47 protein-coding genes, 2 pseudogenes and 1 riboswitch are annotated in these 51,530 nt (G+C 64.3%); of the genes and pseudogenes, 26 read left to right on the plus strand and 23 right to left on the minus strand.

Translation table 11 applies throughout. The features are described from left to right. Positions 1-176: 176 nt before the first annotated feature. Positions 177-866, plus strand: coding sequence for a CBS domain-containing protein (locus U5A57_RS38490; protein ID WP_321917308.1), 690 nt, complete (start codon positions 177-179; stop codon positions 864-866). Positions 867-988: 122 nt separating this feature from the next. Here U5A57_RS38490 and U5A57_RS38495 read toward each other — a convergent pair whose 3' ends face one another. After that, positions 989-1,852, minus strand: coding sequence for a universal stress protein (locus U5A57_RS38495; RefSeq protein WP_321917310.1), 864 nt, complete (start codon positions 1,850-1,852; stop codon positions 989-991). A 254-nt stretch (positions 1,853-2,106) separates the two neighbouring features. Here U5A57_RS38495 and U5A57_RS38500 point away from each other — a divergent pair, with 254 nt between their 5' ends. The 3 genes from U5A57_RS38500 to U5A57_RS38510 all read left to right on the plus strand — a co-directional run bounded on the left by U5A57_RS38500 (position 2,107) and on the right by U5A57_RS38510 (position 3,265). Then, positions 2,107-2,541: an Hsp20/alpha crystallin family protein gene (locus U5A57_RS38500; RefSeq protein WP_321917312.1), complete on the plus strand. Its 435-nt coding sequence runs from the start codon at positions 2,107-2,109 to the stop codon at positions 2,539-2,541. A gap of 64 nt (positions 2,542-2,605) precedes the next feature. After that, positions 2,606-2,845 (plus strand): UDP-glucose 4-epimerase, encoded by a 240-nt coding sequence (locus U5A57_RS38505; protein WP_321917314.1) that lies wholly within the window; start codon positions 2,606-2,608, stop codon positions 2,843-2,845. 69 nt (positions 2,846-2,914) lie between these two features. Beyond that, entirely contained in the window at positions 2,915-3,265 is a 351-nt protein-coding gene (locus tag U5A57_RS38510; protein WP_321917316.1) for a hypothetical protein, read from the plus strand. A 9-nt stretch (positions 3,266-3,274) separates the two neighbouring features. Here the strand turns inward: U5A57_RS38510 and U5A57_RS38515 are convergent, their stop codons facing one another. From U5A57_RS38515 to U5A57_RS38540, 6 genes and pseudogenes are all read right to left on the minus strand, one after another. Next, the gene (locus tag U5A57_RS38515; RefSeq protein ID WP_321917317.1) at positions 3,275-3,670 is read right to left on the minus strand and encodes a c-type cytochrome; all 396 of its coding nucleotides are present in this window, start codon (positions 3,668-3,670) and stop codon (positions 3,275-3,277) included. 80 nt (positions 3,671-3,750) lie between these two features. Continuing rightward, positions 3,751-4,524 (minus strand): helix-turn-helix domain-containing protein, encoded by a 774-nt coding sequence (locus U5A57_RS38520; protein WP_321917319.1) that lies wholly within the window; start codon positions 4,522-4,524, stop codon positions 3,751-3,753. Between the two features lie 13 nt (positions 4,525-4,537). Beyond that, complete coding sequence (locus U5A57_RS38525) at positions 4,538-4,945, minus strand: response regulator transcription factor (RefSeq protein WP_321917320.1); 408 nt, start codon at positions 4,943-4,945, stop codon at positions 4,538-4,540. Between the two features lie 125 nt (positions 4,946-5,070). Beyond that, entirely contained in the window at positions 5,071-5,724 is a 654-nt protein-coding gene (locus U5A57_RS38530) for a response regulator transcription factor (RefSeq protein WP_321917322.1), read from the minus strand. Beyond that, a pseudogene (locus U5A57_RS38535) lies at positions 5,721-6,947 on the minus strand (PAS domain S-box protein); the annotation flags it as partial. The gene U5A57_RS38530 and the pseudogene U5A57_RS38535, both read right to left, overlap by 4 nt. A gap of 269 nt (positions 6,948-7,216) precedes the next feature. Continuing rightward, complete coding sequence (locus U5A57_RS38540; protein WP_321917377.1) at positions 7,217-8,656, minus strand: MBL fold metallo-hydrolase; 1,440 nt, start codon at positions 8,654-8,656, stop codon at positions 7,217-7,219. A gap of 241 nt (positions 8,657-8,897) precedes the next feature. Between U5A57_RS38540 and U5A57_RS38545 the strand changes: the two genes are divergently transcribed. Beyond that, positions 8,898-9,335: a hypothetical protein gene (locus U5A57_RS38545; protein WP_321917323.1), complete on the plus strand. Its 438-nt coding sequence runs from the start codon at positions 8,898-8,900 to the stop codon at positions 9,333-9,335. A gap of 96 nt (positions 9,336-9,431) precedes the next feature. Here U5A57_RS38545 and U5A57_RS38550 read toward each other — a convergent pair whose 3' ends face one another. From U5A57_RS38550 to U5A57_RS38560, 3 genes are all read right to left on the minus strand, one after another. Further along, positions 9,432-10,457, minus strand: a complete 1,026-nt coding sequence (locus tag U5A57_RS38550; protein ID WP_321917324.1) for an Acg family FMN-binding oxidoreductase — start codon at positions 10,455-10,457, stop codon at positions 9,432-9,434. Between the two features lie 263 nt (positions 10,458-10,720). Continuing rightward, on the minus strand, positions 10,721-11,614 hold the full coding sequence (locus tag U5A57_RS38555; RefSeq protein WP_321917326.1) for an amidohydrolase family protein: 894 nt from the start codon (positions 11,612-11,614) through the stop codon (positions 10,721-10,723). Positions 11,615-11,674: 60 nt separating this feature from the next. After that, positions 11,675-12,958 carry an MFS transporter gene (locus U5A57_RS38560; protein ID WP_321917327.1) on the minus strand — a complete coding sequence of 428 codons (1,284 nt, stop codon included), beginning with the start codon at positions 12,956-12,958 and terminating at the stop codon, positions 11,675-11,677. Between the two features lie 140 nt (positions 12,959-13,098). Between U5A57_RS38560 and U5A57_RS38565 the strand changes: the two genes are divergently transcribed. The 8 genes from U5A57_RS38565 (at position 13,099) to U5A57_RS38600 (ending at position 24,428) form a co-directional block, all read left to right on the plus strand. Next, positions 13,099-13,986, plus strand: coding sequence for a LysR family transcriptional regulator (locus U5A57_RS38565; RefSeq protein WP_321917328.1), 888 nt, complete (start codon positions 13,099-13,101; stop codon positions 13,984-13,986). Positions 13,987-14,502: 516 nt separating this feature from the next. Beyond that, positions 14,503-14,649, plus strand: a riboswitch (guanidine-I (ykkC/yxkD leader). Positions 14,650-14,705: 56 nt separating this feature from the next. Then, positions 14,706-15,485 (plus strand): urea amidolyase associated protein UAAP1, encoded by a 780-nt coding sequence (locus tag U5A57_RS38570; RefSeq protein ID WP_321917330.1) that lies wholly within the window; start codon positions 14,706-14,708, stop codon positions 15,483-15,485. Positions 15,486-15,501: 16 nt separating this feature from the next. After that, entirely contained in the window at positions 15,502-16,155 is a 654-nt protein-coding gene (locus tag U5A57_RS38575; RefSeq protein WP_233888895.1) for an urea amidolyase associated protein UAAP2, read from the plus strand. A gap of 2 nt (positions 16,156-16,157) precedes the next feature. Continuing rightward, a complete protein-coding gene (locus U5A57_RS38580; protein ID WP_321917379.1) occupies positions 16,158-19,793 on the plus strand; it encodes a 5-oxoprolinase/urea amidolyase family protein in 3,636 nt (1,211 codons plus the stop codon). Beyond that, positions 19,784-21,268: an allophanate hydrolase gene (atzF, locus tag U5A57_RS38585; protein WP_321917332.1), complete on the plus strand. Its 1,485-nt coding sequence runs from the start codon at positions 19,784-19,786 to the stop codon at positions 21,266-21,268. The genes U5A57_RS38580 and atzF overlap by 10 nt, the downstream gene beginning before the upstream one ends. A gap of 56 nt (positions 21,269-21,324) precedes the next feature. Further along, on the plus strand, positions 21,325-22,383 hold the full coding sequence (locus U5A57_RS38590) for an ABC transporter substrate-binding protein (protein WP_321917334.1): 1,059 nt from the start codon (positions 21,325-21,327) through the stop codon (positions 22,381-22,383). An 81-nt stretch (positions 22,384-22,464) separates the two neighbouring features. Next, on the plus strand, positions 22,465-23,436 hold the full coding sequence (locus U5A57_RS38595; protein WP_321917336.1) for an ABC transporter permease: 972 nt from the start codon (positions 22,465-22,467) through the stop codon (positions 23,434-23,436). A gap of 77 nt (positions 23,437-23,513) precedes the next feature. Next, positions 23,514-24,428 carry an ABC transporter ATP-binding protein gene (locus U5A57_RS38600; RefSeq protein WP_321917338.1) on the plus strand — a complete coding sequence of 305 codons (915 nt, stop codon included), beginning with the start codon at positions 23,514-23,516 and terminating at the stop codon, positions 24,426-24,428. 62 nt (positions 24,429-24,490) lie between these two features. On the opposite strand, the gene U5A57_RS38605 is transcribed toward U5A57_RS38600, so the two are convergent. From U5A57_RS38605 to U5A57_RS38625, 5 genes are all read right to left on the minus strand, one after another. Further along, entirely contained in the window at positions 24,491-25,384 is an 894-nt protein-coding gene (locus U5A57_RS38605) for a class I SAM-dependent methyltransferase (RefSeq protein ID WP_415774711.1), read from the minus strand. A 183-nt stretch (positions 25,385-25,567) separates the two neighbouring features. After that, positions 25,568-26,335 carry a class II aldolase/adducin family protein gene (locus U5A57_RS38610; RefSeq protein WP_321917342.1) on the minus strand — a complete coding sequence of 256 codons (768 nt, stop codon included), beginning with the start codon at positions 26,333-26,335 and terminating at the stop codon, positions 25,568-25,570. Between the two features lie 217 nt (positions 26,336-26,552). Next, a complete protein-coding gene (locus tag U5A57_RS38615) occupies positions 26,553-26,933 on the minus strand; it encodes a BON domain-containing protein (RefSeq protein WP_321917344.1) in 381 nt (126 codons plus the stop codon). 63 nt (positions 26,934-26,996) lie between these two features. Beyond that, a complete protein-coding gene (locus U5A57_RS38620; protein WP_321917346.1) occupies positions 26,997-28,244 on the minus strand; it encodes a porin in 1,248 nt (415 codons plus the stop codon). Positions 28,245-28,345: 101 nt separating this feature from the next. Further along, a complete protein-coding gene (locus U5A57_RS38625) occupies positions 28,346-29,533 on the minus strand; it encodes a M20 aminoacylase family protein (RefSeq protein WP_321917347.1) in 1,188 nt (395 codons plus the stop codon). Between the two features lie 123 nt (positions 29,534-29,656). Here U5A57_RS38625 and U5A57_RS38630 point away from each other — a divergent pair, with 123 nt between their 5' ends. Further along, a complete protein-coding gene (locus U5A57_RS38630) occupies positions 29,657-30,598 on the plus strand; it encodes a LysR family transcriptional regulator (protein ID WP_321917348.1) in 942 nt (313 codons plus the stop codon). A gap of 201 nt (positions 30,599-30,799) precedes the next feature. Here the strand turns inward: U5A57_RS38630 and U5A57_RS38635 are convergent, their stop codons facing one another. Genes U5A57_RS38635 through U5A57_RS38645 form a run of 3 tightly spaced genes read right to left on the minus strand, consistent with a single transcriptional unit; the run spans position 30,800 to position 34,810 of the window. Then, positions 30,800-31,918 (minus strand): M14 family metallopeptidase, encoded by a 1,119-nt coding sequence (locus U5A57_RS38635; RefSeq protein WP_321917350.1) that lies wholly within the window; start codon positions 31,916-31,918, stop codon positions 30,800-30,802. Further along, positions 31,918-33,393 (minus strand): CapA family protein, encoded by a 1,476-nt coding sequence (locus U5A57_RS38640; protein ID WP_321917351.1) that lies wholly within the window; start codon positions 33,391-33,393, stop codon positions 31,918-31,920. Before U5A57_RS38640 ends, U5A57_RS38635 begins: the two co-directional genes overlap by 1 nt. Before the next feature lie 16 nt (positions 33,394-33,409). Further along, a complete protein-coding gene (locus tag U5A57_RS38645) occupies positions 33,410-34,810 on the minus strand; it encodes an MFS transporter (RefSeq protein ID WP_321917352.1) in 1,401 nt (466 codons plus the stop codon). 185 nt (positions 34,811-34,995) lie between these two features. Here U5A57_RS38645 and U5A57_RS38650 point away from each other — a divergent pair, with 185 nt between their 5' ends. Then, entirely contained in the window at positions 34,996-35,901 is a 906-nt protein-coding gene (locus tag U5A57_RS38650; RefSeq protein ID WP_321917353.1) for a LysR substrate-binding domain-containing protein, read from the plus strand. Between the two features lie 151 nt (positions 35,902-36,052). On the opposite strand, the gene U5A57_RS38655 is transcribed toward U5A57_RS38650, so the two are convergent. From U5A57_RS38655 to U5A57_RS38670, 4 genes are all read right to left on the minus strand, one after another. After that, a complete protein-coding gene (locus tag U5A57_RS38655; RefSeq protein ID WP_321917354.1) occupies positions 36,053-36,559 on the minus strand; it encodes a glycine zipper domain-containing protein in 507 nt (168 codons plus the stop codon). Positions 36,560-36,717: 158 nt separating this feature from the next. Further along, positions 36,718-40,029, minus strand: coding sequence for a hybrid sensor histidine kinase/response regulator (locus U5A57_RS38660; RefSeq protein ID WP_321917356.1), 3,312 nt, complete (start codon positions 40,027-40,029; stop codon positions 36,718-36,720). Next, a complete protein-coding gene (locus U5A57_RS38665) occupies positions 40,026-40,688 on the minus strand; it encodes a response regulator transcription factor (protein WP_321917357.1) in 663 nt (220 codons plus the stop codon). The genes U5A57_RS38660 and U5A57_RS38665 overlap by 4 nt, the downstream gene beginning before the upstream one ends. A 239-nt stretch (positions 40,689-40,927) precedes the next feature. Beyond that, positions 40,928-41,776, minus strand: coding sequence for an EAL domain-containing protein (locus U5A57_RS38670; RefSeq protein ID WP_321917358.1), 849 nt, complete (start codon positions 41,774-41,776; stop codon positions 40,928-40,930). 217 nt (positions 41,777-41,993) lie between these two features. Between U5A57_RS38670 and U5A57_RS38675 the strand changes: the two genes are divergently transcribed. From U5A57_RS38675 to U5A57_RS38725, 11 genes are all read left to right on the plus strand, one after another. Next, positions 41,994-42,590 (plus strand): hypothetical protein, encoded by a 597-nt coding sequence (locus tag U5A57_RS38675; protein WP_321917360.1) that lies wholly within the window; start codon positions 41,994-41,996, stop codon positions 42,588-42,590. Next, positions 42,587-43,072, plus strand: coding sequence for a DUF3302 domain-containing protein (locus U5A57_RS38680; RefSeq protein ID WP_321917362.1), 486 nt, complete (start codon positions 42,587-42,589; stop codon positions 43,070-43,072). The genes U5A57_RS38675 and U5A57_RS38680 overlap by 4 nt, the downstream gene beginning before the upstream one ends. Continuing rightward, complete coding sequence (locus U5A57_RS38685; protein ID WP_321917363.1) at positions 43,073-44,251, plus strand: HlyD family secretion protein; 1,179 nt, start codon at positions 43,073-43,075, stop codon at positions 44,249-44,251. 67 nt (positions 44,252-44,318) lie between these two features. Continuing rightward, positions 44,319-45,746, plus strand: a complete 1,428-nt coding sequence (locus U5A57_RS38690) for a TolC family protein (RefSeq protein WP_321917364.1) — start codon at positions 44,319-44,321, stop codon at positions 45,744-45,746. Between the two features lie 109 nt (positions 45,747-45,855). Then, positions 45,856-46,788 carry a hypothetical protein gene (locus tag U5A57_RS38695; protein WP_415774712.1) on the plus strand — a complete coding sequence of 311 codons (933 nt, stop codon included), beginning with the start codon at positions 45,856-45,858 and terminating at the stop codon, positions 46,786-46,788. A gap of 181 nt (positions 46,789-46,969) precedes the next feature. Further along, positions 46,970-47,326, plus strand: coding sequence for a hypothetical protein (locus tag U5A57_RS38700; protein ID WP_321917367.1), 357 nt, complete (start codon positions 46,970-46,972; stop codon positions 47,324-47,326). Positions 47,327-47,590: 264 nt separating this feature from the next. Continuing rightward, entirely contained in the window at positions 47,591-48,031 is a 441-nt protein-coding gene (locus U5A57_RS38705; RefSeq protein ID WP_321917369.1) for a hypothetical protein, read from the plus strand. 581 nt (positions 48,032-48,612) lie between these two features. Beyond that, positions 48,613-48,957 (plus strand): hypothetical protein, encoded by a 345-nt coding sequence (locus tag U5A57_RS38710; RefSeq protein WP_321917371.1) that lies wholly within the window; start codon positions 48,613-48,615, stop codon positions 48,955-48,957. 401 nt (positions 48,958-49,358) lie between these two features. Then, positions 49,359-49,889, plus strand: coding sequence for a DUF4142 domain-containing protein (locus U5A57_RS38715; RefSeq protein ID WP_321917373.1), 531 nt, complete (start codon positions 49,359-49,361; stop codon positions 49,887-49,889). Beyond that, positions 49,886-50,218, plus strand: a complete 333-nt coding sequence (locus U5A57_RS38720) for a cupredoxin family copper-binding protein (protein WP_321917375.1) — start codon at positions 49,886-49,888, stop codon at positions 50,216-50,218. Before U5A57_RS38715 ends, U5A57_RS38720 begins: the two co-directional genes overlap by 4 nt. Positions 50,219-50,235: 17 nt before the next feature. Beyond that, positions 50,236-50,931: an RNA polymerase sigma factor gene (locus U5A57_RS38725; protein WP_321917381.1), complete on the plus strand. Its 696-nt coding sequence runs from the start codon at positions 50,236-50,238 to the stop codon at positions 50,929-50,931. A gap of 51 nt (positions 50,932-50,982) precedes the next feature. On the opposite strand, the pseudogene U5A57_RS38730 reads toward U5A57_RS38725, so the two are convergent. After that, positions 50,983-51,465: pseudogene (locus tag U5A57_RS38730) on the minus strand (ISNCY family transposase); the annotation flags it as partial. Between the last annotated feature and the right edge of the window lie 65 nt (positions 51,466-51,530).

Raw genomic sequence — 51,530 nt, forward strand, 5'->3', positions numbered from 1 at the left:
ACAGGCGGCCAGCACGCATGCGTTGAAGGTCATCATCGAAATGTGATTCGCCATGGGCAACCGCGGGCTTTCCGCTGCCGGATAGCGGGCCGCGCGCTTGATTCAAGTCAATGCGCGCAGCCCGGCAATCTCTAAATTGAGTCATACCGGGGCGTTGGCCCTTAACGGAGGACCTCATGCAAGCATCAGACATCATGACGACGGACGTCATCACCGTGCGCCCCAATGCGTCGATTTTCGAGGCGGCGACGCTGCTCGCCGACCATCACATCAGCGGCATTCCGGTCGTCGACGATAGCGGAGCCGTTGTCGGCATTCTCAGTGAAAGCGATTTGCTACATCGCGTGGAAACGGGCACCGGCAAGCCGCAGCGAAGCTGGTTTGGGGAATTCCTCCATTCGACGCGCAAGCTCGCGGGCGAGTACCTGAAGGAAAACGCGGTGAAGGTGGACGACGTCATGACCGCCAATGTCGTTTCGGTTTCGCCTTCCACGCCACTCAGCGAGATCGCCGATGTGCTCGAACGCCTTCGAATCAAGCGGGTGCCGGTGCTGGATCAGGGCAAGCTCGTGGGTATCGTCAGCCGTGCGAACCTGATCCGCGCGCTGGCGAGCGCGGCGCGCCCCGATCAGGCAGGGCTCGTTTCGGACGAGACCATCCATCGCGACGTGATTCAGGCGCTCGCCGGGCATCGCTGGGCAATGCCGGCGGAGAACGTCGTCGTGAAGGAGGGCGTTGTCCACTTCTGGGGTACGGTGAACTCGGAGGAGGAGCGCAAGGCGATACTCGTCTCGGCGCAGCTCGTGCCCGGCGTCAAGGGTGTCGAGGACCATCTCGGCTACCCGGTGGTGTTCACGCCGATGTAAGAAAGGCGGACGCGTTCAGGCGTGGGGAAGGCTGGGCCAGCAACACGACTGGCCCGGTTTTTTTGTCGGGCTTCGCCGTCGTGCTGCTTCCCGTGTGTCGACGCTCGGCGTGTGGCGCTGCGTCAGTGCGACATGAGCACCGGCAGCGTCATCGTGGCCAGGATCGAGCGTGTGGCGCCGCCCAAAACGAGTTCCTGCAGGCGCGCGTGACCGTATGCCCCCATCACGAGCAGATCGTAGCCGCCGTCTGCCGCAAAACTGAGCAGCGCGTCGCCCGTGGCTGCGGCGGCGTCGCGGTCGAACCGGGTGATTTCGACCTTCGTTGCGCCATGGCGCGCAAGCATGGCCGCGAGGTCGGCACACGACGCTTGCCGCTCGGCAGGCACGATGGACGTAGAAGCGGACAGAGAAGCGGTTGCAGAAGCGGCCACGATGGTCACGTGGGCCGCCCGCGCGATGAAAGGCATGGCGTCGTGCACGGCGCGCGCGGCCTCGCGGCTGCCGTTCCAGGCCACGAGCACGCGCTCGCCCACCGACTCGAAGCTGCCTGCATACGGCACGACCAGCACGGGGCCGCCCGCGCCAAGCAGCACGGTCTCCGTAAAGTGCTCAGCAATATAGGATTCCGGATCGTCCCGATCGGTTTGCCCCACGATCACGAGGTCGGCGCTCCGGCTGCGCTGCATGACCGCCGTGACCGGATCCCCCTCGGCCGTCACCCAGGCGCCATCGACCTGCGCTCGCAACAGCTCGGCTCGAAAGAGGCGCTCGATCGCGCCGCGTTGTTCGCGCCGCAGCTTGCGGTGCGTGTCGTAATAGTCGGCCGTGCCGGCCATCACGTAAAACTCGCGCGGGCGCGGCTCGAACGCCGCGAACAGTCCATCCAGATGCGCGCCAAACCGGCGGCCCAGCTTCAACGCAAGCGCGAGACGCGCGCTTGCGCGTGCGCTCGTGTCCATGTGCACCATGATCGTCTTGTAGCTCATCGTGATCTCCAGCGAACGGGGGCGTTCCACCGCCCCTCGAGGCGGAGAAAGTGATTCGAGTCTAGGGACGGCGGGCTCGTTGCGATTGATTTGAATCAACCATCTCTTCCTGGCGAAATAGGTCGCCCCTGGAACCCGGAAAAAAGGAGACATTGAGGCAGATCAATCGGAAACGGCAGTCCGTGCGTAGATTGAATACAGCGCGACGCTTCGCAGAGTTCGTGCGCCACGCAAGCCGAAAAGGAGGCAAGGCAATGAGCAATCTGACACGTTATGACCCGTTTTCCATGGAGCCTGTTTCGGACCTCTTCCAGGGGCTGTTCCGGCCAATGCGCGGCGTGCTGGCCGCCGAGGAGAGCGAACTCGCGACGATCAAGCTCGACGTTACGGAAAGCGAGAAGGCCTACACGGTCAAGGCCGAGATGCCGGGTGTCGACAAAAAGGACATCGACGTGAAGATCGACGGGAATGTGGTTTCGATTCACGCGAAGGTCGAGCGCACGACCGAGCAGAAGGAAGGCGAGCGCGTCATTCGCCGCGAACGGTACAGCGGCGCCTTCGCACGCACGTTCTCGCTTGCCAGCGATATCGACGAAAGCAGCGCCAACGCGCAGTATCAGGATGGCGTGCTCTCGCTCACGCTGCCGAAAAAGGCGCCTGCGGAACAGAAGCGACTGCAGATCCAGTGAGCCATGGCGCGCGCCATTGTGCCGCAGGCGCATTCGCTGCGCGCCTTCTTGGGAGAACGAAATCATGTCACTTACCGGCCATATCGACTCGGGCGCCTGGAGCGTTCAGGCCCGCACATCGCCGGCTCCGCAGGGCGGCTTTCTCTGTGAAGTCAGCGTCACGCACGGTCCACAAACGCAGTGCTTCTCCCACGCGTTTGCGCATCATCGCGTGTTTGAAACCGAGCGAGAGGCGGTGCTCGAGGGGTTGCGCGAAGGCATGGTGTGGATCGACCTGAAAATCCATCACGCGTTCGAAGTGTAGAAAGGCCTGCCTGGAGGCAGTAGCGAGCCTTCGGGTAGCGACGATGCCGACTTCTGAAGGGGCGCGGCGATGGGACTCGGGATGCAAATCGTCTATCTGGGTTTCGCCGGTTCATCTGCCCTCGAGGCGGAAGCCGGCGTTCAGTTGCTGCGCCTCGAGCGGTTCAGCGGCGTGCTGGCAGGGTGTCATCTCGCGATCGAGCGAATGCACTCCGTGCAGCCGGGAAGCTGCCGCCCGGCCTATGACGTTCGTCTCGACCTCGTTTCGACTTCGAGGCAACTCGCGCCGCTTGGCCATTGCGAAGGTGACGACCCTGTGGCTGCCATGCGTGCGGCATTCGACGCCGCCGAGCGCCAACTGGGTTCAGCCGCGCCCGCAGGCGCCGTTTACCGAAACGGTGCGCCGCGCGGCGATCACTGATCGACGCCACTACTGGCTCAGTACCCACTGAACGAGCGTATGCGCGTCTTCGGCCGATAGCGGGCCGCCGCGGTCTGCGGGCAGCGGCATGGCCATGTCGCCCCAGTGGGGCTTGCCGCCGTGCCTGAGCTTGTCTTCGAGCATGACCTCGGCATTCGGCTTGTTGCGGTAGCGCTCGGCGATCTGGTGAAACGACGGCGCGAGAAATGGCGCATCCGACGTGTGGCAGAACATGCAGTGCTGCTGATCGACAAGCTCGGTGGGTTCGGCAAGCTGCGCGTGCGCAGCACCGGCATACAGCGCCACCGCGCATACCGCTGCGGCGTGAAACAGGATCGTGTTCGCGCGCGCGTGGAGCGACGCAATCACCGGGAGGCAAGCAACAGGTGCAGGACGGCGTGGCATCGAATGTCTCCTCGAGTGCAGCCGGGGAGCGCAGTGCCGCCGGCCAGATGCATGAATGAAATAAAAAGCGGCGCCGTGCGTCACACGCGCGCGAGCCCTTCCAGATCGACGAGGCGAATCTGCTTGCCATTGGGCTCGACGAGGCCTTCGCGCTGAAAGCGCGAGAACATCCGGCTCACGGTTTCGAGCTTCAGGCCGAGAAAGCAGCCGATTTCCTCGCGGCTCATCTTCAGGTTGAGTTGCGCGCCGGAGTAGCCGCGCGCCTGGAAGCGCGCGGCGAGATCGAGCAGAAACGCGGCGAGGCGCTGTTCGGCGGTCATCGTGCCGAGGAGCATCATCAGGCGCGACTCGCGCACGATCTCGCCGCTCATCAGCCGGTAGAGGTGGCGCTGCATGCGCCGGCTCTCGCGGCAAAACGTTTCGAGTTGGCCGAACGGCATGATGCAAACCGTGCTGTCTTCGAGTGCAATGGCGTCGCAGCGGTGTGTGCCGGAGCAAACGCCGTCGAGCCCGAGCGGCTCGCCCGGAATCTGGAAGCCCGTGACCTGCTCGCGCCCGTCCCGATGCATGACGACCGTCTTGAACGATCCGGTACGGACGGCGTAGAGGCTCTGGAAGGCGTCGTGCGCGCGAAACAGCGTTACGCCGCGGTGCACGGTGCGCGTGGTGAGGACCACGGTGTCGAGTTGCCGGAGTTCTGCGGCCGTGAGGTCCGGCGGCATGCAGACCGCACGCAGCGAGCAGCTCGAGCAGCGCGCAGCGGCGTCGCGCTCGGCGGGCTGCGGCGACACGACGAGCCAGGGCGGGGATAGCGGCGTGGACAGTGAGGATTCGCAGGCTGCCTCGGCATACATGATCGTCTCCCGTTCAGCGCGCGGGGGCGGCGCGCCGGTTCACTAGCGCTTCAATGGCTTCGCAAGCGGCTTCGAACTCAGACGTCTTGTCGAAGAAAAAATGGGCTCCCGCTCGTTGGCAGGCGGTGCGAAACGGTGCGGCGGAGTGATTCGTCAGCACGACCGTCACGACCGAGGGTTGCTCGTGAGCCAGCAGGGACAGCAATTCGATGCCGCTGCCGCTCGCAAGCCTCAAATCGACCACCGCGACGTCCGCACCGCTTTGCGCGATGCCGGTCAGGGCGCTGGCCGCATCCTCGGCTTCGCCAATCACGCTCACATCCGGAATGGCCGACAATGCCTCGGCGATCTTCCTGCGCACTGCGGTCGCATCCTCGACCAGGAAAACCTGCAGGCGCGTGCGGACAGGACTGGCTTTCATGTAGCCAGTATTGGCAACGCCGTCTCAAAAAAATATCGGCGGCGATGGAAATTGACGTACGCGGAACGGAAGGCCTGTAGGGCGATTCCTACAGTCATGCGGCAATCGGCCGCGACACCCGAGGGTCAGACTTCGTCGGGATCGTCGATGAGCTTGTGCCGCATCGCGTAGCGCACGAGCGCGGCTTCGTGCGGCATCTGCATCTTCTCGAGAATGCGCACCTTGTAGGTGCTGACGGTTTTCGTACTCACGCAGAGTTCCTGCGCGATTTCAGTAATGGTCTGGCCTGCCGCAATACGCCGGAACACCTCGAACTCGCGGTCGGAAAGCCGCTGGTGGGGAAGCGTGTCGGCCGGCTCCTTCAGGCTTTGTGCGAAGCGCTCGGCCATCGTCATGCTGATATAGACGCCACCGGAAGCGATCTTCGTCACGGCGGTGACCAGCTCCGTGCTGGCGCATTCTTTGGTGAGATAACCCGACGCGCCCGCCTTGAAGGCGCGCACCGCGTATTGCTGCTCGGCATGCATGGTCAGCACGAGAATGCGCAGTTCGGGCTTTTCGTCCTTGATCTGCTTGATGAGATCCACGCCGCTGCGTCCCGGCATCGAGAGGTCGAGCACCAGGACCTGGGCTGCGCGCTCTCGCACGAGCGCGAGTGTGGTCGCGCTGTCACAGCCTTCGCCTACGACTTCGAACTGCGTGTCGCGCTCGCTTTCCAGTATGCGGCGCAGACCGTCACGCATGAGCGCATGGTCGTCGGCGATGATCACCTTGATCATGATGCGGCTCCTTCCGGAAGCAGGGCAGGGAGGGCGAACGTGATCGTCATGTCAAAGCCCTTTCCGGGCGCGGTCGCAATGGCAACGGTGCCGTCGAGCATGTGGGCTCGCTCGCGAATGCCGAGCAGGCCAAACGACTTGTCTCTCAAGGCGTTGCGCTGCGCGTTGGGTGGATCGGCGGGATCGGCGCTGGCGCCCACGCCGTCGTCGGCAATGCGCAGCACACAGCGTGGCCCATCCACCTTGAGCGTAATCTCGACGAAATTCGCTTCGGCATGGCGGGCGACATTGGTCAAGGCTTCCTGAACGATGCGAAAGAGCGCCGAGGAGGCGGCGTTCGAAAACATCGTGGCATCCGCATCCAGGTCGCGCTCGACGGCGATGCCGTAGCGGCTCGTGAAGTCGTTCGCCAGCCACTCGATGGCGGGCACGAGGCCGAGGTCGTCGAGCATGACCGGCCGCAGGTCGGCCGCGATGCGCCGCAAGGCAGCCACGGTCGCGTCGATCAGGTTGCGCATGCCGGCGAGGCGCGCGGGCACATCGGTGGCGTCATCCTCCCCGAGGCGGCGCTCGAGCGCGGCGAGGTCGATCTTGAGCGCCGTGAGCTGCTGGCCGAGATAGTCATGCAGTTCGCGCGCGATGCGGGTTTTTTCGGCCTCGCGCACGTTCTGGAGATTGGCCGACAACTCGCGCAACTCCTCGCGCGAACGCTTGAGCGCTTCCTCGGCGCGCACGCGTTCGGTGATATCGCGCAGCATGACCGTGAAAAGCTTGCCCGAACCGTCACGGATCTGCGAAATCGATGCTTCGATCGGAAACTCCTCGCCATTGGCGCGCACCCCGTAGAGCACACGTTGCGGGCGGCCCATCTGGCGCTCGGTGACGCCTGTCTCGCCAAACTGTTCGACATGCTGCGCGTGCGCCGCCCGGAACCGCTCGGGAATGAAGCGCGAGAGCGGCGAGCCGATCGCCTCCCTGGCGGACAGGCCGAACACCTGTTCGGCGGCTGGATTGAAGATCAACACACGCTGGGTTTCGTCGACAGTGACGATCGCTTCCATCGACGAACGGATGATCCCGAGCATGCGGGCTTCGTTGAGCCGCGCGTCGCCGGCCGCCCTCGCAGGCGCCGGGTTTGCGCGCACGAGGCGTTGCGCGAGAAGCGCGAGCGCGGCGGCGCCGAGCGCGCCCGCGAGCGCAATGGCCATGGCGCAGGCAGAACTTGCCGGGCCCGCGCCTTTTGCGGCGCGCGCGCGGGGGTCAGCGCGCGGGCCCATGACGACCGTCCGGAGCGCGATGCGGGCGCGAGATCGATGCGAAGGCCATTCGCATATGAAGTGTCGGCTTCAATGGGCGGGACACAAGTATTCCGTATCACAGGGATCCATGCCGATTTTATGAGCCACTGGAAACCGTGTCCCAAAAAAATTTCACGCTCGTCGTCCGTGCTTGCGAGGTGTGCCGGCGCGGCGTGCCGTGTTCCGGCAGCATTTCAGGGCGTGGCGCCTGCCTCCTGCTCGGGCGCCAGTTCGTCCGGCGGGCACGGCGGGCAGGGATACGGTCGCACGGCTTGCTCGGCAAGCTCGAACGACTGTCCGAATTCCGGCACGCAGCAATCCCAGTGCAGTGTCTCGGCGATGCGCCGGCGCAAGGCATCGGCCGCTGCGGGCTCACCGTGCGTCACGAACGTGCGAAGGGGCGGGCACGTCATGCCCGCGAGCCAGCGCAGGGTTTCCCGGTAATCGGCATGCGCAGAGAGCGAGGTGATCGAGGAGATCTCTGCGCGCACGCGCACGTAGTCGCCGTGCAGCTTGATGGTGGGCGCATGGGCCTCGAGCGCCGCGCCGCGCGTGCCGGGCGCCTGGTATCCGACGAGCGCGATCGTGTTGCGCGGGTCCGATGCGTACAGGTTCAGATGGTGCAGAATGCGGCCGCCAGTGGCCATGCCACTGCCGGCAATGATGACCATGGGGCCGTGGCGCCCCGCAATGGCCTTTGACTCCTCCACCGTTCGCGCCATGAACGCCGCATGATCGATGGCGTGCACTTGCGGGAGTGTCAGCCGATGATCGCTCATATGACGCCGGTACAGGTCGGTCACGCCAATCGCCATTGGGCTGTCGAGGTAGACCGGAACATTCGCCATGCGCCCCGACTGCTTCAGCCGCGCGATGTAGTAAAGGACTTCCTGCGCGCGTCCCACCGCGAAGCAGGGCATGACCACGATGCCGCCGCGGGCGAAGGTGCGCGCGAACATCGCTGCGAGTTCGTCCTCGGGGTTCAGCGCGTCGTGCAGCCGGTCGCCGTAGGTCGATTCGACCACCAGATAGTCCGCATGGACCGGTGGGGAAGGCGCGCGCACGATCGGATCGTCGGGGCGCCCGAGGTCGCCGGAAAACGCGGTGACCGTATGCCCGTTGCACAGCACCACGCTCGCCGCGCCAAGGATATGGCCCGCGGGCAGCAGCCGAAACGTCAATTGCTCGCCGAGCGCAACGGGTTCATCGAACGGGCGCGGCGCAATGAGCCGCAGTGCCTGTTCGGCGTCTTCCAGGGTGTAGAGCGCAAGGGCGGGATGGTGTTTGGAGAAGCCGTGGCGGTTTGCAAACGCCGCGTCTTCCTCCTGTAGCCGTGCGCTGTCGCGCAGCATGATGCCGCACAGGTCCGCGGTTCCGGGCGTGCAATAAACCGGGCCGCGATAGCCGTTGCGCGCCAGGACGGGCAGGTAGCCGCAATGGTCGATATGCGCGTGCGTGAGGATGACGGCGTCGAGCGAGTCGGCCGCAAAAGGCAGTGGGTCCCAGTTGCGCAGCCGCAGGTTTTTGGTGCCCTGGAAAAGCCCGCAGTCGACCAGCACCCGCTTGCCTCCCGCCTCCAGCAGGTAGCGCGACCCGGTGACCGTTTGTGCCGCGCCCAGAAACGTCAGCTTCATCATGCTCTCCTCGCTTCACGCGCCATGTGCACGCCCGATATCGATTGGAACGCGCGCCTGCGCGCCGGCTTTGACTTGAATCAGACAAACAGGCATCGCCCCGGGCCGCCTCTCCTTGAGGCAGATCAATCGCAACGCGTCATCCGATTCGTACATTGGAGTCGGTGGCACGCGGTGCGCGGGCCGAGATTCCGGCGGGGGCGAAATGGGGAGCAGGTTGTCGTCTGGCAGGGCGCTTGTTTTGATCCTGTTGATTGCAACGCTTTCGGCTTGTACCGCTTACCGCGATACGCGCCACGGAGAAAACGTCGCATTCCGCCGTTCGGAAACCGAACTGGCAGCGCGACGCGAGCAGAGCGCGATCCGTTGCTCGGCCCCCGACGACTGCGCACAGGCCTGGACCCGCGCCCTGGTTTTCGTCCAGCGGCACTCGCCCACGCCCATCGAACGTGCGACCGACGATACGATCGAGACGCGCATGCCGCATGAATTCGGCATCGCCTACTTCTGGGCGGTGCGTCAGAGGGCCGCGGATGGAACCACGACGATACGGCTCAAGGGCTTGTGCCGCGGCATGTACAGCAGCGACAACGGCCCTGGCTGGCTCTATGCGCGCTGCGCCGAACAGCTTGAGGAGGCGCAGCTCGACTTCGTGCGCGAAGTGAGCGGCGTCAGATAAGGACGAACGTGGAGGCTCGCTGCGGTCCAGCGCAAGCGGGCGGCGGCTGAATGTCCAACGTCAGGCGAAGCGCCGCCCGAGGCGATGAATGAAGACCTACGCCACGACTTCGCTCAACGGGCGGCGCGGCGACGGCGCATCGGGCGTGCCGTGTCCGATGCGCAGCAGGACCTGCGGACAAACGGCTCCCGGCATGCCAAGCAGCGCACTCAGCCGCGCACGCAGTTCGGCCACCTCGATCGGTTGGTTCAAGTAAGAAGCGCACAGTCCGTGCGAAGTCAGCACCAGCAGCACCCGCTCGAGCGCCTCGCCCGCCGCGAGCCAGGCCTGCGCATCGTCGACGCTCGTCGCGATGCTCAGCAGCAGGGGCGACGCCGCCGCCAGCTCCCGGTGGGTCGCCGCCACGCCGCCACCCACGTCGAATGTGCGTATCGCGGAGGCGGCAAGCGGTGTTGCGAAGTCGAGCAGGGAACCGAGTCCGGCCGCGTAGGACGGCATGCCGTCGCCAGTGTGGCGCGGGTGGATCCATTTCGCGAGTTCGCGGCGGAACCTGGGGTCGGCGAACTGCCGTTGGTCGGCTTCGGCGACGAGGTCGGCGATCGCCTCGCGCGTTCCGGCTTCGGTTGCGCACGCAACTTCCACGCCCTCGGCACGGGCTGCGTCGATGAGTTCGCGTTCGACGGCCGCAGCGACCGGCACCGGAGAAAACGGGCGACGTGTGGTGACCCGCCGGGCAATGGCGCTCACGAGCGCCGCCAGCTCCGCGCCAACGGGACGCTCGCGAAGCAGGCGCACATCGGCGAGCAGGTCGGGATCGAGGCTCGCTGGAAAAAGCGTGATCGCATAGCCAATGCCCAGGCTCGCGAGCGCCACGCGCAGATTGAACAGCGCCGCACCGCAACTGATGATCAGCTCCCGATCGTACGGATCGACAACGGGCAGCGCCCGTAGCCGGTCGGCGCACAGCAGGATCCGGTCGCGGCTGGCGACGAAGCGCCACGGCTGGCTGTTGTGGCTCGACGGGGCGAGCGTTGCGTGGCGCACGGCGTAACGCAACGCGTAGTCGTCGAGCTTGTCGAGTGGCGTGGCGCTGGCGGCAGGGTCGTGTGGCTTGTCGAGCATGGTGTATCCCGACTCTCAATGGCGCGGGGCGCCCGGTGAAATCAGTGCGGCATGATTGAGAAAGCCGCCAACAAGGGCGGCGTGGGATCAGTCTAGGTGCCGACGCGGGGTCGCGATTGACTTGAGTCAACCCTACGCGGATAGCGCTGGTTTCTGATGAGCAGATAGCCGTCCGCGCTGTGCTGCACTTGCGTGGTCTCTGGCGCGCCTGAGGTGTTTAGCGTGCGAAGCCAGGACGAACGCCGCGCGCTAGAAGCTAGAAACTAGAAACGAAACAGTTCCACCGCCGACGTCGTGAGAATCGTCCGTCTGGCTGCCTCGTCGGGAATCCACCGCTGCAGCGCGTTCGCGGCCGCGGCGTAGTCGACGAGGTGGCGATGCTGCGTATGGGGCCAGTCGCTGCCCCAGACGAGCCGTTGCGCGCCGAATGCATCGAGCAGCGCCGCTGCGAGTGCGATTGCGCTTTCGGTGCCGCACGCGCCTTGCACGCTGCGATAAGCGGCGGAAAGCTTGACCCACACGTCGCCGGACGACGCCTTCGACACCAGATGGCGAAAACCGGGATCGTCTACGCCGCGCGCGGCATCTGGACGGCCGAAGTGATCGACCACGACCGTGCAGCGGTGCGCGAGCAGCGCGTCGAGCACATAGGGCAAATCGGCGGCGTGCACCTGCACTTCGACATGCCAGCGCAGCGCGTTGAGCCGCGAAAGAAGTGCCGACCACCGGCGGCCATGAAAATCGGGCAACGGCACACCGATCAAATTCAGCCGCGCCCCGACGACATGCGCGGCATTCAGCGCCTCGAGTTCCTTGTCGCCGACTTCCGGATCGACGACAGCGACACCGCGAAAGCGCCGCGCATAGCGCTTCGACACTGCCGCCAGAAACGAATTGTCGACGCCAAGAAAGCTCGGCTGCACGAGCACGCCGTGAGACATGCCGTGACTATCGAGCTGGTCGACGTACTGATCGAGCGTCGCGTCGTAGTCGGGAGCGTGACGGCGCTGCGCGGCAAGGGGCAGCCCCTGCACGAATATGTGCGCATGCGAGTCGATGCCGGTCACGCACGATGCTGCTGTATCGAGCCACGCGGCGTTCTTTCCGGAGAGGCCCAGGAAAGGATCGGCGGCGGTTGCGGGCAAAGTGAGGTCCATCGTGTGTTCAGTCTGGGAGTCGGTTCAATGGTCGGCGGGTGGCGACGGGAAGGCGCGCACTCAGCTGCGCGAAGCGGCAGGGGCGTCGGTCCGCGCGCCGCTTTGCGCGGAGGTCGCCATGCGGCGGCCGCGTGTCTCGGGCAGCAGCAAGGCCGCGATAACGACGACGCCATACGCCACGCCTGCATCGATGCCGAGCGCCGCGCCGAGCGACATCGAACTGCTCATATGGCCGATCAACACCGGAAAACCCGCCGATACGATGCGGCCGAAGTTGTAGCAGAACCCGACACCCGTGCCGCGCACGCCCTGCGGATACAACTCGTTGAAGAGTGCGCCGAGCGTCGCTGGAATACCCGCCGAGAACAGCCCGAGCGGGAAGCTCAGGATCAACATGGTGGTGTCGCTGAGCGGCAGGAACGTGTAGATGTTGACCATCACCGCGCAGCACACGGCAAAGAGGATCACGTTCCGGCGTCGCCCGATGCGGTCCTGCAGCCAGGCGCTCACGAAGCAGCCGACGATGAACGCGACAATGACAACGGCCAGGTAGCCGCCTGTACCCAGCACTGAGAGGTGGCGCTCGGTCTTGAGGTAAGTCGGCAGCCAGGTGGTGATCGCGTGATAGCCGCCATGCGCGCCGAGCCCGATCAGGGCGCCGACGAGGGTCGTGCGAATCACGGCGGGATCGAAAATGCCCGCGGCAATGCTGAAGACGCCGCGCTGGCCACGTTCGTCGCTCGCCGTCTGCGCCTCGCGAGGCGGCTCGACGATGTTGCGGCGCAGGTACAGCACGAGCACCGCGGGCACGAGACCGATCGCGAACAGCACACGCCAGGCCCATTGCGGCGACACGAACGAAAAGACCAGCATATACAGCAGCACCGCGCCGCCCCAGCCGAAGCCCCAAGCGCTTTGCACGATACCCATCGCCTTGCCGCGATGCTTCGGGTTCATCGTCTCGCTGAGGAGTACGGCGCCAGCCGTCCACTCGCCGCCGAAACCAATGCCTTGCAACGTCTTCAACACCAGCAACTGGTCGAAGTTCTGCGCGAACGCGCTTAAGAATGTGAACAGCGAGAACCAGACGACGGTGATCTGCAGGGCCCGCACGCGGCCCACGCGGTCAGCCAGAATGCCCGCGAGCAGGCCGCCTAGCGCACCGGCTACGAGCGTTGCGCCGCCGATCAGTCCGGCCTGGCCCTTGCTGATGCCCCACGTTGCCAGCAGCGACGGAATGACGAGGGAAAAGACCTGCGTGTCGACGCCGTCGAGCGCCCAGCCTGCGAAGCAGCTCCACAACGTTCTCTTTTCGAGGGGTGTGATGTCCCGGTACCAGCGCATGGTCGTCTCCTTGTGCGCGCCGCTGGGCGCGGCGGCCGGGGCTTGATCAGCACGGCCGCTGTTAATTGGTGGAGGTCATTCTAAAAAAGGCGGGAATGCGCGCATACTATGGAAATGTTGTTCTTTCATAGCATTTTGATATGGAATCTGTCCGCACGCTCAAGTATTTCCTCGCTGTCGTCGACGCCGGCAGCGTCACTGGCGCGGCCAGCCAGCTGGGCATGGCGCAGCCCGCGCTCAGTCAGGCCATCACGCGGCTGGAACAGGACCTTGGCGTGAAGCTGCTGGCGAGAACGCGCCGCGGCGCGGCGCTGACGCCAGCGGGCGAGGCGATCGTCGACGACATCCGGCTGAGCGTGTCGCGCATCGAGGCGGCCGAAAGGCGTGCCCGCGATATCGGCGCGCAGCGTGGCGGGCGGCTCGCTATCGGCTTCGCGTCGGCGGCGCTGTTCGAGGTGATGCCCAAGGCGATCGCGGCGCTGCGCCGCGCGGTGCCCAACGTCGAACTGACGCTGCGCGAAATGAGCAACGCGGAGCAGGCCAGCGCACTCGATTCGGGCGAGATCGACATTGGCCTGCTGCATACGCCGGTTGCCGTGAGCGGTCGAATGCGCGAGAAGCTGATCGTGCGCGAGCGGCTGCTGGCGGTCGTGCACGAGTCGTATCCGCTCGGCGCCGACGGCAAGCTTGGCCTCGCGGATCTTGCACGCATCGGGCTGGTCTGGTTTCCGCATGGCCAGTTGCCGGTGGTGCGCGCGGGCATCCTGAGCGCGTTTCGCAAGTTCGGCTGCGAGGCCAATATCGTGCAGGACGCCAATCGGTCGCTCACCGTGCTCGCTTGCGTTGCGGCAGGGTGCGGCGCTTCGTTGCTGCCGGAATCCGTCAAGGCGCTCCAGTTTTCCGGCGTGCGCGTATGTGAAGTGCGCGAGGGCGGCGCGCTGCCGTTCTTCGAACTCAGCGCGATCTGGCCACACCGGTCTCGGCCCACGCTCGCCGACAAGTTCGCTTCGTTGCTCAGTTCGCGTTGAACCGATCAATCAGGAAAGGCGTGGCTGCGGCCGTGCCGTTGCGGGCGCGCGCCCCGGGTGACGGTACGCTCGAAGGGCGAGCAGCCTCTATTCACGTTTCGCGTTTGAAGTCGCACGCGGCGCGAGTTCGATAAAGCGCGCGGCAAACACGACATAGAGGAACTGGCGCAGGCGCGCGGCGAAGTGCGGGACGGGTTGCATGGCGAGTCTCGTTGGACGCATGGGCAAGTGAATGAGCGGGCTGCGTGAGCCGCATGCAAACGCAATTCACATGCCATTGGACTTTCGCGCCTGCGCGGCGCTGCATGGGCAGGCGCGCCGCCCCGTCGCGGTGCCTGGCCCCGCAACATGGTGCACGCACTGCACTGCGATTGCGCGGACGTGGCGCGTTCTGGCGCGTGCCACGCGCCCACTCGCGCCGCGAGGGCGCGTCGAGGCGGGCTTCAACGCACCCAGACAGACTTGGCACAGAACTCGCTAAATAGCCTGGCGAGAGGTGCGAAGCAATTTGCATCATCTTAGGATCGCTAGGGTTCCGGTCGGCGCAACGCATGAGTTCATGCCGCGTGTTCGATGCCTGGTCCGAGAGCAATCCGGTCTCGTCTCCCACCTTGCCTGCAAGGCGGCGATGAGGCTCCACGGAGGGATAAAAGCCCGGGAGGTCGCGATGTCGTTCGGTCGCCCTCTCACGCTTTTTCCCTTCGCAAACCGGAGCCTCCATGCCGACCCGCTTCTCTTCTGCCTGCGCGCAGCCTGACCTGCCAACCGCCTTGCCACCCGTGGACGTGCTGTGGGAAACCGTGATTCCCGCCGGCGCGCATTGGTCGGGCATCCTGCGCCGTGGACTTGCGTTGCGCGTAATCGACCTCGAAGGCGGCGCGAATCTCGCCGCCGTGTTCCACCGCCAGGAAGATCCGCTGGAACGCTACAACATGGCCGACACGCTCAAGGCGCAGCACACGGCCCATCTCACGCGCGGCCATGCGCTTTATACCGACATGGGCCGCGTGATCGCCTCGATTACCGCGGATACGCTCGGCTGGCACGACCCCCTCGGCGGGGTGGGTGACGCGACGCTCTCCATGCGCAAGTATGGCGAGCGGCGCTACCAGGCACACCGAAACGACATGATCCGCAACGGCCGCGACAGCCTCGTGCTCGAACTCGCGAAATACGGCTTGGGCGCGCGCGATCTCGTGGCCAACGTCAACTTCTTCAGCAAGGTGGCCGTGGGCGAGGACGGCTCGCTCGAATTCGTGCCACGCCACTCGCAGGCGGGCGCGGCGTTCGACCTGCGCTTCGAGATGAACACGCTCGCGGCGTTTTCAACGGCCCCACACCCGCTCGACCCGCACGGCGAGTACGCGCCGAAGCCGGTGAAGCTCGTTGCCTGGCGCGCCTACGCGGCGGACGCGGCCGCCAGCGCCGACGACCTGTGCCGCACGGCCTGCGCCGAGAACGAGCGCGGCTTCATCAACACCGACCGTCTGTTCGCCTGAGCGCAAAGGATCTGTCATGCCGATCATCGAAAGCGCGCTCGACGAGCGCAATGCCCATACCGATTTCACTCTGCCTGCGGGCGAGCCGTGGATGCACGACATGAAGCGCGGCGAAACGCTGCGCATCGTCGACCTCGAAGGCAACCAGGCCGTCGATACCCTGTTCTACAGCAGCGCCGATCCCACCGAACGCTACAGCGCCCAGGACACCATTCGTGCGCAGCGCAACCTTTATCTGAGCGCGGGCAGCGTGCTCATGTCGAACCGCGGCGCGCCGCTGCTCACCATCGTCGCCGATACGTGCGGCCGCCACGACACGCTTGGCGGCGCCTGCGCGGCCGAGAGCAACACCGTGCGCTACGCGCTCGAAAAACGCCACATGCACAGCTGCCGCGACAGCTACCTCAACGCGCTTGCGCACTGCACGTGCGGCGTGGGCGCGCTGCTCGGCAAGCGCGACATCGTCAGCAACATCAACTTCTTCATGAACGTGCCCGTTACGCCGCTTGGCAAGCTCACGTTCGAAGACGGCATCTCCGCGCCCGGCAAATACGTGGAAGTGCGCGCGGAGCAGGACGTGACGGTGCTGATCTCGAACTGCCCGCAGCTGAACAATCCGTGCAACGGCTATAACCCGACGCCCGTGCGTCTGCTCGTGTGGGGGGCATGACGATGGCGTTCGACAAGGTTCTCATTGCCAACCGCGGCGAGATTGCGTGCCGTGTGATCCGCACGCTCAAGCGTTTGGGCATCGCATCCGTCGCCGTGTATTCCGAAGCGGATCGCCACGCCATGCACGTCATGCTCGCGGATGAAGCTATCTGCATCGGGCCTGCGCCCGTTGCGCAGAGCTATCTGAACGCCGAGGCCATTCTCGCGGCGGCGCAACGCACCGGCGCCCAGGCCGTGCATCCGGGCTATGGCTTTCTCTCCGAGAACGCCGCGTTCGCGGGGGCTTGCGAGCGAGCAGGCATCGCCTTCATCGGCCCGCGCGCCGAGCAGATGACGGCCTTCGGCCTCAAGCACACGGCACGCGACATCGCGCGTGCCAACGAAGTCGCGCTGCTGCCTGGCACGGGTCTGCTGCCCGACGTGGCGGCGGCGCTCGAAGCAGCGCTCACGCTTGGCTACCCCGTAATGCTCAAGAGCACGGCGGGCGGCGGCGGTATCGGCATGTCGCTGTGCCGCGACGCCGCGCAGCTCGAAGCCGCATTCGCCTCGGTTGTGCGGCTTGGCGAAAGCAACTTCGCTAACGCGGGCGTGTACCTGGAAAAGTTCGTCGAGCATGCGCGCCATATCGAAGTGCAGGTGTTCGGCGACGGCCGGGGCAGCGTGATCTCGCTCGGCGAGCGCGACTGCTCGGTGCAGCGGCGCAACCAGAAGGTGATCGAGGAAACGCCCGCACCGGGCCTGACCGACGACGAACGCCGCGCATTGCACGCCACGGCCGTGCGCCTCGCGAAAGCGGTGAGCTATGCGAGCGCGGGCACGGTGGAGTTCGTGTTCGACACGCAAACCCGCGCGTTCTATTTCCTCGAAGTGAACACGCGGCTTCAGGTGGAGCACGGCGTGACGGAAGAGGTGTACGGCATCGACCTCGTGGAATGGATGATCCGCCAGGCCGAAGGCACGCTTGCGCCGCTCGACGCGCTCGCACCCGCCGATACGCTCGCCCCGCGCGCGGCGAGCATCCAGGTGCGCGTCTACGCCGAAGATCCGAACCGCCAGTTCCAGCCGAGTTCGGGCCTGCTCACGCACGTAGCGTTTCCCGCCGGAGCGCGCGTGGACACGTGGATCGACGCGGGCACCGAAGTCAGCGCGTTCTACGATCCGCTGCTCGCGAAGATCATCGCCACCGGCGCAACGCGCGACGCGGCGCTCGCGAAACTCGGCGACGCGCTCGCGCACACGCAGCTTTACGGCATCGAAACAAACCTCGACTATCTGCGCGCGATCGTTGGGTGCGCAACGTTCGTGGCGGGCGAGCAGACCACGGGCTTTCTCGGCCGCTTTCTGTTCGCGCCGCACACGATCGACGTGCTCGACGGCGGCGTGCAAACCACCGTGCAGCAGACGCCGGGCCGCCTCGGCTACTGGGACGTGGGCGTGCCGCCCTCCGGCCCGATGGACGACCGCTCGTTCAACCTGGCCAACGAACTGCTCGGCAACGCGCCCGACGCAGCGGGGCTCGAGTTCACGATGGTGGGCGCGACGCTGCGCTTCAACACGGAAACGCTGTTCGTGCTGGGCGGCGCGCCCCTTGCGGCCACGCTGGACCGTGAGCCGGTGCCGTACTGGCAGGTGGTGCGCGCGGGCGCGGGCATGGTGCTCAAGCTCGGCGGCGTGACGGGCGCGGGTGTGCGCGCATGCCTCGCGGTGAAGGGCGGCTTGCAGGTGCCCGACTATCTCGGCAGCAAGGCGACCTTCACGCTCGGCCAGTTCGGCGGCCACGCGGGCCGCGCGCTGCGCAAGGGCGATGTGCTCCATCTCGCCCCAGGGGCAGGCAGGGGCGCGGCGACCGAAGTGGGCGCACGGCTCGCGGCGCAGCGCGTGCCGGCGCTCACGCACGAGTGGGAGCTGGCGGTGCTCGACGGCCCGCACGGCGCACCCGACTTCCTCACGCGCGACGACATTGCGATGCTCTACGAAGCGCGCTGGACCGTGCACTACAACTCCAGCCGCACAGGGGTGCGCCTGATCGGCCCGAAGCCGCAGTGGGCGCGTGCGGACGGCGGCGAGGCCGGCCTGCATCCCTCCAACATCCACGACAACGCCTATGCGATCGGCGCCGTGGACTTCACGGGCGACATGCCGGTGATTCTCGGCCCGGACGGCCCTAGCCTGGGCGGCTTCGTGTGCCCGGTCACGGTGATCGGCGAGGAACTGTGGAAGCTCGGGCAACTGCGCCCCGGCGATACGGTTCGGTTCGTGCCTGCTGCGCCTGCCGCCGTTGCCGCCGTGAAGGGGAACGCGCACGAATGCGTGCTCTATCGTGACGAACAGGCGGGCGAGGGCGAGGGCGTGGTCTATCGCCGCTCGGGCGACCGCAATCTGCTGATCGAATACGGCCCTTCCGTGCTCGACCTGAAGCTGCGCTTCCGGGTGCATGCGCTGACGAACTGGCTCGAAACGCACCGCCTGCCCGGTATCGTCGATCTCACGCCGGGCATCCGTTCGCTGCAGGTGCATTTCGACCCCGCCGTGCTCACGCTCGACACGCTGATCGCGCATCTGCAGGATGCCGAAGCAATGCTGCCAGCCGTCGATGCCATGCGCGTGCCGAATCGCGTCGTGCACCTGCCGCTCTCGTGGGACGACCCGTCCACCCGCGTGGCCATCGAGCGCTACATGCAGTCCGTGCGTCCCGACGCCCCGTGGTGTCCGAGCAATATCGAGTTCATTCGCCGTATCAACGGTCTTGCGAGCATCGACGACGTGAAGCGCATCGTGTTCGACGCGCGCTACCTCGTGCTCGGCCTCGGCGACGTCTATCTCGGCGCACCTGTGGCGACGCCCGTCGATCCGCGTCACCGGCTCGTCACCACCAAGTACAACCCGGCGCGCACGTGGACGCCCGAGAACGCCGTGGGCATTGGCGGCGCGTACATGTGCGTGTACGGCATGGAGGGCCCCGGCGGCTATCAGTTCGTGGGCCGCACCGTGCAGATGTGGAACCGCTATCGCACGACAACCGAGTTCGCGCCGGGCAAGCCGTGGCTGCTGCGCTTCTTCGACGAAATCCGCTTCTTCGAGGTGAGCGAGGCCGAACTCGCGGAGTGGCGCAGCGAGTTTCTCGCGGGGCGGCGCAGCCTGCGCATCGAGGAATCGGTGTTCGACCTCGGCGAGTACGAGCGCTTCCTGCACGACGAGGCGGCCTCGATCGCCGCGTTCAAGACCACGCAGCAAGCCTCGTTCGAGGCCGAACGCGAGCGCTGGCGCGAAGCGGGTCAGGCCGAGTACGTCGCCGAAGGCGCAGCAGACGAAGCAGCCGGCGCCGCACGCGCCGCCGAAGCCCTGGCCGACGACTGCCGCGCAATTGGCGCCGACGTATCGGGCAGCGTGTGGAAGCTGCTCGTCGCCGCGGGCGAGCGCGTCGAAGAGGGCCAGGACCTGGCCATCCTCGAATCGATGAAGATGGAAGTGACCGTGACCGCAAGCGCGGCCGGCGTGATCGACGCGCTGGATTGCGCGGCCGGCGACGCCGTGGTGGCGGGGCAGCGTTTGATGGTGATCCGTGTGGCGTCCGAAACATCGGGCGATCCCGCACACGCAACCGCCGTGAGCGGCGAGGAGGCCGCATGCCAATGAATCCGCATAACGACGACCTGCCCATGACCCTCGCGGCGCTGCGCGCGCGCTACCTGGACGGCAGCCTCACGCCGGCGCAACTCGTCGAACGCATTGCCGCGCGCACCGGCGGCGACGATCCGCATCGCGTATGGATACGTGCGCTCACGCGCGACGAGATGATGCGTTACGCCGACGCGCTGTCGCAACGCGATCCCGCCACGCTGCCGCTCTACGGCGTGCCGTTCGCGATCAAGGACAACATCGACCTCGCGGGCGTGCCGACCACGGCCGGTTGCCCCGCTTATGCGTATATGCCGGAGCGCAGCGCGCCCGTGGTCGAGCGCCTGATCGCGGCGGGCGCGATTCCCGTGGGCAAGACCAACCTCGACCAGTTTGCCACGGGCCTCTCGGGCCAGCGCTCGCCCTATGGCGCGTGCCGAAATGCGCTGGACCCGGAGTACGCCTCGGGCGGTTCCAGTTCGGGCTCGGCCGTGGCCGTGGCGCTCGGCCTCGCCGCGTTCTCGCTGGGTACCGACACGGCGGGCTCGGGCCGCGTGCCGGCGGCGTTTCATGGTCTCGTGGGTCTCAAGCCGACCAAGGGCGTGCTGAGCACGCAGGGCGTGGTGCCCGCGTGCCGCTCGCTCGATTGCGTTTCGATCTTCGCGCACTCGGCGAACGACGCGCAGCGCGTGTTCGAGTGCGCGCGCGGCGTAACCGAGGACGACCCGTATGCACGCGCCTGGCAGCCAACCGGTCGCGAGCGCGCAACACTTGCCGGCGTGCGCTTCGGCGTGCCGCGTGCGGCACAGTTGAGCTTCTATGGCGACGCTTCCTATGCGGCGGCGTTCGACGCGGCGCTCGCGAAGCTGCGCGCGGCCGGCGCCGAACTCGTGGAGATCGATTTCGAGCCGTTCCTCGCCACGGCGCGGCTGCTCTACGAAGGCCCGTTCGTGGCCGAGCGCCTTGCCGCCATCCGGCCGTTCTTCGAGGCGCAGCCCGAAGCGCTGCATGCTGTCACGCGCGAGATCGTGGGCGGTGCAATGCGCTGGAGCGCGGCCGACACCTTCGCGGCGTTCGACCGTCTCGCGGCGCTGCGCATGGAAAGCGAGCGCGTGTGGCCGCGGATCGACGCGCTCGTCACGCCGACTTCACCCACCACATCCACAATCGCCGAACTCGAAGCGGACCCCATCGGCGTGAATGCGCGCTTCGGCTACTACACCAACTTCGTGAACCTGCTCGACTTGAGCGCGCTCGCCGTGCCAGCGGGCGTGTGCGCAAGCGGTCCGCACACGGGCAAACCATTCGGCATCACGTTCGTTGCGCGCGCACACGACGACGCGTACCTGCTCGACCTGGCCCGCGCGTGGCTGGGCGAGCGCGCCGCGCTGGCGCACGCCCCCGGCATCAGCGCTCAGGGCGGCTCGCACGCGTGTCGCGCGGCGCTGGCCGAGGCAGGGTCGCATAGCGCAAGCGGGAGCGCCGAAGCATGAAACCCCACGCCACTACGTCAAGAAAACCGTTGCACTTTCACTCCTGGAGATTCGCCATGAAGATGACGCACGTTCCGTTCGCAACCCACGCAGACAACGCACGCCACGCAACATCTGCCGCACCGCTGCGCCGTTGGGCGCTGCGCGCCGCCAGCGCGCTCACACTGGCCACGGGCCTGTTCGCGGCCGGCGTACAGGCCGCGGCTGCCGCGCCGCTGCGCATCGGCTACAGCGACTGGCCGGGCTGGGTGGCGTGGCAGGTGGCCATCGACAAAGGCTGGTTCAAGGAAGCCGGCCTCGACGTGAAGTTCGACTGGTTCGACTACGCGGCCTCGATGGACGCCTTCGCGGCCAACAAACTCGACGCCGTGCTCGTCACCAACGGCGATGCGCTCACGATGGGCGCGAACGGCGCGAAGAACGTGATGGCGCTCATCACCGACTACTCGAACGGCAACGACATGGTCATCGCCAAGCCGCCCGCACGCAAGATCCAGGACCTCAAGGGCAAGAAGATCGGCGTGGAGTTCGGCGTGGTCGATCACCTGCTGTTGCTCGACGCGCTCCAGCGTGCAGGGATGAAGGAGGGCGAAGTCACGCTCGTGAACGCGAAGACCAACGAAACGCCGCAAGTGCTGGCTTCTTCCGACGTCTCGGCCATTGCAGCATGGCAGCCGAACGCGGGCGAAGCGCAGCGCGCGGTGCCGGGTGCGCGGCCCGTGTTCACCTCCGCCGACGAGCCGGGCCTCATCTACGACGTGCTTGCCGTGAACCCTGTGAGCCTCGCCGCGCACAAGGCCGACTACGAAAAGCTCGCTAAGGTCTGGTACCGCGTGGTGAAGTACATCGACGACCCGGCCACGCAGCCCGACGCCGTCAAGATCATGGCCGCGCGCGTGGGCCTCACGCCGGCGCAGTATCTGCCGCTGCTCAAGGGCACGAAGCTGCTCACGCTGCCCGAGGCGCAACACGCCTACGTGAAAGCCGACGGATTTGGCTCGCTCTACGGATCGAGCCATGTCGCCGACGCGTTCAACGTGAAGTACCAGGTCTACAAGACCTCGCAGGACGTGAACACGTATGTGGACCCCTCCCTCACGAGCGCACTGAAGTAAGGCAGCGAGTCATACAGGGCCTGTTCTCGACGTGAAATCAGCGTGAACAGGCCCTGGCAGCAGAACGTCAAGGAGAACATCATGGCCGAAATCAGCCAGACCGGATGGTTTGCCGTACGCCGCGAGCTTTCGCCGCGCGGCAAGTGGATGTTGGGCATCGGCTCGTTTCTGTTGCCGGTGCTCGTGTGGTGTCTCGTGAGCTATGTGCCGTTCGTCTGGCATCCGCAAGTGTTGATCACGCAGCCGGGCAGCGTGGACTATTTCCAGCCCGGCATGCGTGTCGACAAGGCCGTGTTCGCCGACGAACTCAACCATGCGCGCGAAACCCACGCCGCGCTGCCGGAGGGCATGCCCGCGAACCCGGTGTATCTGCCCGCGCCGCACGAAGTGCTGCGCGCGTTCTATACCGCGTTCACGACACCGCCCGTCGCTCAGGACGGCGTGTGGCTGCATCAGAGCCTCTGGCACAGCGTGCAGATCATCTTCTGGGGCTTTGTGTTCTCGTCGCTGATTGGCGTGCCGCTCGGCATTGTGTGCGGCACCTATAGCGTGCTCGCACGGCTGCAGGAGCCGTTCTTCGAGTTCTTCCGCTATTTGCCGGCGCCCGCGTTCGGCGCGCTGATGGTGGCCGTGCTCGGGATTTACGACGCGCCGAAGATCGCCATTATCGTGATCGGTACGCTGTTCCAGCAGGTGCTCATCATCGCCAACACCACGCGCAAGCTCGAATATGGCCTGCTCGAAGCGGCGATGACGCTCGGCACCACGCGGCTGAAACTGCTCACGCACGTTGTGGTGCCCGGCATTCTCCCCGATCTCTATCGCGACCAGCGCATTTTGCTCGGCTGGGCGTGGACCTACCTGATCGTCGCGGAACTCGTTGGCACGAGCTCGGGCATCACGTGGTACATCACGCAGCAGGCGCGTTATCAGCACTTCGACAACGTCTACGCGGCGATCATGATGATCGGCATCATTGGCCTCGGCACCGATCTCGTGCTGGCATTCCTCGGCCGCAAGCTGTTTCCGTGGGATCGCACGCTCAAGGCCTGACGCGCGGCGCAATCGCCTGCATGTGTGCGCAACGACACGCATTTCGAAACGCATTCTGGATCATCAAGGACCGCATCATGTTCAATCCGCAAACCGTTCCCGACTATCTCCTTCAGTCCGAGGCGGTGCGCGCGCGCTTCGAAAAACTGAAAGCGCGCGAGCCGATCCTGGAAGTGCGCAATCTCACGAAGCGGTTCGTCACGCCGCAGGGCGAGCACACGGCGCTCGCCGATGTGAGCTTCACCACGCACCGGCGCGAGTTCGTGTGCGTGATCGGGCCTTCGGGCTGCGGCAAGTCCACGCTGATCCGGATTCTCGCGGGCCTCGAAGCGCAAACATCGGGCGAGGTCCGCGTGAACGGCAAGACAGTGAGCGGCCCAGGCGCCGACCGCGGCATGGTGTTTCAGGGCTATACGCTTTTTCCGTGGCTCACGGTGAAGAAGAACGTGATGTTCGGATTGCGTATGAATGGGCAGGGCAAGGCCCAAGCCGAGCGCGAGGCGCTGCAATGGCTCGACCTCGTCGGGCTGGAGCCGTTCGCCAACGCGTATCCGCACCAGCTTTCCGGCGGCATGAAGCAGCGCGTGGCGATTGCACGCGCGCTCGCGAATCGGCCCGGCATCCTGTTGATGGACGAACCATTCGGCGCGCTCGACGCGCAAACGCGCGCGAAGATGCAGGCGCATTTGCTCGATATCTGGCGCAACGTCGACATTACGATTTTCTTCATCACGCACGACCTCGACGAAGCGATCTACCTGGCGGACCGTATCCTCGTGCTGAAGGCGCATCCGGGGCAGGTGCAGGAGTTGATCGAGGTGCCGGTGCCGCGTCCGCGCGGCTACGCGCAGTTCAACACGCCGGAGTTCCTCGCCACGCGCGCGCGCCTCGACGCGCTGATTCATCCGCCGGCGCAGGAGGAACCCGAGGACGAGGCCCGCGTGCGCCCGCACATGATTCGCTTGACCGACGTGAACGACACGGTGGAGTGAGCCGTGCCGGTGCAGGCATGCATGCCTGAAGCCGCGTGCAGCGTCGGCGCTCGGCAAGCGCGTTATGGCTTGATGAACCTCAGCGTCATGCGATCCGATTCGCCGATCTCGGCATAGCGCGCGCGGTCCGCGTCGCCGCCCTCGTAGGTGGGCGGCAGCGACCAGACGCCGTGCGGATAATCCTTGGTGTCCTTCGGATTCGCGTTGATCTCGCTGCGTGCGGCCAGCACGAAGCCCGCGCTCTGCGCATGCTCGATCACGTACGCTTCGGTCACGTAGCCGGTATCGATCATCTGCTGCACGGTCGTGCCTCGCCGCGCGCGATGCTCCTCGACGCCAAGCACGCCGCCGGGTTTCAGTGCGACATAGAACGCGCGCAGGTTGTCGTCGATCTGGCCGTCCTTGATCCAGTTGTGGATGTTGCGGAACGTGAGCACCTCGTCGAACTGGCCTTGCGCCTCGAAGCCCGTGAATTCGCCTGCGCGCAAGGTGCCGACCTTGACGTTGCCATAAAGCGCCGGGGCTGCTGCGAGCTTGCGCAGGAAGGCGGCGTCGGTGTCGCGGTCTTCGGCGGCCAGTTCCGCCGACGTGCTGACATATTGCGCCTCGTAGAGATGCCCGCCAGCGTGCAGCCACGGCGCCAGGATGTCCGTGTACCAGCCGCCGCCCGGTGCGATTTCGAGCACCGTTTGCGTGGGCTCGACGCCGAAGAACTGCAGCGTCTCCTTCGGATGTCGATAGACGTCGCGCGCTTTGGCCCGCTCGCTACGCTGGGGACCGGCGATCGCGGCATCGAGTGAAGTGGCGGCCGCAGCTTGCGTCTGTGCGCCGTGTCCGGCCTGCTGGCTGGACGTCGCACATCCGGCTGCGAAGAGCGCGAGAGACGCTGTGGCAATGGCCGCAGTGCGTTTTAGCGCAAGACGTGTGAACACTCGATGACGTTGGACCGGAATCATGGGCGAGGGGTGCAGGTTGTGGATAGTCCACACGATACCCGGATACGTGCGCCTGCGCTGGCCAGCCGGTTTGGCCGAGCCAATGTTTAGCATCGTTGCCGTGGTGTCTTGCACGCCTCGCGCCATCGTCGTGAGGGCCTCACGCATTCGTGTGACGATGCGCCCGCCCCCGGCTCATGGGCACTATGCCGCGTATCCGGGATTGTGCCGGTCGAGCCGGCGAAGCAGCCCGGGCCAGGCGAGCGCGCCCGGGCTGACACCCCGCGTCACGGTGGCGATCTGCTGCCGGATGCCGTCGAGAATCGGCTGGGCGATCGGCCGAAGCTTCGAGCCCCCCGCCTGTGCGCGGACCTGAATCATGCACGCCGCTTCGAAGAAGTACATCGCGACGAACGCGTCCGCCGGCGTAGCGCCAACGGTCAGGAGGCCGTGGTTGCGCAGCATCAGATTGGTGTTGTTGCCGAGGTCGCGCACCAGCCGGGGCTTCTCCTCTTCGTTGAGGGCGATGCCTTCGTAGTCGTGATAGCCGAGCGAGGCGAGCACGCCAAGCGACTGTTGGGAGAGGGGCAGCAGTCCCGCTTCCTGGGCCGATACGGCCACGCCGTTGACCGAATGCGTGTGCATCACGCACAGCGCGTCGTCGCGCGCCTCGTGCACTGCGCTGTGAATCGTGAAGCCGGCCGGATTGATGTCGTACGGCGAGTCGGACACCTTGCGGCCTGCCAGGTCGATCTTGACGAGCGAAGACGCGGTGATCTCGTCGAACATCATCCCGTATGGGTTGATCAGGAAATGGTGCTCGGGTCCGGGTACGCGCGCGGAGATATGGGTAAACACGAGGTCGTCCCATCCGAACAGCGCGGTCAAACGGTACGCCGCCGCGAGATTGACGCGCGCGTCCCACTCGGCGGCGGTTACGGCATGCTTCAGGCTGAGATCAGATGCGGCCATATCGAGTCTCCTCAATCAATCGGTCTGAACAGCTTCGGTGACGCCCCATGGCCGTACATCTTGTCCGGGCACGGCACGCAGCGCAGGCGTAGACGAATGATCGCTCAAATCGGGCGCAGCAACTGTCGGCTAGTCGACAAGCCGCTCATGCTCTGAAGCGCTGAAATGCTCAATGCCTGAAACGATGCGCGGCGCCATGCGCCGCGCATCGAGGCGCTTACTGGTTGCCCATGGGCGCGCCCGCGCTGCCGCGGACTTCGATCTTGCTGTTCACGGTGCGCACGCCGCTCACGCCTTGCGCCACCGAAGTGGCGAGCGAGATCTGATTCTCGCTCGCGACCACGCCGCTCAGCGTGACAACGCCGTCATGCGCGCGCACGCGGATATAGGTCGACTTCAGTCCCTGCTTGCGCGCGGCGCGCAGCGCCTGGCGCACGTTTGCAGCGAGCTGCTTGTCGGTTGGCGCGGACGCGGCCGCAACGGGCGACGCTGTCGCGGCGGAAGCGCTCGAGGCGGCGCTGCCGCCTTGCGCATGCACACTCGCGCAAACGGCGAACAGCAGGGCGGCGGCAAGCCGCACGGAATGGCGAATCGTCATGTCGTTTCTCCCCAGTCAATGGATCATGTGTCGTGGTGCTCGAATCGTCGTGCGCGAGCACGCTTAGAACTTGTGATACATGCCGATCAGCACGACGTGCGGCGTCTTGTAGAACTGCGTTCCGTTCGAGGTCGAATAGGCGTTGCTCACGTTGTCGAGCGTAGGCTGCTGCGTGTACGGATACGGATAGTGGCTATAGGTGGGCGCGGTGCCGATATTGTGGATCACCGAGCCGCGCACATAGAGCGCCGTGCGCTTGGAGAGGTTGTAGTCGTAGCCGAGCGTCACGCCGTACGAGTGGTCGACCCAGCCGCCAACGGTGCGATACACCACTTCGGCGCGGAAGTCGTTGCGCTTCAGGTAGCGGTAGATGGCGCCGAGCGTATAGGTCGACGACACACGGTCGCCTTCAAGACGCGGCGCGAGGAAGCTGTAGCCCGCGGAAAGCACGTAGTGACCGGCGTCGTACAGCAGGCCGCCCGAGATGTTGTCGGTGCGCACGTATTGCGACGGATTGAGCCCGTTCACCGCGTAGTTGCCGAAATAGCTGACCGTGCCGAACAGATGGCCGTCAAAGTAGTTCACGGCGATGGAGCGGTTGGTCAGCGTCGGCGCGGTCGAGTCCGCGCTGTGCATCTGGATCAGCGCCTGGGCATTGAACGGGCCATACCACGGCGACGAGTAGCTCACCGCGTTCGAGATGTGCAGCGGCTGGTAGCTGGCGCCTGGGCCGAGGTCATAGGTCCAGCCGGCCAGATAGGCGACCGTCGAAACCGACAGCACCTCGCCGAACACGTCGATGAACAGCGGCACGCCAACGGCGTCCTGCAAACCGAACTTCACCTCGCCCGTTTTCGCCGAGCCGAGCGCGATCCACGCTTCACGGTTGAACATGGTGTTCGACGTGCCGAGCGACCCGTTCGATGCATCGAAGCCGTTTTCAAGGGCGAAGCGCACGCGGTAGCCGCCGCCGAGGTCCTCGACCCCATACATGCCGAACTTCGAGGTCCACTCGCCGCCGCTTTGCTGCACGAACGCGGTCTGCGCGCCCTTCGTGAAGCCGATCGCGTTGTCCACGACGCCATAGAGCGAGATGCCCGGCGTATAGGCGCCCGTGCTCGCGTACGGCACGCCCTGGAAGTAGTCGGTGAAGAACAGGTTCGACGGCATCTGCGCCGAAGCGGCCTGGCTCGCGGCGCAAAGCGCGGCGGCCATGCCGGCGCGGCGCGCGGCGAGCGCGAAGCGCGTCGGTTTCGAGTGGGGTCCCGTATTGTGTGCGGCGGAATGGGGCCGAAGGCTGCTTGCTGACATTTATAGGCTCTTTGGGTTGGTCAGAAACTGCAAAAGTGGCGGTGGTCACGCGCGCGGCGAGAAGTGACGGGTTCGCGTTCCGCCGCCGGACTGGTTGGGGGTCATTCAGCGCGCAAATAGCGCTCGGTCAGCGCGACGAACCACGCCGCGCCCCAGCTGAGCGCCGCGTCGTTGAAGTCGTAAGCCGGGTTGTGGACGAGGCAGCCGCCTGTCTGGCCGGTGCCGTTGCCGAGCAGCACGTAGCAGCCCGGCAGGTGTTCGGCCATCCACGAGAAGTCCTCGCTGCCCATGATGGCCTCGGGCAGCATGGTCAACGCCGCCTTGCCCGCGAGCGCCTCGATGGTCTCGATGGCGAGGTCGGTGGCCGCGCGGTCGTTGACGAGCGGACGCGAGATCGCGCGGTAATCCACCGTTGCGGTGACGCCGTACGACTGCGCCTGCAACCCGGCAATGCTGCGAATGCGCGCTTCGAGCGTGCTGCGCGTCTCGCTGTCGAGCGCGCGCACGGAAAGCTGCAACGTGACGGTCTCCGGTATCACGTTGCCGGCCTTGCCGCCCTCGATCGAACCGACGGTAACGACGGCCGCGCGCGTGGGCTCCACGTTGCGCGCGACGATGGTTTGCAGCGCCATCACGATGCTTGCGGCCGCAACGACCGGATCGCTCGCGAGATGCGGCATCGCACCGTGGCCGCCGCGGCCCGTGACGGTGACCGTCACGCTGTCCGACGAGGCCATCATGCAGCCGTGGCGGACCGCGAACTGACCCACCGGCAGGCCGGGCGCGTTGTGCAGCGCGAACACCTGATCGCAGGGAAAGCGCGTGAAGAGGCCGTCCTCGATCATGCGCGTGGCGCCGCCGAGACCTTCTTCGGCGGGCTGGAAAATCAGGTTCAGCGTGCCGTCGAACTGTCCTTGCGTCGCGAGATGATGGGCGGCGGCGAGCAGGATCGCCGTGTGGCCGTCATGGCCGCAGGCGTGCATTGTCTGGGCGACGGTGCTGGCGTAGGGCAGGCCGGTCGCCTCCTCGATCGGCAGAGCGTCCATGTCGGCTCGCAGCCCGATTGCACGGCTGGCATTGCCGCGCTTGAGCCGCCCGACCACGCCGGTGCCGCCGATTCCCGTCGTGACCTCATAGCCCCACTGCGCGAGTTGCTCCGCGACGATGGCGGCGGTGCGGGTTTCCGCGAAGCCCAGTTCGGGATGCGCATGGATGTCGCGGCGGATCGAGATGAACTTCGGTTCCGACTCGCGAAGGGCCGCGAGCAGGGTGGCGTAGTGCTGCGTCATGAGATCGATTCCCCCGTAGCCGTTCAGTGCGACGGCATTCAGACGCAGAGCCTAAGGACGATCGGACGAAATAAAAAAACAATAATTGGAATGTCTATTACCAATGGTAATATCCCCCGCATCATGAAAATTCACCAGCTTCGCGCGCTCGTTGAAGTCGCCGCAACGGGCACGCTCAAGGGCGCGGCATACCGCCTTCATGTCACGCAACCCGCTGTCACAAAAGCGATCCGCGAACTGGAGGACGAATTCGGCGTGCGCCTGTTCGAGCGCAATCCATGGGGTGTGGTCCCAACACCGGAGGGTGTTGCACTGCTGCAACGTGCACGCACGGTCGTGCGCGAGATGGAGCGCGCCGAAGAGGATCTCGCCCACATGAAGGGGCGGCGCGAAGGCCGGCTCGTGATCGGGGTGTCGCCCATTGCCGGCACCGCGGGCCTTGCGGAGGCGTTTGTCGAATTCCGCCGGCGCTGGCCGCATGTCACGATCGAATTCGTCGAGCTCGGCCTGAACCAGTTGCGCGAGCAACTACGCAACCGCGCAGTCGATCTGGCATTTGCGGCGTTTCCCGTGAATCCGGTGAGTCCGGGGGAGGATGGCGCACAGGTCAAGGCGCTCCTTGCGTTCGATGCGGTCTTCGTCACGCGCGCGAACGGGCCGTTCGCGCGGGCTTCTTCGCTGGCCCAGCTGCAGGACGCCGAGTGGATCCATACCGACGTCACCGACAACTATCCGGGCTACATTCACGCGATGTTCGAGCGCGCCGGGCTCGAACCGCCGCGGCGAGTCACGCGTTGCACGTCCTATGGCCTTTTTTACGGCCTCACGGTGCGCTCCGACGCCGTGTTTGCGTGGACGCGCCATTCGCTCGAAGAGGCCGAACTGGGCCGCGCGTTCGTTGAATTGAAGGTGGAAGAGCAGCCGCCCTCGTTGCAGCTCTATTTGTTCTCCGCGCCCGAGGCGCAGCTTACGCGTCCCGCCGAATACTTCGTCGACTGCATCCTCGACGTTACCGCGCAACGCATGGGTCAACCGCGCACGGGCGGTTTCGCATCCGCCGATTGAGCGTGCAGCGGAGCACGGCGATGCGGTTCGAGAAAGAGGGCGCCGTTCAGCGGGCCGGATGGGTCCGGCGCTTGAAGGCGTGAAGACGTGAAAGCAGCCCGCTGCTATGCGCAGGGGCTGCCGGCCGTTCGGAAAAGATGGGGGCGCAAAGCCGGCGGCGGCAAGGTCTCAGCCCCGCGCGCCGCCAACCTCGCGCGTTTATCAAGCCGCTTGCGCTCGTGCCTGCGGCAGCGGCGTGCCGAGTCCCGCGAGGCTCTGGTCCAGCACCTCGCGCGCCTGGGCGAGCACCGTACGTTTCCAGTCGTCGGTCTCGACATAGAATGCCGCGCGCAGCCGTTGCTTGATGGCCTGCGAGCGCTCGATATCGGTCCCGGGATGCTGGTAGAGCCACTGCTCCGCACGCAGGGCCTCCAGCACCTGGCGTCCGGGCAGCGTGCCGTATTCGAGCGTGAGCCCGTTGTACTCCGCCTGCGGGCACTCGCTCATCACGGCGAGATCCAGCGTTCCGCCAACGACGGTCGAACTGGAGTTTCCTTCCTCGCTGCTTGTCACATCGCCCCACCATTGCCGGGCGCGCGCGATCGATGCCGCGTCTTGCTGTCCCTTGTAAATGCGCTCGCCAACGCCTGCCGGGCCGAGGCCGGTATGCACGTCGATCCAGGCGATGCGGCGGCACTGTCGAGCATGCTCGCGCAGAATCTCGCGAATGCGCAGATGGCTCCACGTCGGCGCATCGCCCACGTAGAAGAGCCCTTGAGGGTCGACCTGCTGGCCAGCGGAAATGGCCGTTTGAAGCTTGCGCCGGCCATGCCGCAGCGCATACCCGAGCAGGCCGAGCGTGCTGGCCAGCGTGGGAGGACAGCGGCGCGGCACGAGCAGCGAAGCGATCTCGCGATAGGCGCTGTTCTGAGTGGACGATGCGCCGAAGTCGCGGAAATTGCGATTGAGGTCGACGTTCTCGTGCGTCACGCGGCGCTCCCACGAAAACCCATAGGGATTGAGCGCGTGGATGTAAAGCACCGCCAGGTCGTCGCGTTTGCAGCGCTGCAGCCAGTCGGCGTCGCGCAGCAGATCGAGCTGCACGCCCGAGCCGCAGAACCCCTCTATGCCGTGGCAACCGCTGCTGATCACGAGCAGGTTGGCCGCATCGGGTGCGCCCATGTGCGCGACGTCGATGGCAAGTTCCTCGCCGTCACGGCCGACCATGGGGTGAATGTGGTGTTGCACCGCGAGGCCGGCTTGCGCGCAGGCGGCGAGAAAGCGTTTACGCGCCTGAGCGTAGCTGAGCGAGAAACTGCCGGGGTCCAGGATCGCGCGCATCAGCCACCCACGCGCACGCGGCCGACGCTGCTCGTGCGTTCGCCGATCGTTACCGTGTCGATCTCGATTTGCGTGCCGAACTCGCTGGAAAGCGTCTGCAGCCGCTCGAGGATGCGGCGCGCCTGGCCGTTGTTCTCCACCGTGTCGAACGCGAGGCGCGGAATGCCGCGCTCGGCGTCGCGGCCGCCAAAGCCGAGTTCGATCGGGTGAAGCAGGAGCGCCTTGAGGCGGCCGTCGGCGTTGAACCGGCATTCGGCCACGACACTCTCGAACCAGATCGGCTCGGAGAAGATGCCGACCACGCGCTTCCACTCGAGGAATTCCGCAGGCGTGCCGACCTTGGGGTTGGTGACGCCCTTGGGACCGACGATAGCCTCGGCGGCCATCCATTCGATCTCCTCCCATTCGTCGCGCGGCACGATCTGCTGGCTGTTGTCCATGAAGCAGAAGTTGCCGAGCGAGTACAGCAGCGGCTTGCCGTTGTAGATTTCGATGCCGCGCAGCTGGTGCGGACCGTGGCTGCACAGCATGTCGGCGCCGCCGTCCACCAGCTTGCGCGCGAGCGCCGGCAAATAGCTGGGGACTTCGGTGGTGAAGTTGTCCGGCTCGTGCGTGTGCTGGGCGACGATCGTGAAATCGCTGGTCTGCTTGGCCTGGCGCAGGTTGCGTTCGATGTCGGCCTGATCGCGCTTGTCGCATTCGTGGACGATGCGCAGCGACCCCGGCGCCGCTTCGGGATCGACGCGATAGTGCAGCGCCATGCCCAGGTGCACGCTGTGCTGGCCGTGCAGCGCCTTGAGGAGGAAGTGGTCCTGGAAGGCTTCCTGATCGTTCAGGCGCTTGAGCACCGCGAAATCCTCCGCGCTGACGAGACGGTGTGCGGTCGTGCGCAGCGGGTTCAGGCCTGGGCGCGGCGCAACGGCGCCGAGGCCGTCGTTGGCGGGCGCGTTGCCTTCGAAGGTGGTGGCGTAGGAAATCAGCGCCACGCGCGCCTTGTCCGTGTTCAGGAACGCCGGCGCGCGCGCGGCCGCGAGGCTCGCGCCGGTGCCGGCGTGAACGATGCCCGCGTCGTCGAGGAGGCCATCGGTCATGTTCATGCCCGCCACGCCCCAGTCCAGCGCGTGATTGTTCGCGCGCGCCATCAGGTTGAAGCCGATGGAGGCGAGGTCCGCCGGGCACTCGGGGTCGCTCGTGAGCCAGGCGAAGCCGGACTGCGCTTCCGGGTGTCCGTCGAAGGTTTTGAGGTCGATCGCCGAACCTTCGTAGTTGCCGACGACAGCGTCGCCGCGGGAGAGGATCGCGAGCAACTCGGGCGATTTGCGCGCGAGCTTGGCGCGGATCGCGTGGGTGATGATGATGTCGCCCACGGCGACGACGGTGAAACCGTCGTCCACGTCGGCTTCGCGCCAGCTGGCCTGTAGCTCGAGGGAGGCGGGGCGCTGCTGGGGCGCCTTGATGCGTTGGTGCAGAGTCATATTGTTGGAGTGCGCATCAGCGCGGTTGGGTATCGCAGTTGAGAAGGTGCGAGCGCGTACGCTCGGGATCGATCAGCGCCAGGCCCAGCAGGCCGCTCGCGACGAGGGCGAGGCCAAAGCCGCCGATCACGAGTTCGAAGCCCGGCGCGATCAGGCCGCCCGCATGCTCGACGGCGCGGCCGACCAGCAGCGGCGCGACCATGCCCGCGCTCGTCATGAGGCCGATATGGATGGCGAGCAGGCTGCCGCGCTGCCGGCTCGGCGCGAAAAACGCGACGATGCTGTTGGCAAAGGCGGGCAGCAAGTTGACGAGGATGCTGCCGAGCAGGAAGAGGGCGAGCGTGCCGGCCCGGCTCGGCGAGCCGAAGCCAAGCACGGCCATGGCGATGCCGCCCAGCAGGCAGGCGAGCATGGGCGGCGCGACCAGTGCGCGCCGCACGCTTGCGCCGCGCGTGAGCGCGCGCTGCGAAGCGGTGGAGACCACGAGATTGAGCACGATGACGCCGAGCGTCGCGGCCATCACCACGTAGCCCGACTGGATGGGCGCGAGCCCAAGTCCGCGCTGGAGATAGACCGGCACCCAGCTATAAATCAGCGCCGTGGGCAGATAGCTGCAGAAGCCCGCGAGCGTCACCAGCACGAAGCTGCGATTGAGCAGCAGGCGCGGGTAAGGGGCGGTGGCGGCGGCGCTCGTTTGCGCCGCATCGTCGTACGTGCCTTCGCGGCCATAGGCCATCCACACGAGCAGCCAGACGAGGCTCACGCCGGCCAGCATCAAATAACCGGCGCGCCAGCCGAAGCGCTGGATCACGAGCGGCAACATGAGCGCGCCGGCGATGGCGCCGAGCATGATCGCGACCTGGATCAGCGCCGCCGGCACGACACGCTCGCGCGGTGCGTACCACTTGAAACACGCGTGCTGAGTGACGGCCGTACCCGGCCCGCAGCCCGCACCGAGCAGCATGCGGCTGCCAACCAGCATGGCGAAGCCGCTGCTGCGCGCCGTGAGCAGTTGCGCGGCCATCCAGACCAGTGACATCGCGGCGAGGATGTACCGCGTGGGCAGCCGGTTCGCGGCGAAGCCCACCAGCAGCCCGGAAATCGAGTACAGCACGAAGAAGGCGCTGCCAATCGAGCCGAACTGCGCGGGCGTGAGCTTGAGCTCGTCGATGATCTGCGGACCGGCGAAGGCGAAGATCGATTTGTCGAGCACCGCGATGACCATGACGATCATGAGCAGCGCGACGACGATGTATCGGCGGCCGCCGCCTGGGCTCGATTCGCTGGCACCTGGTTGCGGTGGCAACGACGTGGTGTGATCGAGCACGATGGGATCGGCTGTCTCTGTGTGCACGGCGCAGGGGGCGGCCAGCGGGCCGGCGCCGGCGGAGTGGGCTTCGGCAGGGTGCTTCTTCATGGGCGTGCGGTTGCGGTGAAACGTGTGACAAAGGTCCCGGCGCTGGGCGCCAAACCGGCGTGCCTGAGCGATGCGGTGCATGGCCATCCTCTTCAGGTGACCGCACTCTGCGGGAGCCAATATCAAACAACAATCAAAAATTTCTTATAATGATTACCAGTGTTTATCAGTGAAGGCGGCCGCTCTTGAAGCATCACCAACTCATCGCGCTGGTCGCCGTGGCCGACCAGGGCAGTTTTCACGGGGCCGCCCGGGCCCTGCACCTCACGCAGCCAGCCATTACCAAGGCGATCAAAGACCTCGAAGCGGAACTCGGCATCCTGCTCGTGACGCGCCAGGCACGCGGCGTCGTGCTCACCGTCGAGGGGCAGGCGTTGCTGGCGCGGGCACGCCTGATCGTGCGCGAGGTGCGCCGGGCGCAGGAGGAGATCAACCAGCTCAAGGGCCGTCGCGACGGGGAACTGGCGATCGGCGTCACGCCACTGGCCGGGCTGACCATCGTGCCGCGCGCCTTTGCGCGCTTTCGCCAGGCGTGGCCGGAAGTGAAGGTGGATTTCATCGAATACACCTCGGATCAGCTCGTTACCCAGCTTCGCAGCGGCAGCCTCGACTTCGCCGTGGGCGCCGCCACGGGCAGCGCCGGTGGCGTGCCCGTGGAGCATGAGGAACTCTTTTCGCTGCCGACCTCACTCGCGGTGCACCGCGAAAGTCCGCTTGCGCACGCCCGGTCGCTGGCGGAACTGCATCACGCCGAGTGGATTCACACCGATCTCACCGAGCGCTTCCCGAGCTTTCTCGTGGAGCTGTTTGCGCGGGAGGGGCTCACGCCGCCGCCGCGCGTGACGCGTTGCACTTCACAGGCGCTTTTTCACAGCCTGGCGATGGCCAACGACGTGGTGTTCTTCTGGTCGCTCTTTGCCATCGGCATGCCCGAACTGCGCCAGCGCTTTACGGCGTTGCCGCTGGCGGCCAATCTGCCGCGCCTGAGCATGAGCCTTCTCGTGCGTGAGAACAGCTTGCTTACGCGTGCCGCGGCGTACTTTATCCGTTGTATTCGTGAGGTTGCGCAGAGCGAGTGGACGGCGCTTTGAGTGGGGGTCGTGGCAGCGCACGCGCGCCGAGGCGGCAACTGGATTCTGTCGAGTACAGCGATCTGCAGTCGTAGATGCTCGGGACGAAGCGGCCCAACTGGGCCGCTTTGCATTCGCTACCAACCTGCGTGCGATCGCGGCGCACGACGCGCTATTCAACCGTATAGCCCCGGCCCGTCATGCAGGCACGCCATGCGTGCCAATAAGAAGACATTGCGTACTCGTTGTTCGCCTGGGCCTGTGCGTTGTACGCGGCTATCCCACGGCGTTCCTGACGCCGTTCCATTCCACCGGCCATTGCGCCGATCGCGGCCCCCGCCGCGGCCCCTTTGCCGGCGTCGCCGGCAATTGCCCCGGCTACGCTGCCCGCCGCCGCACCGCGCGCTGCGCCGACCACACGCTGACCGCCCGGCACCACGACGGGCGCGGGCACCGTCGCCGCGAATGCGGGATCGACGCCGCTTTGCTGCCTCGCCCAGCTATAGCAGGCCGCGTCGTCGTTCGACTGCTGGTAGGGTGACTGCCCCCTTGCGGGATAAATCACGGGCTTCGGGTACACGACCTGCGCCTGCGCAATTTCGGCCACGGCTGGCGCGATAACGGACGCCAGTGCGAACGCAGCCTGCGCGGCGAACATGAATTGTCGACGTTTGCTCATAAGTGACTTGCGGGAAAAAGTCGCCCGCACGAAGGCGGGCGAAAAGGGAGAATCCACATGAAGTGAAACGACAGATCCGCTGTTGATCGCTGCGGCTGTCATGACCATATTGCGTCTTCCCGGCAATGGCCACAATCATAGAAGTTGGAAAGTGCCAGCTACGTCGCCTCAGTTGATCTGGAATCGATATCGCTTCGCCTTACCGATTCGCACATGCGCGCGAGTTCCTGCAGGACGAACGCGGCCTGGTCTTCGATTTCGGCATTCCAGCTTCCCACTTCCGCGAGGTATTGACGCAACTCTTCGCAGAGCGCGAGCAGTTCTGAACGCTCGAGAACGGCGAGCGTGCCCGAGGTTCGGTGCAACGTTCGCTCGAGTTGTGGAACGTTGCGCTCGGCAATGACGCTTTCCAGTGTTTCAAGATCGCTTTCGGCTTGCTCCAGAAAAGCGCTTGCATAGGCTGATGGCACGCGCGGAATGTCTGGAATCTCGCTTTCGGGTGACGGGCGATGAAACGCCTTTTCCTTTGAAACGATGCCATTGCGTATCGAAGCGAGGACCGCGAGCGAGACGGGTTTCGTAAGATAGTCTGCGAAGCCCATTGCGCGCGCCTCAGAAACAACCGTATGCCGCGTGCTTGCGCTGATCGCGTAAACCGGGATATCCAGAGCGAGCGTATCCATCTCGCGAAGCAGTTCGAACCCGTTCATATCGGGCATATCGATATCGGTCAGCACAGCATCGACACGACTGTTCGATAGTGTCCTCAATGCCTCGTAACCATTGTTCGCCTGGAGCACGCTGGCGCCCAAGACGGAAAGTTGATCGCGAAGCAGGCTACGGTTCAAGACATTGTCTTCGGCGATCAAGACGCGCAGGCCCTTTAGCGGCTTCTCGGGCGCCTGGCCGACGCACGCATCGATGAACGGTCCAGGCAGCGGACCACCCGATATCGCGCCAAGCAGCGCAGCCTGAAATCCTGCGCGACTGTATATCGAGACATCGTGGCCTTCGTCCGGCCGTATCGAGGCGATTAGCGGACCCTGCTGCTTTACCCAAACGATCGAGGCTGGCGCTGGCCACCAGCGAACAACGTCGTCTGGAGAAAATTCTTCGGTAACAACGAGGCATTCGAATGCCTCGCTGTCGAGCGGCTCGCAGGTGTCCCGTATGGCCGCGGGCGGACTGCCCGTCCAGTCGAGATGGTTCAGCAGCGTTTCATAATGCTCAGGTGCGCGAAATAAAATCGCAGTTCGGGGGACTGGCGCGCTCGCGAATGTATCGGCGTCGCTGCCGGCATCGGAAGCCCTGAGGGGCAGGTTCACCGTGACGCGCGTGCCTACTCCCGTCATGCTGTCAAGCTTGATCCGTCCGCCCATGAGTTCGCAGAGTTTCGCGCAGATCGAGAGACCCAGCCCGGTGCCCCGTGCATTGCCCAGGCGGTGTGCTGCCGCCTGCGAGAACGGTTGGAAAAGACGATCGCGCTGGTCCTCGGGAATCCCGACGCCGGTATCCGAAATCTCGATGGCAACGCCGTCATTCGACCATCGCGCACGCAGCACCACCTTGCCGGTGTGCGTGAACTTCAGCGCATTATTCAGCAGATTGTTGATGATCTGCGACACGCGCACCGCGTCGAAATAGAGCTCAGCGGGAATGCGCCGGTCGAGAACGGCGTGCAAGGTCAGCCCGCGCTTGGCCGCCTCGCGTGCGTGCGACGCCGCGATCCCGTGCAGCAGGTCGGCGAGTGACCCAGGCGTTTCTTCAATACTCAATGCGCCAACATCGATTTTCGAAAAATCGAGTACGTCGTTGACCACCTGCAACAGACCGTCTGACGAAACCTGCATCGCGCGAACGCGTTCTCTTTGTCCGGCATCCAGTTTCCCCAAAGCAAGCAATTCGATATTTCCCACCAGCGAGGAAAGCGGCGTTCTTAATTCGTGGCTCATCGATGCAAAGAATGCGAGTTTCGCTTTCGCGGCTGCATCGCTGGCGAGCTTGGCTTGCCGCAACAACTGCTTCGAGTGGTGGTGCTCGGTCATGTCTACGATCGCACAAAACAGCACCGGCTCCTGCCTGACTTCGGCAGGCGCATAGGTGATCTCGAGGTGAACCGGATCACCGTCTGCCAGCTTCAGGGTAAATGGCATCTGGACTATGCCGGATTCGCTCGCGCTCGGCGTCTGCGCGCCGAAATGCGCGTCGAACACGGCGCGCAGACCATGAGGCAGGCGCGTTTCTCCCGGCAAAATGCCCAGAACCTCGCGCGCAATCTGGTTTGAAACGATGATTTCCAGCGTCTCGCGCCGCACGATGCACAACCCTACGGGGTTCGCATGCACGAGAAGATGGTTGAGCATTTCGCTCTCGAGCGCCCGCGAAGCTTCCTCGTACGTCACCGCGAGGAAGCGGTAGTTCCAGTGGCGGTACATGGCGAAAAGGAGAGTGAGGACCACTGCCGTTACGGCGCCGATCAACTGCAACTCGCCGGCCATTTTCTGCAACTGTTGCCCGGGCGGGAGCACGAAGACGAGGCGGCCGAAGTCGGCAGTCAGCGGTGTGAGCCGAAGCGCCCAGCCATAACCGGGAATCCAGTGAAATACACCGTCCTGACGGCCCTGCAGCTTGTGGTCGAGCAGTCCGGCATTGACCTCATCTCCGGAACTGGCCAATGGAGCGTCAAAGCGGTCAAAGAGAATCGCATCCGGAACGGCCAACCCCTCTCTTGCCGGCTGGAGCAAATCTCTCAGCGCGATGCGTGTTAGCGCAACGGCATAGATCCGGTTGCCTTTCGCGATCAGGGACGCGCCGATCATGTCCGGTCTATCCCGTGATTGCCCAGAAGGTATCGTTAGCCAGACGACACGTTTTTCCCGCGCCGCCTCCAGCAGATCGATTCTCGCGGCGCGGTACTGATTGAGCACTGCGTCCACGATCATCGAAGTCTGCGTCGACGAATACCTCGGTTCGTCGCGCGATCGCGCCGAATAAGGGGTGACGTATCGGTACGCTGCCCCGTCAGCAACCGAAATCATTTCGATAGCTGGCATCTGCCCCGCCGCGAGCAGGATGCGCACCGCCTCGTCGCAGCTCTGCCGAAGCACAGCGTCCTGGCGCGATGACGGCGAAACGCGCACGCATACACTGTTCGCACGATCTCCGGAGTCAGGATGGAAGGGATCGTTGGCGCGCAGGCCAAGTACGAGGTTGGAAGCCGTGAGGGCGCTGCGGCGCTCGAGCACCGCATCCACCACGCTTTGCTCATAAAGTCGTGCGAGTTGTTCCTGTGCGCGCAGCGAGGCGTTCAGCCGTACGGCGATCGCCACCGCCGCACAGGCGAGTGTGCATAGCGCGAGCAGGGCCACAACGATTGAAAAGACACGTCTTTCGCGCTGCAGGTTTTTCTCGACGGAATCGAAGGTGCGCAGGGGTGATTCATCGCGTCGAGGTGTCGTCTTCTTCGTCATACGAGACCATGGTCACGCGCATAGGTGATCAGGTCGGCGTTGTTGGCGATATTCAGCTTCTGCATGGCGGAGCGCTTCTGGGCCGCGATCGTCGCGAGCGATCGATGAAAGGAGGCCGCGATGCTCGTAAGCGAGTCGCCGTTCGCGAACATGCGCACGACTTCGATTTCCTTGGGGGACAAATTGCACGCATTTGCACCGGGGCGTCCACCCGCGCTGAGGATCCTGTTCGCAACGGCCGGGGAAAGATGCGGGCCAACGCTGCCCGATATCGCGTTCAGACAGATTCGTTTCAGAATTTCCGGGTCTTCCGATTTGCCGACAATGCCAGCCACGCCTTCCGCCTTGATACAGGCCAGCAGACCGCTGTTAGTGAGCATCGTGAAAACGACAATGGGTGTATCGGGATGACGGCCGCGCAGACGCTGGATCAGGCGCAGACCGTCTTCGCTGCCCGGTGCGCGCTCCATCGAAAAATCGGTCACGACGAGATCGAAGCGTTGCCGTTCGAGTGCTTCATAGAGCGCGTTGCCGGACTCGCATAGCTCAACGACTTGATAGCCGATGGTACTGAGTACATCTCTGATCGCTAGACGGACCATCGGGTGATCGTCGGCAATCGCTGCCGATAAGGTTTTGGATTGTAGTTGATGAGTCATCTACATGATGGCCGTGCAGATAACACTCTGTCCGGTAAAAATGGTGATTAAGACCGCATAAGCATCAAATGCGATCTGAGACGAAGTAGACATATCAACCAAATAAGGGTCGATACCCAGGCTGTGAAATATCGCCTCATTGCCATGTGACGATTTTTTTAGTTTACCTGAATGCGGGTTTTCCCGCACTTTCGGGAACAATGTCACGCTGCGCGCCGGTGTTTCAAGTGCCCCGTCTTCTATCGCGCCGACGCGCGCAGAAGTCCCTTGCTCGCGGATTGACCGCGTCGGCGAGCTGGTGCCGATATGCCAGACGAACGGAGTAGCCAATGAAGAAGCGCGGTAGATGAGAGCGGTCCCGAGATCAGATTGCCCTGTGCGTCGAGATCGCCAAACCGGGCGAGCCAGGCGAGTTGGCTGGGGTTCTCCACACCGTCGACGGCTACGCAAATTCCGAGGTCGCGCGCAAGGCTGACAACGCTTTTCAAAATGGCGGCCGATGTTGGATCGTGCGGAAGACTCTCCGTGAACCGACGGGAAAATTTCAGCCCGCTGACTGGCAATGCAATCAGGCTCGTGAGGGTCGAATGCTTGAGGCCGAAATCGTCGAGAACGACGGAAATTCCCATACGCCTTAGGACCGACAGTCGAGCAATGAGGTTGCCGGTGACGTCCCGAGCCGCGGGCTCGCGCATCTCGAACCTGATTCGGGCGGGCTGAACGGCATGTTGCCGGATACCGCGCGCAACCAAAGGGGTGAACCGGTCATCGAGAAGTTGATCGGTCGATATGTCGATGCATAGCGCCACCTTGTCGGGCGTGCAGCACTGCCAATGAGCGAGGTTGGCACATCCGTCGTTGAAGACGGTCTCGAAGTCCGGCACTGCCAGCACAGCGGGCTCAGCATTGCGCCGGGCAATGGCCTCGGCTCCCGTCAACACACCGGATCGCGCGGAAACGATCGGTTGGTATTCGACCAGCGATCTGCCGACCGAGGCGCTACTCGCACACTCAGGCGCATCGTTCCCGGTCGGACGCTCCCCAGACGAATATGCACGCTTTGCTTCGCGCCACAAGCCATTGATCATTCCCCGTCTCCCCTGTGTGGAATTTCATCTCGTCGGGAGAATAGGGCGAGCCCATCTTCCGGGCTATCACAGGAATCAGAAAGGGCGCTCCCGCACTTTCTGATTCCTGTGATAGCGACGCGATGCCGCGGCGCGTAATTTACCGACCTGATGGAACGATTGACACCACACATATTGCTATTCGCGATGTGTGTCCCAACGCAAGGGAACGACTTAGATGAACGGGAACGATCATTCAGCGGCTTCGCGAAGGCGGACTGGCCGGCTCGCCGCGCTCCTGTCGAGCGTCCGCCACGCTTGCAGCCCTATTCGGCAGTGGCATCTCGCGCAGTGGAGCGGCAGGATCCGCGCCGCGGCGCATCAACTCACGCTGACACTGGCCGTGGCAGGCGCCAGCCAGGCGCATGCACAGCCACAGGCGATTCCCACTGACGGATGGGCTCGCATATCCCCGAATGCAGGCTATGGATTCGGTTTCAATATGGAGGTGGCCCGATCCAGGGAACATGGCGATACCGCACCAGACAAATACGACCTGCTCTATACAGAGCAGGCGCAAAGCATGGACGACCGGGCTTCGCGCCGGGAAACCGGAAGTCGTTCTGCAGTTGCACCACTGGGTCGCGCAAGAATTGACCCGGTGCTGAGCGACCTGGGAAACGCGGGGGTGATGACGATCACGCTGGGACTGAGGGAGGCGGTGCCGATGATGGTATTCACGGGCGCCGTGTCGAATCGATGCATGGGACGCTACCCGGATTGCGGCCAGGATCGCCTCAGCTATGAACCTCTATCGCAGCCGCAGATGCCATGAAATTCGAATCGAAGCAAATGCAATATTGGGCTGAGCGTACGCGTAGCGTCAACGCTTTAGCCCGCTCGGGGCGATATCTGGCGGCTGGCGTCGCACTTTTGGCGCTGAGTTCGCCAACTTTCGCCTCGGTTTCGCGAGGGACCCTCGAACATGCCGCAGATTTCATTTCGTGGGTGGTTCTCGCCGTCGTACCGATTGCCGGAATCTACGTATTTTGGGTTCTTCATATCTTGCCGGAAAGAGTGGCAAGAAAGAAGCAGCATCCGCAATTGGAGGCGATTCACGCGTTGTGCCTGCTGTCACTGTTCTTTGGCGGTCTTCTTTGGCCATTGGCGTGGCTCTGGGCGCATACCAAGCCGGTGTTTTACCGGGCGGCCTACGGCACAGACAAACTGCCACCGGAAGATGCCGACGCTCCGGCAACGCCGGTTTATGCGCGCGAGCAAGTCTGTGCAGTCGCCAATGAGAAGGACAAGGTTTAGATGGAAGTTTTGATTCTGGGTATCTACGCGTTCTGCGTATGGCTAATCTTCTTCAAGTTCAAATGGTTGCCGTGGAATCCGGTCTCCATGGTCATCGCATTCACGTTGCCTGTCATTGCGCTCGCAACGATCATTCTTTCCCTCAACGTCATGGCGCCATCGACGCATGACGTCAGAGTGGTCGGCAAGGTCCTGCAGGTCGTGCCGCAGGTCAAGGGGCGCATTGTCGAGCTTCCGGCAGAAGGTAACAGGCACTACCGCAAAGGCGATGTCCTGCTTCGTATCGATCCCACGCCGTATGAATTGTCGGTCGCGCAACTGGAGGGAAGACTGCATGCCGATGACGCAGCCGTTGCGCAAGCCGACGCTTCGAGCCGGCAGCTTGCGGAGTCCGTGCGCCGCGAAGCGGGGAAGGTGAGCACCGTGCAAGCCTCGTTGTCGCTCGCGAGGCAAAGAGTGAAGGAGCAGGACGCATTGCTTGCGGCGGGGGCAGGCTCGAAGTTCGATCGCGACGACGCCATGGCGCGGCAGAGCGAGCTGGAAGGCCAGTTGGTCAGTGCGCAGGCTGAGGAAGGCGAGGCAAAGGCGAAGCTCTCGGCGCAAAGCCAGGGTGAGTTCGCCGCCATTGCTGCCGCACGGGCACACCGCGCGGAAACCGTGAGCCTGCTCGACAACGCCAGGTGGGAGCTATCCCAGACCGTTTATCGCGCCCCGGCGGATGGCCGGGTCGTGAACCTGCAGGTACGCGTCGGCACGATGCTGGTCCCCCTGCCGTTGACGCCTGCGTTCAGCTTCGTTGAGGACGACCAGGAACTGATTGCTTTCTATGGTCAGAACGAGCTGTACAACGTGCGGCCAGGCGACGTGGCCGAAGTGTACCTCCCAACGATGCCAGGAGCGATTCTCGAGGCGAAAGTGGACTCGATCGTCTGGGCGCAGTCGCAAGGGCAATTCCCTCAAGGCGGGCTGCTTCCCAACACCGGTTCGGTCGCCGCAGCGCCGAATCGCTTCGCCGTCAAGCTCGCACTGGACGATCCATCGAAGTGGCCGCTCCTCCCAGTCGGCGCGCTGGGCGCAGGGGCGATCTATACGCAGCATGGTGAGGCGATCCAGCTCATTCGTATGGTGTTTCTACGGGTGAGCTCAAGGCTGAATTATCTCGTCCTCAAGCTGCATTGAAGGAATGATTGTGTCGTCGTTGATTCTTAAGAAAACCTGTTCAGTTCTGCTTGCGATCCCTTTTGGATTGCTTTCTGCTTGTGCGCTCGACACGCCACCCAAGACCAGCGACCTCGCCGCTCAGGCGGTTCCATCGCTCGACAGCCGGCGCCAATGGGCCAATCGTGGCACGCCCGGAGATCGCGCCGACGGATGGCTCGCCGGCTTCGATGACGCGCAATTGAACCGGCTCGTGCGCGAAGCGATCGACCACAACGGAGATCTGGCCATTGCCGCGATTCGCGTACAGCAGGCCGAGGCGCTCGCGACCGTGCAGAGCAGCGGGCTGCTTCCAGCCGCGGGCGCGAGGGGCAGGCTGGGTGAATCCGAGTCGCAGATCGTTTCGGTTGGCGCGAGCTGGGAACTCGATCTCTGGGGGCGTATCCGCGCGCAGTCACGGGCGGCGCAATCCGAACGCGCCGCGACGCAAGCCGATTATGTGTGGGCACAGCGGGTCGTGGCGGCAACGACTGCCAAGGCCTGGTTTTCACTCATCAAATGTACGGAACTCGAGAGCGCGCTCAAGCAGATCGTCGAGGTTCAGGCGCGGCTTGTCGGGATAGAAGGGCACCGCGTGGTCATCGGCGCAGCCCCGCAAACGGAGCTCGAGGAAGCGCGCAACGCGCTGAGAGTGAATCAGGATGCCCTCATCAAGGCGACTCAGGCGAGAGTCCGAGCCGCGCAAGCGCTGGAATTGCTGCTAGGCCGCTATCCGGGTGGGGAAGTCGAGGCCGAGCCGTCATTGCCGGCGTTGCCGCCCGCGCCACCTGCGGGCTTACCTGCGAACCTCGTCGAACGCCGGCCTGACCTTATTGCGGCGTCGCATCGTGTTGCGGAGGCGTTCGACCAGCGTCAATCGGCGCAGGCCGCGCGATTACCCAGCGTTTCCATCGACGTTGCGATCACGGGAATCCGAAGCGACGTGCTGTCGCTCATGGACTCGAGCAGTCCGGTCAAGGGCGTGAGCGCTTCATTCCTTGCACCGATCTTTACCGGAGGCAAGCTCAAGGCCCGGGCTGATTACTATACCGAAGCGCAAAAGGCAGCAATCGTCACCTATGACAACCGCGCGCTGGAGGCGCTGAGCGAAGTCGAAGCGGGGCTTCAGGCCGAGACGAGTTACAAGGCGCGGGTCGCGGAGTTGCAGGCGCGTGTCGAGGAATGCCACACGTTGCTGGTTCGGGAGGAGGCGCGTGTCTCAATCGGATCAGCGGATGAGCGCGGCGCGTTGAAGAGCCGGCAAACGCTGCTGCTCTCAGAGGCGGATCTACTCAGCGCGCGCGCAGACCAGCTCAACGCGCGTATCGACCTGGTGCTCGCATTGGGTGGCGACTGGCGCGAGGCGGGTGAAATGCGCGCGCAGGGGGGCGGCTTCTCGCCCCCGGACTTTCCAGATGCGAGCCTCGCGGCGAAATCGCAGAAGAGCGGGATTCATGAAAGCGATGCCGCGCAGTAAGCACCCAGGGATCGGGGAGCGCGGGATGCGCGAGGGAAGGCTCCGTTGTTCATTCGCAGTGCCGCGCATTGTGAACGTGGCGGTCGGGGCCGTCCTGCTATGGCTGGCCATGGCAACGCCGGCGCAAGCGCAGGAATTCTCCCTGCTCGGCGGCGGGTCGCGAGCCAGCAGCATCAACACCTATACCTGGGCGTTCAGCTACCAGGAAGGACTCGGCAAGTCCATGGCGACAAGCTTCACGTGGCTTAACGAAGGACATATCCCGAATCATCACCGCGACGGGCAGCTCATCCAGTTCTGGGCGAGGGTGCCGGTAGGCAGTCCGCAGTTCGTGCTGCAAGCCGGGCTCGGACCGTATCGCTACTTTGACACGACCACCGGGGAGCCAGGCGGCAGTTATTCGGATGTGCACGGTTGGGGCATCGTCTACAGCGTACGCGCTTCCTGGTATGCATCCAACCGCTGGGTCACGCAATTGCAGGTGAACCGTGTCCATGTGCAGCAAGGCCCGGACTCGATGGGCGTGATGCTTGGCGTGGCCTATCAACTGGACGCACCGGATGCGCCGGGACCCCGCGACTGGGCAGCGAGTTCTTCGAAGAAGGTGACCAGCAACGAGGTTGCCCTGTATCTCGGCAAGACTATCGTCAACTCGACCCGTTCGCCGGACGCATTCGGCGGCGCCATCGACTATCGGCGCAATCTCACGGACAACGTGGACTGGACGCTTGGATATCTGCATGAGGGCAGCACGAAAGTCGCCCGGCGCGATGGCGTGACCAGTCAGCTATGGCTCACGCGCGTGTTTCTCGACGATAAGGTTACGCTGGGCGTCGGGGCGGGTGCCTACTATGCGATCAACGAGAACGAAAACAGTGCGTCGCCGGGCCCCGGGGCCGGCAAATTCTCTGGAATCGTCACGATTGCCGGCTCCTGGCGCTTTAGCCCCAGGTGGGATGCTCGAATCGAGTGGAACCGCGTCGTGACGCGTTACGACCGCGACACCGACGTTATCCTGACTGGCATTGGCTACCGGTGGTGAAGTCAAATCTCAGACTGCTGTTTGTTGAATCAGTGTGGCCGGTTGCAGTTTCCATGAATCGAATCACTGATCAATTCATGTAGGAATACTTGGTTTTATTTCATTGTGGACATCCCGGTCTGTTGAACTTTGGCGCACCTGGAGTGAAGCGCAGTCAACGAAAATTTTTCGGTAGAATTGAATGAAGATCCGTATTCTCCCTGTCTTGGCAGTCGCAGTATTTTTCGCCGGTTGTACGACGGCATCTCGTCCCGCGCACAATCTGGAAGCCGTCAAGTTGTCCCATGATCAGGTGGGCTGGGGCGTTCATTGCCACGGCCTGCTCGAAAGCAGCAAGACCTGTTTCAAGGTTGCCAGGAGGGTTTGTGCTGGCAAATCTGTGCAAGTGGTCTACGCATTCGATCGGCTCGAAAGCGGCTTGGGGCCAAAGGACGATGCTCGTGATCTCGTATTCATATGTGGCGTGCCGGCCCAGCCTGCAGTCGACAACCGCGAATGGGTGACGGTGGCGCCCAGTGCGCCGTCGAGCACGATGTAGCGCTTCAGAGCGGACAGCCGCCCGCAGCAAGGCGGCAAGCCGGGCGTTTTTCGCTTTCCATATCAATTTTTCTGCGCACGTGCCGTAAGAAGGGGTTTGACTGTTCAAGGCTCGTGACCCATGTCGTTCACATCTCTGCGACGCAAATTCATCGTTTCCGCTGGCGCACTCTGTCTCGCCGCCTGCGCTGTACCGCCTACGCCTCAATCGAGTACGCTGCCTCCTGAAGCGCGAGCGCGAACCCTCGCGGCAATTTCACATTTCATGTCTGACGGCGATGCGGACAACTTCGATTCTGTATCGAAGGGTTTCGATGCGCCCCTGTATGAAACGGAGCGCAACACCACGGTCGGAGGCACAGTCTTCGTTACATACCGCGGATTTCAGAAGAGAAGTGATGCCTTCTCCATCGATTCTACTTACCGGCAAATCTGGAAGAACGCTTATAGCCGGCATGCGACTGTGTCTTCTACTTTGCATTTGCTGATTAGCCACGATTTCTGCCTGACTCCTGACGGTTTCAGGCAAGCGTTCGGCAATCAAGTGGATAGGCTCGCCGATGGCAAAGGCAAGTATTCGGGCCTTGTGACGAGCAAGAACCTCGCGATGGTCGCATTCACCGACGACGGTAGTTGTGTAAAGTACATCGACATTTTCGCTCGCCACACGCCTGAACCCAAAGCGACGGCGACTGAATCGCACTGATCGGCAGGGATCCACGTCGGCTCGAACGACTGTAATTGCGCCGGAGCCGACGTTGGACGTCCCAAACCCCTGGCGTTGCGTTCACCGTGACGGCTAGTGCTTCAGGTTGTCGGAAAGCGGCCGGGCTCGGCGTGTCGCGAGGCACCATGCGGCCCATCACGCGTTCCTCGGTACAGTGGCAGCGACCGCCTGACTTGTGAAGGAAAACGCGAAGGCGTGGGCTAGTACCCGCAAGCACACAGCCTGTCGTGGCAAACGTAACTATTCCGTCGAACACGCCTTTGCCGCTCGCACGTGGTTCCAGGGACCCGTTGAAGCGGCAGGTGCTGGACGATCCTGTAAAGGCGCCGGGTGGGCGCGTTTAGCCAAGCGCTAAATGGCCCGGACCGTCGGACAACGACGTGCGCACATTCGTCAGACTCATCAACCCGCGTTGGCCTCGTTCCGTTAGGCCGAATGTGGTCGCGCCAACACATGGCTGGAATAACGCTGCCCGGTGGCGCGTATAGCTGAAGCACTTCGCCAAGACGCGATGCTCGAGTCTTCGTATGCGCTTAGAGAGTGAAAAAAAGGGGCGTGCCATGAAGGAATCCAACGAACAGGAAGACATCCGGCTTCTCGTTGCGTTAAGGGCTGAAGCGGGCAAATATAACGGCATCAGCGAGCGCAGAATGTCAGGCTGCACGACGTTTGCGCTGCACGGGAGCATAGCGGCCTGCGTATGTGGAAATCTGATTGCCCTCAAGCTCCCTGAACTCTCTGTCGCCGCGTTGCTACAGACTCCCGGTTGCCGCTCGTTCCAGCCATTCGGGCAATTGGCATCACCACATTGGCTGGCTTTTACGGTGACAAGTCCCGCGTTCGAGGCGCTAGACCAATTGTTCGAGGAGGCCGTGGCCTTTGTGCAAGAATCAAGCGACGGCTGAAGGCACGAACCAGGGTGTAGACGGCACTACGTTCGCCCGGCCGACTTGCCCTCGTCCACGAGTGTGCCGATTTGTATAGACGGGCCTTATTCGGCGTTGACTGGTTGCCGCTCTTGTCCGCGCGTCCGCGAACGTGACAATCCCTCGGCGGGTGATGTAAAGCCTGAAGTCAATACCGACGCCAAAAGTTGAGAGAGATCTCACTGATGAGACTGTCCCCGAATTCGGAACCTAATCAGCGATTCGCGATTCGCTCTATTCCAGCCGGTCGAATCGTCTAGCTCGATCGCGCCGAATTCGGGAACAGGTTTGCAGCTCGCGACATCTATTTCCGCGAGTGCAGGACGGTGACCAGGCGCTCGGTGCGCCGGGCGACCTTCCCGCCCCTTCAGGAGACTCAGATGAAAAGCATCCGCTGGCCGTTGCTCGCCGCGCTTGCGCTCGCAAGCGCTACCGGTTTGGCGCAGGGTTCTGGCCCGACCGATCCGCAGATTGCCGCTATCGTCGTTGTGGCGAACCAGGCCGATATTGATGCCGGCAGGCTCGCCGGATCGAGAACGCAGTCGAAAGACGTCAAGGCGTTCGCCGAACTCATGGTCGCCGACCATACCAGCGTCAACCAGGCGGCCGTTAGCCTCGTACAGAAGCTCCACGTTACGCCCGAGTCCAGTCCGACCAGCGACAGTCTGAAGCAGGGCGGTGAAACCAATATTGCGGCCCTCAAGCCACTGCAAGGTGCACAGTTCGATCGTGCGTATATCGATCATGAAGTTGCCTATCACGAACAGGTCATCGACGCACTCGACAAGACCCTGATCCCGAGCGCGAAGAACGCCGAACTGAAGGCACTGCTCGTGAAAGTCCGGCCTGCGTTCGTCGCGCATCTGGATCACGCAAAGCGCGTGCAGGCATCGCTGGTGACTGCGCAATGAGCGGCCTACGACGTATCTTGCCGGGCGTCTGGGCTATCCTGTGCATGGTTGACGCCGGGCCCGCGGTTGCGAAGACCTGGGTCGTGACGATCGAGCAGATGCGCTTCGTCCCGTCGACGCTGACCGTGCAGCGGGGGGACAGTGTCGTGTGGGTTAACAGGGACCTCGTGGCACATACGGCGAGCACCGATGCAAAGGCATTCGACTCAGGCAGCATCGCACCAGAAGCGTCCTGGCGAGATGTGATGAGCGAGCCCGGCCGTCACCCGTACGGGTGCCGCTTTCATCCAGCGATGCGTGGCACACTGGTCGTCGAGCCGACACCATGACAGAGCGAGGCGCTGCAATGGCCGACGTGCACCAGAGCGGATTGACGGATCCGGATGCGGATATCGTGCGCCGCATAATGGCGGGCGATCTCGCGGCTTTCGAGCTATTGATGCGCCGCCACAACCGGCGCCTGTACCGGCTTGCCCGCGCCACGCTGCGCAACGACGCCGAAGCGGAAGACGCGTTGCAGGACGCGTATCTGAAGGCCTTCAGGGCGCTCGCCGGATTTCGGGGCGACGCCGCGCTTTATACGTGGTTGTCGCGCCTCGTGCTCAATGAATGCCTCGGCAGGATGCGCCGTGCGGCTCGCCGCCAGAACGTCGTGCCCATGCTGCCGGATTGTCCCGACGACGAGCAGATGACTTCCGATATGAACCCGTTGAACACGCGTGACGACTACGCCCCCGACCAGTCGGCCTCGCGCGCGGAGATCCGTGCGCTGCTGGAGCGCAAGCTCGATGCACTGCCTGTGGGCTTTCGAACGGTGTTCGTGCTCCGGTCGGTTGAGGAGCTAAGCATCGAGGAAACGGCACAGAGCCTGGGCATTGCCGAGGCTACGGTTCGAAGCCGACACTTCAGGGCGAGGCAAATGTTGCGTGAATCGTTGATGCAGGAACTGGAGCGGCTGGGCCCGGACCTGTTCGAGTTCGGCGGCCGGAATTGCGACCGAATCGTCGCAGCCGTACTCGCCCGGCTGCGACGATCAGGGTAGTGTGGAAATGCTAAGGAGTGCGGTGCATTGGCATCCGCTAACCGGGGAAAGCACCAGCTTCCGGTTCTGCAGCGTGTCGTCGAGCAGGTACATCACGCGGTCGTACTGCACCGTGAGCGACTTCGTCACGCGCCGCGTCTCACGCCAGGTGAGCAGGGCGTCCAGATCCTCGTCCTCACGCAACGGCCGGTGCGCATCGAACGTGCTCCTTGGCGGCTTCGCAAAGCGCACGTTACAGGCCCGCATGAAAGCGGGCGCATACGCATTGGCGTCGGCGACCGTGCTGATGCCACGCAGCCTCAGCTCCTTGACCAGGCGGTCCTGCAGCGTCAGGTGCGCGCGCTCCACACGGCCCTTGGCCGGGCTGGAGTTCGCGCAGAACGTGTCAATGTTCAGCTCGTACATCGCGCGCCCGAAGTGCGTCACGCTGCGCCCGGTTTTGCCAGCGCTCACGCTGCGGAACACGCTGGCCTTGTCGCTGTACAGCGCCACCGGCTTGCCGTAACGCTCCAGATACGCACGCGTGGCCTCGAAATCACGTCCGTTCATCGTTCACCCCTGGTCGACGCCTCACGCGAGCGTTTGGGACCTACAACAGA

The organism is Paraburkholderia sp. J11-2 (genome assembly GCF_905220185.1).
Lineage (GTDB): Bacteria > Pseudomonadota > Gammaproteobacteria > Burkholderiales > Burkholderiaceae > Paraburkholderia.

Excerpts from the sequence above, each read along its gene's own strand:
- U5A57_RS38490 (WP_321917308.1), top strand. The coding sequence starts at position 177 with ATGCAAGCATCAGACATCATGACGACGGACGTCATCACCGTGCGCCCC.
- U5A57_RS38495 (WP_321917310.1), bottom strand. The coding sequence starts at position 1,852 with ATGAGCTACAAGACGATCATGGTGCACATGGACACGAGCGCACGCGCA.
- U5A57_RS38500 (WP_321917312.1), top strand. The coding sequence starts at position 2,107 with ATGAGCAATCTGACACGTTATGACCCGTTTTCCATGGAGCCTGTTTCG.
- U5A57_RS38505 (WP_321917314.1), top strand. The coding sequence starts at position 2,606 with ATGTCACTTACCGGCCATATCGACTCGGGCGCCTGGAGCGTTCAGGCC.
- U5A57_RS38510 (WP_321917316.1), top strand. The coding sequence starts at position 2,915 with ATGGGACTCGGGATGCAAATCGTCTATCTGGGTTTCGCCGGTTCATCT.
- U5A57_RS38515 (WP_321917317.1), bottom strand. The coding sequence starts at position 3,670 with ATGCCACGCCGTCCTGCACCTGTTGCTTGCCTCCCGGTGATTGCGTCG.
- U5A57_RS38520 (WP_321917319.1), bottom strand. The coding sequence starts at position 4,524 with ATGTATGCCGAGGCAGCCTGCGAATCCTCACTGTCCACGCCGCTATCC.
- U5A57_RS38525 (WP_321917320.1), bottom strand. The coding sequence starts at position 4,945 with ATGAAAGCCAGTCCTGTCCGCACGCGCCTGCAGGTTTTCCTGGTCGAG.
- U5A57_RS38530 (WP_321917322.1), bottom strand. The coding sequence starts at position 5,724 with ATGATCAAGGTGATCATCGCCGACGACCATGCGCTCATGCGTGACGGT.
- U5A57_RS38540 (WP_321917377.1), bottom strand. The coding sequence starts at position 8,656 with ATGAAGCTGACGTTTCTGGGCGCGGCACAAACGGTCACCGGGTCGCGC.
- U5A57_RS38550 (WP_321917324.1), bottom strand. The coding sequence starts at position 10,457 with ATGCTCGACAAGCCACACGACCCTGCCGCCAGCGCCACGCCACTCGAC.
- U5A57_RS38555 (WP_321917326.1), bottom strand. The coding sequence starts at position 11,614 with ATGGACCTCACTTTGCCCGCAACCGCCGCCGATCCTTTCCTGGGCCTC.
- U5A57_RS38560 (WP_321917327.1), bottom strand. The coding sequence starts at position 12,958 with ATGCGCTGGTACCGGGACATCACACCCCTCGAAAAGAGAACGTTGTGG.
- U5A57_RS38565 (WP_321917328.1), top strand. The coding sequence starts at position 13,099 with ATGGAATCTGTCCGCACGCTCAAGTATTTCCTCGCTGTCGTCGACGCC.
- U5A57_RS38570 (WP_321917330.1), top strand. The coding sequence starts at position 14,706 with ATGCCGACCCGCTTCTCTTCTGCCTGCGCGCAGCCTGACCTGCCAACC.
- U5A57_RS38575 (WP_233888895.1), top strand. The coding sequence starts at position 15,502 with ATGCCGATCATCGAAAGCGCGCTCGACGAGCGCAATGCCCATACCGAT.
- U5A57_RS38580 (WP_321917379.1), top strand. The coding sequence starts at position 16,158 with ATGGCGTTCGACAAGGTTCTCATTGCCAACCGCGGCGAGATTGCGTGC.
- atzF (WP_321917332.1), top strand. The coding sequence starts at position 19,784 with ATGCCAATGAATCCGCATAACGACGACCTGCCCATGACCCTCGCGGCG.
- U5A57_RS38590 (WP_321917334.1), top strand. The coding sequence starts at position 21,325 with ATGAAGATGACGCACGTTCCGTTCGCAACCCACGCAGACAACGCACGC.
- U5A57_RS38595 (WP_321917336.1), top strand. The coding sequence starts at position 22,465 with ATGGCCGAAATCAGCCAGACCGGATGGTTTGCCGTACGCCGCGAGCTT.
- U5A57_RS38600 (WP_321917338.1), top strand. The coding sequence starts at position 23,514 with ATGTTCAATCCGCAAACCGTTCCCGACTATCTCCTTCAGTCCGAGGCG.
- U5A57_RS38605 (WP_415774711.1), bottom strand. The coding sequence starts at position 25,384 with ATGATTCCGGTCCAACGTCATCGAGTGTTCACACGTCTTGCGCTAAAA.
- U5A57_RS38610 (WP_321917342.1), bottom strand. The coding sequence starts at position 26,335 with ATGGCCGCATCTGATCTCAGCCTGAAGCATGCCGTAACCGCCGCCGAG.
- U5A57_RS38615 (WP_321917344.1), bottom strand. The coding sequence starts at position 26,933 with ATGACGATTCGCCATTCCGTGCGGCTTGCCGCCGCCCTGCTGTTCGCC.
- U5A57_RS38620 (WP_321917346.1), bottom strand. The coding sequence starts at position 28,244 with ATGTCAGCAAGCAGCCTTCGGCCCCATTCCGCCGCACACAATACGGGA.
- U5A57_RS38625 (WP_321917347.1), bottom strand. The coding sequence starts at position 29,533 with ATGACGCAGCACTACGCCACCCTGCTCGCGGCCCTTCGCGAGTCGGAA.
- U5A57_RS38630 (WP_321917348.1), top strand. The coding sequence starts at position 29,657 with ATGAAAATTCACCAGCTTCGCGCGCTCGTTGAAGTCGCCGCAACGGGC.
- U5A57_RS38635 (WP_321917350.1), bottom strand. The coding sequence starts at position 31,918 with ATGCGCGCGATCCTGGACCCCGGCAGTTTCTCGCTCAGCTACGCTCAG.
- U5A57_RS38640 (WP_321917351.1), bottom strand. The coding sequence starts at position 33,393 with ATGACTCTGCACCAACGCATCAAGGCGCCCCAGCAGCGCCCCGCCTCC.
- U5A57_RS38645 (WP_321917352.1), bottom strand. The coding sequence starts at position 34,810 with ATGAAGAAGCACCCTGCCGAAGCCCACTCCGCCGGCGCCGGCCCGCTG.
- U5A57_RS38655 (WP_321917354.1), bottom strand. The coding sequence starts at position 36,559 with ATGAGCAAACGTCGACAATTCATGTTCGCCGCGCAGGCTGCGTTCGCA.
- U5A57_RS38660 (WP_321917356.1), bottom strand. The coding sequence starts at position 40,029 with ATGACGAAGAAGACGACACCTCGACGCGATGAATCACCCCTGCGCACC.
- U5A57_RS38665 (WP_321917357.1), bottom strand. The coding sequence starts at position 40,688 with ATGACTCATCAACTACAATCCAAAACCTTATCGGCAGCGATTGCCGAC.
- U5A57_RS38670 (WP_321917358.1), bottom strand. The coding sequence starts at position 41,776 with ATGATCAATGGCTTGTGGCGCGAAGCAAAGCGTGCATATTCGTCTGGG.
- U5A57_RS38675 (WP_321917360.1), top strand. The coding sequence starts at position 41,994 with ATGAACGGGAACGATCATTCAGCGGCTTCGCGAAGGCGGACTGGCCGG.
- U5A57_RS38680 (WP_321917362.1), top strand. The coding sequence starts at position 42,587 with ATGAAATTCGAATCGAAGCAAATGCAATATTGGGCTGAGCGTACGCGT.
- U5A57_RS38685 (WP_321917363.1), top strand. The coding sequence starts at position 43,073 with ATGGAAGTTTTGATTCTGGGTATCTACGCGTTCTGCGTATGGCTAATC.
- U5A57_RS38695 (WP_415774712.1), top strand. The coding sequence starts at position 45,856 with ATGGCAACGCCGGCGCAAGCGCAGGAATTCTCCCTGCTCGGCGGCGGG.
- U5A57_RS38700 (WP_321917367.1), top strand. The coding sequence starts at position 46,970 with ATGAAGATCCGTATTCTCCCTGTCTTGGCAGTCGCAGTATTTTTCGCC.
- U5A57_RS38705 (WP_321917369.1), top strand. The coding sequence starts at position 47,591 with ATGTCTGACGGCGATGCGGACAACTTCGATTCTGTATCGAAGGGTTTC.
- U5A57_RS38710 (WP_321917371.1), top strand. The coding sequence starts at position 48,613 with ATGAAGGAATCCAACGAACAGGAAGACATCCGGCTTCTCGTTGCGTTA.
- U5A57_RS38715 (WP_321917373.1), top strand. The coding sequence starts at position 49,359 with ATGAAAAGCATCCGCTGGCCGTTGCTCGCCGCGCTTGCGCTCGCAAGC.
- U5A57_RS38720 (WP_321917375.1), top strand. The coding sequence starts at position 49,886 with ATGAGCGGCCTACGACGTATCTTGCCGGGCGTCTGGGCTATCCTGTGC.
- U5A57_RS38725 (WP_321917381.1), top strand. The coding sequence starts at position 50,236 with ATGGCCGACGTGCACCAGAGCGGATTGACGGATCCGGATGCGGATATC.